The organism is Metabacillus herbersteinensis (assembly GCF_042433335.1).
GTDB classification, from domain to species: Bacteria; Bacillota; Bacilli; order Bacillales; family Bacillaceae; genus Metabacillus; species Metabacillus herbersteinensis.
This window is the reverse complement of sequence record NZ_JBHLVO010000004.1, coordinates 173014-230684: the sequence shown is the minus strand read 5'-3', so window position 1 is coordinate 230684 and position 57671 is coordinate 173014. Positions and strand designations below refer to the sequence as shown.

At 37.1% G+C, this 57671-nt stretch carries 55 protein-coding genes (1 of these 55 running past the window's edge); 3 read left to right on the top strand and 52 right to left on the bottom strand.

Going from position 1 to position 57671, the window contains the following annotated elements:
- The first annotated feature begins 51 nt into the window (after window positions 1-51).
- Window positions 52-345 (top strand): hypothetical protein, encoded by a 294-nt coding sequence (locus ACFFIX_RS08000; protein ID WP_378932306.1) that lies wholly within the window; start codon window positions 52-54, stop codon window positions 343-345.
- 137 nt (window positions 346-482) lie between these two features.
- Here ACFFIX_RS08000 and ACFFIX_RS07995 read toward each other — a convergent pair whose 3' ends face one another.
- Window positions 483-605 carry a DUF4023 domain-containing protein gene (locus ACFFIX_RS07995; protein WP_378932304.1) on the bottom strand — a complete coding sequence of 41 codons (123 nt, stop codon included), beginning with the start codon at window positions 603-605 and terminating at the stop codon, window positions 483-485.
- Between the two features lie 198 nt (window positions 606-803).
- Between ACFFIX_RS07995 and ACFFIX_RS07990 the strand changes: the two genes are divergently transcribed.
- Entirely contained in the window at window positions 804-956 is a 153-nt protein-coding gene (locus ACFFIX_RS07990) for a YpzG family protein (protein ID WP_378932303.1), read from the top strand.
- 143 nt (window positions 957-1099) lie between these two features.
- Window positions 1100-2488: an amino acid permease gene (locus ACFFIX_RS07985; RefSeq protein WP_378932302.1), complete on the top strand. Its 1389-nt coding sequence runs from the start codon at window positions 1100-1102 to the stop codon at window positions 2486-2488.
- 276 nt (window positions 2489-2764) lie between these two features.
- Here the strand turns inward: ACFFIX_RS07985 and ACFFIX_RS07980 are convergent, their stop codons facing one another.
- The 51 genes from ACFFIX_RS07980 to infB all read right to left on the bottom strand — a co-directional run.
- Window positions 2765-3373 (bottom strand): hypothetical protein, encoded by a 609-nt coding sequence (locus ACFFIX_RS07980; protein ID WP_378932300.1) that lies wholly within the window; start codon window positions 3371-3373, stop codon window positions 2765-2767.
- Between the two features lie 96 nt (window positions 3374-3469).
- The gene (locus tag ACFFIX_RS07975) at window positions 3470-3895 is read right to left on the bottom strand and encodes a GtrA family protein (protein WP_378932299.1); all 426 of its coding nucleotides are present in this window, start codon (window positions 3893-3895) and stop codon (window positions 3470-3472) included.
- Window positions 3858-4892: a glycosyltransferase family 2 protein gene (locus tag ACFFIX_RS07970; protein ID WP_378932298.1), complete on the bottom strand. Its 1035-nt coding sequence runs from the start codon at window positions 4890-4892 to the stop codon at window positions 3858-3860. Before ACFFIX_RS07970 ends, ACFFIX_RS07975 begins: the two co-directional genes overlap by 38 nt.
- 17 nt (window positions 4893-4909) lie before the next feature.
- Window positions 4910-6586: a DUF6044 family protein gene (locus ACFFIX_RS07965; RefSeq protein WP_378932297.1), complete on the bottom strand. Its 1677-nt coding sequence runs from the start codon at window positions 6584-6586 to the stop codon at window positions 4910-4912.
- A 151-nt stretch (window positions 6587-6737) separates the two neighbouring features.
- Window positions 6738-7913: a glycine C-acetyltransferase gene (locus tag ACFFIX_RS07960; protein WP_378932296.1), complete on the bottom strand. Its 1176-nt coding sequence runs from the start codon at window positions 7911-7913 to the stop codon at window positions 6738-6740.
- Window positions 7914-7932: 19 nt separating this feature from the next.
- Window positions 7933-8973, bottom strand: a complete 1041-nt coding sequence (tdh, locus tag ACFFIX_RS07955) for an L-threonine 3-dehydrogenase (RefSeq protein ID WP_378932295.1) — start codon at window positions 8971-8973, stop codon at window positions 7933-7935.
- 171 nt (window positions 8974-9144) lie between these two features.
- Complete coding sequence (locus ACFFIX_RS07950) at window positions 9145-10011, bottom strand: 2-oxoacid:ferredoxin oxidoreductase subunit beta (protein ID WP_378932294.1); 867 nt, start codon at window positions 10009-10011, stop codon at window positions 9145-9147.
- The gene (locus ACFFIX_RS07945; protein ID WP_378932292.1) at window positions 10012-11751 is read right to left on the bottom strand and encodes a 2-oxoacid:acceptor oxidoreductase subunit alpha; all 1740 of its coding nucleotides are present in this window, start codon (window positions 11749-11751) and stop codon (window positions 10012-10014) included.
- 244 nt (window positions 11752-11995) lie between these two features.
- Complete coding sequence (locus tag ACFFIX_RS07940) at window positions 11996-12937, bottom strand: dipeptidase (protein ID WP_378932435.1); 942 nt, start codon at window positions 12935-12937, stop codon at window positions 11996-11998.
- A 99-nt stretch (window positions 12938-13036) separates the two neighbouring features.
- A complete protein-coding gene (gene spoVS, locus ACFFIX_RS07935) occupies window positions 13037-13297 on the bottom strand; it encodes a stage V sporulation protein SpoVS (RefSeq protein ID WP_378932290.1) in 261 nt (86 codons plus the stop codon).
- A 202-nt stretch (window positions 13298-13499) separates the two neighbouring features.
- Window positions 13500-14294, bottom strand: a complete 795-nt coding sequence (ymdB, locus tag ACFFIX_RS07930) for a 2',3'-cyclic-nucleotide 2'-phosphodiesterase (protein WP_378932288.1) — start codon at window positions 14292-14294, stop codon at window positions 13500-13502.
- A gap of 263 nt (window positions 14295-14557) precedes the next feature.
- Window positions 14558-16117, bottom strand: coding sequence for a ribonuclease Y (rny, locus tag ACFFIX_RS07925; protein WP_378932287.1), 1560 nt, complete (start codon window positions 16115-16117; stop codon window positions 14558-14560).
- 341 nt (window positions 16118-16458) lie between these two features.
- Entirely contained in the window at window positions 16459-17499 is a 1041-nt protein-coding gene (recA, locus tag ACFFIX_RS07920) for a recombinase RecA (protein WP_378932285.1), read from the bottom strand.
- Between the two features lie 504 nt (window positions 17500-18003).
- Window positions 18004-19257, bottom strand: coding sequence for a competence/damage-inducible protein A (locus ACFFIX_RS07915; protein WP_378932283.1), 1254 nt, complete (start codon window positions 19255-19257; stop codon window positions 18004-18006).
- 21 nt (window positions 19258-19278) lie between these two features.
- The gene (pgsA, locus tag ACFFIX_RS07910) at window positions 19279-19857 is read right to left on the bottom strand and encodes a CDP-diacylglycerol--glycerol-3-phosphate 3-phosphatidyltransferase (RefSeq protein WP_378932281.1); all 579 of its coding nucleotides are present in this window, start codon (window positions 19855-19857) and stop codon (window positions 19279-19281) included.
- Between the two features lie 117 nt (window positions 19858-19974).
- Window positions 19975-20871 carry a helix-turn-helix domain-containing protein gene (locus tag ACFFIX_RS07905; RefSeq protein WP_378932279.1) on the bottom strand — a complete coding sequence of 299 codons (897 nt, stop codon included), beginning with the start codon at window positions 20869-20871 and terminating at the stop codon, window positions 19975-19977.
- A gap of 21 nt (window positions 20872-20892) precedes the next feature.
- Window positions 20893-21684, bottom strand: coding sequence for a YmfK family protein (locus ACFFIX_RS07900; RefSeq protein ID WP_378932277.1), 792 nt, complete (start codon window positions 21682-21684; stop codon window positions 20893-20895).
- A 189-nt stretch (window positions 21685-21873) separates the two neighbouring features.
- Window positions 21874-22131 (bottom strand): DUF3243 domain-containing protein, encoded by a 258-nt coding sequence (locus tag ACFFIX_RS07895; protein ID WP_378932276.1) that lies wholly within the window; start codon window positions 22129-22131, stop codon window positions 21874-21876.
- 76 nt (window positions 22132-22207) lie between these two features.
- Complete coding sequence (gene ymfI / locus ACFFIX_RS07890) at window positions 22208-22933, bottom strand: elongation factor P 5-aminopentanone reductase (protein WP_378932274.1); 726 nt, start codon at window positions 22931-22933, stop codon at window positions 22208-22210.
- A gap of 253 nt (window positions 22934-23186) precedes the next feature.
- Window positions 23187-24476, bottom strand: coding sequence for an EF-P 5-aminopentanol modification-associated protein YfmH (yfmH, locus tag ACFFIX_RS07885; protein ID WP_378932272.1), 1290 nt, complete (start codon window positions 24474-24476; stop codon window positions 23187-23189).
- Entirely contained in the window at window positions 24473-25756 is a 1284-nt protein-coding gene (yfmF, locus tag ACFFIX_RS07880) for an EF-P 5-aminopentanol modification-associated protein YfmF (protein WP_378932271.1), read from the bottom strand. The genes yfmH and yfmF overlap by 4 nt, the downstream gene beginning before the upstream one ends.
- 176 nt (window positions 25757-25932) lie before the next feature.
- The gene (gene bcbE / locus ACFFIX_RS07875; RefSeq protein ID WP_378932269.1) at window positions 25933-27153 is read right to left on the bottom strand and encodes a bacillibactin exporter BcbE; all 1221 of its coding nucleotides are present in this window, start codon (window positions 27151-27153) and stop codon (window positions 25933-25935) included.
- A 114-nt stretch (window positions 27154-27267) separates the two neighbouring features.
- Window positions 27268-28227, bottom strand: coding sequence for an ABC transporter permease (locus ACFFIX_RS07870; RefSeq protein ID WP_378932267.1), 960 nt, complete (start codon window positions 28225-28227; stop codon window positions 27268-27270).
- The gene (locus ACFFIX_RS07865) at window positions 28228-29274 is read right to left on the bottom strand and encodes an ABC transporter permease (protein WP_378932265.1); all 1047 of its coding nucleotides are present in this window, start codon (window positions 29272-29274) and stop codon (window positions 28228-28230) included.
- Window positions 29267-30802, bottom strand: a complete 1536-nt coding sequence (locus ACFFIX_RS07860) for a guanosine ABC transporter ATP-binding protein NupO (RefSeq protein ID WP_378932263.1) — start codon at window positions 30800-30802, stop codon at window positions 29267-29269. Before ACFFIX_RS07860 ends, ACFFIX_RS07865 begins: the two co-directional genes overlap by 8 nt.
- Before the next feature lie 264 nt (window positions 30803-31066).
- Window positions 31067-32170 carry a BMP family lipoprotein gene (locus tag ACFFIX_RS07855; protein ID WP_378932261.1) on the bottom strand — a complete coding sequence of 368 codons (1104 nt, stop codon included), beginning with the start codon at window positions 32168-32170 and terminating at the stop codon, window positions 31067-31069.
- A gap of 125 nt (window positions 32171-32295) precedes the next feature.
- Complete coding sequence (locus ACFFIX_RS07850; protein WP_378932259.1) at window positions 32296-33021, bottom strand: GntR family transcriptional regulator; 726 nt, start codon at window positions 33019-33021, stop codon at window positions 32296-32298.
- Between the two features lie 263 nt (window positions 33022-33284).
- Window positions 33285-35636 carry a DNA translocase FtsK gene (locus ACFFIX_RS07845; protein ID WP_378932258.1) on the bottom strand — a complete coding sequence of 784 codons (2352 nt, stop codon included), beginning with the start codon at window positions 35634-35636 and terminating at the stop codon, window positions 33285-33287.
- Between the two features lie 99 nt (window positions 35637-35735).
- Window positions 35736-35966 carry a YlzJ-like family protein gene (locus ACFFIX_RS07840; RefSeq protein ID WP_378932257.1) on the bottom strand — a complete coding sequence of 77 codons (231 nt, stop codon included), beginning with the start codon at window positions 35964-35966 and terminating at the stop codon, window positions 35736-35738.
- Window positions 35963-36721 carry a ClpP family protease gene (locus ACFFIX_RS07835; protein WP_378932255.1) on the bottom strand — a complete coding sequence of 253 codons (759 nt, stop codon included), beginning with the start codon at window positions 36719-36721 and terminating at the stop codon, window positions 35963-35965. Before ACFFIX_RS07835 ends, ACFFIX_RS07840 begins: the two co-directional genes overlap by 4 nt.
- Window positions 36722-36803: 82 nt before the next feature.
- Complete coding sequence (locus tag ACFFIX_RS07830; RefSeq protein ID WP_378932253.1) at window positions 36804-38471, bottom strand: ribonuclease J; 1668 nt, start codon at window positions 38469-38471, stop codon at window positions 36804-36806.
- 211 nt (window positions 38472-38682) lie between these two features.
- Window positions 38683-39558, bottom strand: coding sequence for a 4-hydroxy-tetrahydrodipicolinate synthase (gene dapA, locus ACFFIX_RS07825; protein WP_378932252.1), 876 nt, complete (start codon window positions 39556-39558; stop codon window positions 38683-38685).
- Between the two features lie 95 nt (window positions 39559-39653).
- Entirely contained in the window at window positions 39654-40871 is a 1218-nt protein-coding gene (gene dapG, locus ACFFIX_RS07820) for an aspartate kinase (RefSeq protein ID WP_378932250.1), read from the bottom strand.
- Between the two features lie 137 nt (window positions 40872-41008).
- Entirely contained in the window at window positions 41009-42052 is a 1044-nt protein-coding gene (asd, locus tag ACFFIX_RS07815) for an aspartate-semialdehyde dehydrogenase (protein WP_378932248.1), read from the bottom strand.
- A gap of 164 nt (window positions 42053-42216) precedes the next feature.
- Entirely contained in the window at window positions 42217-42816 is a 600-nt protein-coding gene (gene dpaB, locus ACFFIX_RS07810; protein ID WP_378932246.1) for a dipicolinate synthase subunit B, read from the bottom strand.
- Window positions 42813-43715: a dipicolinic acid synthetase subunit A gene (dpaA, locus tag ACFFIX_RS07805; protein ID WP_378932433.1), complete on the bottom strand. Its 903-nt coding sequence runs from the start codon at window positions 43713-43715 to the stop codon at window positions 42813-42815. The genes dpaB and dpaA overlap by 4 nt, the downstream gene beginning before the upstream one ends.
- A gap of 236 nt (window positions 43716-43951) precedes the next feature.
- Window positions 43952-44212: a YlmC/YmxH family sporulation protein gene (locus tag ACFFIX_RS07800; RefSeq protein ID WP_378932244.1), complete on the bottom strand. Its 261-nt coding sequence runs from the start codon at window positions 44210-44212 to the stop codon at window positions 43952-43954.
- 155 nt (window positions 44213-44367) lie between these two features.
- Window positions 44368-45606 (bottom strand): M16 family metallopeptidase, encoded by a 1239-nt coding sequence (locus ACFFIX_RS07795; RefSeq protein ID WP_378932242.1) that lies wholly within the window; start codon window positions 45604-45606, stop codon window positions 44368-44370.
- A gap of 33 nt (window positions 45607-45639) precedes the next feature.
- Window positions 45640-46620, bottom strand: a complete 981-nt coding sequence (locus ACFFIX_RS07790) for a polysaccharide deacetylase family protein (protein WP_378932241.1) — start codon at window positions 46618-46620, stop codon at window positions 45640-45642.
- A gap of 192 nt (window positions 46621-46812) precedes the next feature.
- Window positions 46813-48930: a polyribonucleotide nucleotidyltransferase gene (gene pnp / locus ACFFIX_RS07785; protein WP_378932239.1), complete on the bottom strand. Its 2118-nt coding sequence runs from the start codon at window positions 48928-48930 to the stop codon at window positions 46813-46815.
- 140 nt (window positions 48931-49070) lie between these two features.
- The gene (gene rpsO, locus ACFFIX_RS07780) at window positions 49071-49340 is read right to left on the bottom strand and encodes a 30S ribosomal protein S15 (protein WP_378932238.1); all 270 of its coding nucleotides are present in this window, start codon (window positions 49338-49340) and stop codon (window positions 49071-49073) included.
- Window positions 49341-49468: 128 nt separating this feature from the next.
- Window positions 49469-50416 carry a bifunctional riboflavin kinase/FAD synthetase gene (gene ribF, locus ACFFIX_RS07775; protein WP_378932431.1) on the bottom strand — a complete coding sequence of 316 codons (948 nt, stop codon included), beginning with the start codon at window positions 50414-50416 and terminating at the stop codon, window positions 49469-49471.
- 81 nt (window positions 50417-50497) lie between these two features.
- Window positions 50498-51421 (bottom strand): tRNA pseudouridine(55) synthase TruB, encoded by a 924-nt coding sequence (gene truB / locus ACFFIX_RS07770; RefSeq protein ID WP_378932237.1) that lies wholly within the window; start codon window positions 51419-51421, stop codon window positions 50498-50500.
- 54 nt (window positions 51422-51475) lie between these two features.
- Entirely contained in the window at window positions 51476-52294 is an 819-nt protein-coding gene (nadE, locus tag ACFFIX_RS07765; RefSeq protein ID WP_378932236.1) for an NAD(+) synthase, read from the bottom strand.
- Window positions 52295-52306: 12 nt separating this feature from the next.
- Window positions 52307-52921 (bottom strand): nicotinate (nicotinamide) nucleotide adenylyltransferase, encoded by a 615-nt coding sequence (nadD, locus tag ACFFIX_RS07760; protein WP_378932235.1) that lies wholly within the window; start codon window positions 52919-52921, stop codon window positions 52307-52309.
- Window positions 52922-52942: 21 nt separating this feature from the next.
- Entirely contained in the window at window positions 52943-54400 is a 1458-nt protein-coding gene (locus tag ACFFIX_RS07755) for a nicotinate phosphoribosyltransferase (RefSeq protein ID WP_378932234.1), read from the bottom strand.
- A gap of 78 nt (window positions 54401-54478) precedes the next feature.
- Window positions 54479-55027 (bottom strand): cysteine hydrolase family protein, encoded by a 549-nt coding sequence (locus ACFFIX_RS07750; RefSeq protein ID WP_378932233.1) that lies wholly within the window; start codon window positions 55025-55027, stop codon window positions 54479-54481.
- 40 nt (window positions 55028-55067) lie between these two features.
- Window positions 55068-55844, bottom strand: coding sequence for an NUDIX domain-containing protein (locus ACFFIX_RS07745; RefSeq protein ID WP_378932232.1), 777 nt, complete (start codon window positions 55842-55844; stop codon window positions 55068-55070).
- A gap of 165 nt (window positions 55845-56009) precedes the next feature.
- Window positions 56010-56369 (bottom strand): 30S ribosome-binding factor RbfA, encoded by a 360-nt coding sequence (rbfA, locus tag ACFFIX_RS07740; protein WP_378932230.1) that lies wholly within the window; start codon window positions 56367-56369, stop codon window positions 56010-56012.
- Between the two features lie 15 nt (window positions 56370-56384).
- Window positions 56385-56663 (bottom strand): DUF503 domain-containing protein, encoded by a 279-nt coding sequence (locus tag ACFFIX_RS07735; RefSeq protein WP_378932229.1) that lies wholly within the window; start codon window positions 56661-56663, stop codon window positions 56385-56387.
- Window positions 56660-57671: the 3' end of a translation initiation factor IF-2 gene (infB, locus tag ACFFIX_RS07730; RefSeq protein WP_378932227.1), read on the bottom strand. It continues 1229 nt past the right edge of the window; the window shows 1012 of its 2241 coding nt (coding positions 1230-2241); its start codon lies beyond the right edge, outside the window — the gene reads right to left on this strand; the stop codon is at window positions 56660-56662. Before infB ends, ACFFIX_RS07735 begins: the two co-directional genes overlap by 4 nt.

Sequence of the window (57671 nt, the reverse complement as noted above, 5' to 3'; positions counted from 1 at the left end):
GATAAGCAAAGACCAGATGGTCATTATTAGAATTAAGAAAGGGGACTTACCATGAATAAAAAGTGGTTTCTCATGCTAACAGGTACATTTTTATCTGCTATGATGTTAGTGGGCTGTAACGCTGATCAGGATCCTGCACCCCCTGAAGAAGATCAAAATCAGGTAGATGAAGATTTGAATGATACAAATGATCTCAATGGCGATACAGATCCTGAAAATGAAATGCCTGGCGTTGATGAAAACGATACGATTAATCAAGATGATGAAAAGGATAAGGATAAAGATCCAGAAGATCCAATAGAAGATGCAGAAGATATCCAAGATGAGGATAAAAAAGACAATTAATTCAGATGGCTGTTCTCTTTTTGATTTTTAATTTAAAAAAACCTGAAAATCAAATAGATTTTCAGGTTTTTTTGATTCTCCCAGTAAAGTCAAATCCTCAGATTCACTCTCTTATCAATTACTTTGTTAGTTATCTGCTATTTGTGCACTTTATTGGGCAACTTCTTACCAGGATTTCCATTACCTTGCGTTCTTTTATTTTTTTCTGCTTTATCTTGTTTGACGTGTAGTTTTTCTACAAATTTATTTGTGCTATCCATTTAAACCCCTCCTTCACATTTTGTAATTACTTTACCCCTTTTAAAAAAAAACATACAAACATGTACTGAGTTTGCATTTTGGAATATTTTATGGATGCATCTTTTTGTTGATCAAATCAAATACTTATAAATGATATTCTTTCCTGAGAGTATCAAAATATTTTAGTATTACCTATCCTAACTATGAGGTGATGACGAATGAGCTATAAAGATCATTTAGATCCACATTCTCAACTGTTTCACCATAATTGGACAAGACCTAAACGTTCAAAGTCTCAAGTTAATGGACATACTCAAATTTCCCAAATGACCATTAAATTACAAAGTAACGCTAAGGCTCATAGATGGTAAGGTTAGTCTAAGGTAGGTTAGAAAGAAGACATTCCGTCTTCTTTCTTTTATTTCACCAGCGTTTATACGTCTTTTAATCCTGTCCATAAATACATAATCAGTTCAACTTTTTCACACAATAGGTTCTAAGAGGTGAAACTTCTATGAGTAAAGTGAACTGTAGTCCTGGTGGTTCTGGTCAAGAATCGAACAGTAGTTCAAGTGAAGGGAATTTAAAGTGGTGGCAGCTATCCTTGATGGGTATCGGCTGTACCATTGGAACGGGGTATTTTTTAGGATCCAGTATTGGAGTAGCAATCACAGGTCCTTCAATCGTCTTTTCATTTATCTTAGCAGCTATCGGTACATATATTGTCTTTAATGTTTTAGCAAAAATGACGGCTGAGTATCCACAAAAAGGCTCGTTTTACTATTATGCTAAAAAAGCTTATGGAAATTGGGCTGGTTTTAGTTGCGGCTGGAATTATTGGTGTTCAAATATATTGATTATGGGTAGTCAGCTAACAGCACTATCCATTCTTTCACGGTTTTGGTTTCAAAATGTGCCTTTATGGCTTTTTGCTGCTGGATACGCAATTGTTTCTATATTAGTGGTTTTAACAGGTACGAACGGGTTTGACAAAATTGAAGATATTCTTGCTGTTATAAAATTTGCAGCGATTGTGATGTTTATTATTCTTGCTATAGCCGCCATTTTTGGTTTGTTTCACGTTGATGCTAAGCAATTGTCATTTCCTAATAAAACAACTGAACTTTTCCCTGAGGGATTTAAAGGATTTTGGTCATCCCTTATTTATGCTTTTTATGCTTATGGAGGAATTGAAGTAATTGGGCTTATGGCGATGCAACTTAAGAAAAAAGAAGATGCGCCTAAGGCTGGGAGTATAATGTTGCTTGCATTAGCTATTGTTTATGTCGTTTCACTCGGACTAGCCGTAACGATGGTTTCAATTGATTCTTTTCATGAAAAAGAAAGTCCCTTTGTTACCGCTTTAGCAGACTACAAGCTCGCTTTTTTCCCTCATGTGTTTAATGGGGCAATAATAATCGCTGGTTTTTCAACAATGACAGCTTCATTGTTTGGAGTGACCAATTTGCTGGTTACTTTAGCAGAAGACGGAGATGCTCCTTCTTTGTTCGCAAAAAAGATAAAAAAACTAAAAAGCTTACCATTACCATCTCTTGGACTAGGAGCAGTTGGCTTGTTAGTTTCAATTATTACAGCACTACTTTTACCAGACAAAACGTATGAGTATATCACAACAGCAGCAGGTATTTTGCTTCTATACAACTGGTTCTTTATCATCATTTCCTCGTTTAAAATTTTAAAATTAAAGTTCATGGGGAAATTTTTTGCATGTGTAGGTTTATTATTAATTTTTAGTGCAGTTAGTGGAACTTTATTAGAGAAATCCATACGTCCTGGTTTCTATGTAAGCTTGTTGTTCGTAGGGATTATTGGATTTGTCGCTGTTATCATGAGTAAATTTAAAAAGAAAAAGAACGATAAAAGTCAATCGGGTTTAGCCTAAGATCTATAATTAACTGATGACATAGTGGGGCTAGGAGTCTGTCCGACGGAATGAAATAGATGAATTTTTATTCAAAACTCTCAATTTTATACGCTATTACAACCGAATTATGAGTTGTGTTGGATAAATATTAACAAAAATCGTTTCACCGGACAGACTCCTAGGCGCTGGTGCTGGATTCAGAAACGCATAGTAAGTCTAAAATTATATAAATTCTGGTGATAATCTAAAAAAAGGGTGTTGATTTATTAAAATCAACACCCTTTTTAAACACTCTTATTCATAGCTAGCTAAGTCTGTCAAAGATTCCATATGACTAGCAATCATCGCAATGATCGTGCTCGCTTCTTCTCTTGAGAAGATGAGGCTATTTTCGTCCTTAATAATTTCATTTTCTTCGGTTGTAAGTCGGCTAATTCTTCTTAATACACCATCACCTGTATCCTTTAATATTCCAAACTGATAGGTGATTTCAACTTCATCTTTATAAGCGACTGCCGTTACTTCTGGTGTTTCCCATTCCACTTCAATTTCCTCAAAAAATTCTTCTGCTGTAACGTCCATTTCTTCTTCATTTAAATAGTCATGTAAATGATCATGTATAGTGTCGATGATTTCTTCTATATCGGGAAGCATAAGCCTTGAGAGTTGCCCTACTTCATAATCAAAAGTTTCAACATAGAATTCCTCATTCTTTGGATCAAATGAAAGTGTACTGAAATATTCCCGCTCTTCCATGTTCTCCATTTCAAGGAAAAAATCAATTCTAGGGTGTTTTGACGCTCTGTCAATCGACATATTACCAGATTGGTCATATTTCTCACAAATTGATGTAAGATGGTCTTGAAGCTCGGCACTAATTCTATCAAACCACAGCATAGACATATGAGATCCTTCCCTTCAACGTTTCTCTTATTCACATTTATTTTCCCTCTTTTCTCACATCCTATCCTCAAAAATCATAAAATAGGCGGGAGCTCTTCATCTAGGAAAAATAATATATTTTTGACCTAGATAGTTTAAGATTGTGTAGATCCCTGAACCCACAATTACAGCCAAATTCTTTTCATCTAAGCCTATATAATAGATATGAGAGTAGATCAAACTAGCAATTAATTCACCACTAGAAAATGAACAAATATAACAAAAACAAATTAAAAGGATAAAGCTGAAAAACACTTTATGAATTGCGGCTTTGCTATGAAACGTAACCAACCGATTTAGAAAAAAACTTACTAAACCACCGACCACTATTCCAACTAAAGTCGAAATCCAATACGAGCACCCAAAGACATTCATTAAGAGAAAAACAGTAAATAGTCCAATCAATGTGTTTACGATACCTACTACTAAAAACATAAGAAACGTTTTAGTTGGTTTCAGGTAGTTTACGAATATCCAAGTCATAATAATCATCATTTTTCCCTATGAAGTCCTTTTCTAATGTATGTGATAAATTAAACATGTCAATATCAACGATAAATTTGGGTCGATGCTTCGACTCTAAATAGGTCTTTCCTATGTATTCACCAATTAAGCCTATTGCCATTAACTGTAATCCACCTATTAACCAAATTGACGTAATAAGAGATGTCCAACCTAACTCAGTTGTACCTAAAAATTTGAGTGAAAGAAAATAAATTCCAAATAACCCACTTACGAAAAAAAATAAAGATCCTATTAATAAAACAAAACGGATTGGAGTAATCGAAAAAGAAGTAATCCCGTCAAAAGCAAAGGCTAGCATTTTTTTTAGTGGATACTTTGTTTCACCTGCTAATCTTTCCTTCCGGTCGTAATACACAAAAGTTGAATGGAAGCCTATTAGGGGAACAATTCCTCGTAGAAACAGATTCACTTCTTCAAACCTCTCAAGTTCTTGAATTGCCCGTTTACTCATTAACCTGAAATCAGCATGATTAAAAACAAGATTAACACCCATTTTTCTCATTAACTTATAAAAACCTTGTGCCGTGCATCTTTTAAAAACAGTATCTGTTTCACGTTTTTTCCTCACTCCATAAACAACATCATACCCAGTTCGGAATTTTTCGATAAGGTTGCGGATCACAGCAATGTCGTCTTGTAGGTCAGCATCAATCGACACCACACAGTCAGAAGCATCCTTTGCAGCTAAAAGTCCAGCTAAAAGAGCGTTCTGATGTCCAACATTTTTAGAGAGTCTTAAACCTTTCGTCGTTTCCTTTGTTAAACTTTCTTTATAGATTATTTTCCATGTTTGATCTTTGCTTCCATCGTCAACATAAAGAATTTTACTAGCATTCGAAATTAAGCGTTCGGAAATCAGTTCGATTGTTAATTTATGAAGTTGTGAAATTGTTTCTTTTATGACTTCTTCTTCGTTATAACAGGGTACTACGATTGTTAAAACAGGTTCATTCATCAAAGATCCCTCCACTTTCACATTGCCTTGTATAAATAAATTTCCCATGCTGCTTCGTTTGATTCAAAAATCCCTTCTAGAACTAATCGATTTTCACTGGCGTTATCGATAGGCACAGCAGAAAAGATATACTGACCACCCAGCTCTTTAAATGGTTCAATATTAAGTTGAAGGTTTTCCAAATGTTTTTTTGAAGTTTTCTTAAACATATAATGTTTGCCAATCTCACTCGAAAAAATGTAACACCGTCCACCCCACTCATCAAAATAGGTTTTAATTGTCTTATTTTTAGCAAGTTCCTTCTCGATAATTTTACGAAATGCGTATTTGTAGTGAAGAGGATAAAAGTTATTGTATGTATCCAGAGTATAAAACCCATTGTACTGGGCAACAGCAGGATGAATTCCGATACTTGCAACCCGATAATCTTTTAGAGGTAAATTTATGTATTCCTTAATTTCTTTAAACAATTCTTCCGCATAAAATTCTTTTACAGAAGGTTTATTTTGATAAACGAACTCGTCATTAAATGCTCCAAGCAGAAGAAGCTGTGCAATAATAAATATAAGGACGAGCGATTTGAACTTTTCGTATTGATCCCATATTATTTTTAATCCAAGCGCAAAACCTAGATAAATTAGTAGGGGCCTAAGAAAATGAAAACGAGCAAAATTAAACGTATCTAGAAAATGGAATCTCTCTGTAAGTGGTACCCATCCTTTATAAAACCAAAATGCATACCATAGTGAAAGAGAGAAGTTTAAAGCAAGCACTGTAATGAAGAGTTTCTCTCGAAACCATAATCGTTTACTTATAATTAAATAGACTGCAAATAGCAAAACCGGTAAAATAAATAACCCATGAACTGTCATAACATGTGTATGTCCCAAGATAAAATTCTTAAATGTTAATCGAATAACCCTCCATAATGATAATCTTGCGTGAAAATAATCATCCCGACTATTCGCTATATTGGAGAAAAGAAAGGAATGGACAAGTCTATATTCGACAAGCATAAAAAGAAGTGTCATATAAATAATTGACAAAAGAAATCGGATGTTTAGACTTTTATATTTAATAAGATCCACTAACCAAAAAACACCGACAGCCACGATAAAAAAGAAAAACCCTAAAACAAAACTTGAATAGAGAGGTAGCAAAGTAAGAACCAAGTAATTCTTCCACGATTTTTTTCCATTTCTTATATTTAGAAATGCCCATAGAGCCAAAGGCATCCCCAAAGTGCTAAGCATACCAGAGGGCCAAAAAGGAGTAAGTGCAAATGCTAAGGATACACCAACCCTAATAATTGCGTATTTTCTATCTTGGATAAAGTGTCCGTTTAACAGGAGATACATGCCAATAAAGGCAACAAACCTCGCAATTGTTTGACTCAAACCATATGCAATCATAGTGGGAAACAAAGCATATAACCAAACAATCACACTGTATTCTGTTCCAAGTGCGTTTCGCGGTAACCCGTTTATAATTTGAGGTATCGTAGAATCAACATCCCCGAAGATTTCGCCGCTTTCAGCTAGAACTTTGTACCACGTTAAATTCGAGTCTAAATTATCATGTACCCGAATGTGGGCATTGTCACCTAAAAGAAATAGAGGTGAGAGATATATGATTATGATAAGAATTGCCCCGATAATCAATTTAGACTCCTGTTCACTTTTTTTAAAAATCAACCAATACACCTCATTTATTAAACAGGATGAGTATTTATAATGTTTACCACTTATTGAAGATTATTCCTACTACTTTGGATTTTCCTATTAATAGTCATTAAAAAGGACGTAAAAAAAGAACACTGTTATTTAACAGTGTTCTCAATGTAAATTAGATAATTGACAATTCTTTTCCGGCTTTTTCAAAAATATCTAATGCCTCTTGAAGTTCTTCCTTCGTATGTTGAGCTGTAACGATTGTACGCACACGTGCTTGGCCTTTTGCTACAGTTGGGAATGCAATTCCTTGAGCAAATACACCATACTGTAAGAGCTTATCTGAAAACTGATGTGCAAGAGCGTCATCACTCACAATAACAGGCGTTATAGGCGTCTCACTTACTCCTGTATTAAATCCAAGCTCAGCTAACCCTTTTTTAAAGAATTTAGCATTATCCCACAGTGTATCAATTAATTCAGGTTCTTCTAGTAATACATCAATCGCTTCAATGCATGCAGCTGTAACTGCTGGTGGATGTGAAGTACTAAAAAGAAATGGTCTACCTTTATGGATTAGATAATCAATGAGTGTACGAGTACTCGCTACATATCCGCCTAGTACTCCAATTGCTTTACTTAAAGTACCTACTTGAATATGAACTCGTCCGTCTAAACCGAAATGATTGACAGTTCCTCGGCCGTTTTCGCCTAGAACACCTGAAGCATGGGCATCGTCAACCATTATGAGAGCATCGTATTCTTCAGCAAGCTCTACGATTTCAGGAAGTGGTGCAATGTTTCCATCCATCGAGAACACACCATCCGTGACAATAATTCTAACTCGGAATTCTTGAGACTCTTTTAAGGCTCTTTCTAAATCTTTCATATCAACGTGATTATAAACTTTTCTGGCAGCTTTTGTTAGACGAATTCCATCAATAATTGATGCATGATTTAACGCATCAGAGATTACCACATCTTCTTTTGTTAATATTGAAGAAAGTACACCTTGGTTCGTTGTGAAACCTGATTGAAATACAAGAGCTGCTTCAGTATGCTTAAATGTTGCAAGCTTTTGCTCTAGCTCATTGTGCATGCTGAATGTTCCTGCAATCGTTCGTACTGAACCTGTACCAGCACCAAATTTTTCAACTGCTTCAAGAGCTGCCTTTCGTAATCTGGGGTGTGAGGTTAAGCCTAAGTAGTTGTTTGATGACAATTGAATGACTTCTTTTCCGTTAATGACTACTTTTGAGCCTTGTTCTGATTCAATTGGTATTAACTTACGAAACGTACCTTGTTCTTTCATTTCATCTAATTCTGTTTGTAGATAGTCAAAACCCTTCATTTATGTGCCTCCTAATCATTTATGGATGTAATACTACTTTACCACATGTACCTTTTATCATAAGATCAAATCCCTTTTCAAACTCTTCTAAAGTAAAATGGTGAGTGATCAATGGTTTTACATCCACTTGACCAGACTTTAATAATCTTGATACCTGTTGCCATGTTTCATACATTTTTCTACCTGTAATCCCTTGAACCGTAATTCCTTTAAACACGATATCATTTGTTACATCAAGTTCAACAGGTCTAACGGGCAAGCTCAAAATAGATACCCGCCCCCCGTTTGTTACCATTTTAAAGCCTTGATTCATTGCGATTGGATGACCGGACATTTCACATACCACATCTACGCCATTGCCTTCCGTTAATTCTAGTGCAACTTGCAACGGGTCCTCATTTTTAGAATTTACAACAGTGGTTGCACCCATTTGTTTTGCCAGGTCAAGACGGTAATCATTTAAATCAAAAGCAAGTACTTGAGATGCTCCAGCAGCTTTAGCAACCCCAACTGCCATAATGCCGATCGGTCCACAGCCGATAACTGCTACAATTTTACCAGCCACGTCTCCAGATAGTACAGTGTGAACAGCATTTCCCATTGGTTCTTGAATGGATGCCACATCAAATGGCATATCCTTAGGGTTTTTCCATAGATTTGTAGCGGGTAGAGCTACATATTCTGCAAAACAACCATCTGTGTCGACACCAATAATTTTTGTGTTTTTACAAATATGAAACTGCCCTGTTAAACATTGTGGACATTCACCGCAAACTAAATGTGTTTCAGCAGATACAAAATCACCTATTTCAACATTTGTGACCTTAGAGCCGATTTGCACAACTTCTCCTGCAAATTCATGACCAAATACATACGGAGGATTAACTCGACTTTGTGACCATTCATCCCACGTATAGATATGAACATCTGTGCCGCATATTGATGTTGCTTTTACTTTTATTAAAGCCTCATTTTCTTTAATCTGAGGAATATTTACCATTTGAAGTTCAGCACCAAAGCCTTTGTGATGCTTGACTATCGCTTTCATTTTTCCGTTCAAGATGAACACTCCCTTTAGTAATAAATCCATGTTCTATAATGATATTATCACTCAATAATACTTTAGTAAAGATCACAGTCCACACACAATGGACAATTGAACATAGAGGGAGAAAAACGTAAAATTTTTATAAAAAAAGAGACTGTCGATAAACGACAAGTCTCGTGTAAATTACATAAACTCTGCTACTAATTGTTTAAACTTATCCTCATCCATTGTTAACTCGGCTTTTGATAATGGTTCTTCACTGTAGGTTTGAATACTTTCTTGATAGGATTTTTGCTCTTTGTTTTGATAGATCAGACCTGTGACTAGGCCTTTGTTTTCCATTAGTGTTTGCATAGCCACTGCTTTATTAGAAGGATCATACCCTTCAATGTCACTTAATTTCGTTAGGTTTTCTTTAAACCAATCATACGTATTGACTTTATTGTATGTTACACAAGGACTAAATACGTTTATGAACGAGAACCCTTTATGGTTAATCCCCGCTTCAATTATTGAAGTCAAATCCTTTAAATCTGTTGAAAAACTTTGTGCAACAAATGTTCCACCTGCAGTTAAAGCCATTTCCATTACAGATAGTGCCGATTCAATCGAGCCCAATGGAGTACTTTTTGTTTTAAAGCCAGCATCACTTCGCGGTGATGTTTGACCTTTTGTTAATCCATAGATTTGGTTGTCCATTACGATATAAGTAATATCGATGTTTCGACGAATTGCATGAATGGTGTGACCCAATCCTATTGCAAAACCGTCTCCATCTCCACCAGAAGCAATTACAGTTAAGTCTCTATTCGACATCTTCACACCTTGTGCAATTGGTAGAGAGCGCCCATGGATACCGTGGAATCCGTAAGAGTTAATATAGCCTGAAATTCGTCCAGAACACCCAATTCCAGAAACGACTGCAAGATTATCTGGTTGCAAGCCAACATTTGCAGCTGCACGCTGGATGGCAGCTTGTACAGAAAAGTCTCCACAACCAGGACACCAGTTAGGTTTTACGTTATTACGAAAATCTTTAAACGTCGACATTTATAACAACTCCTTGCATTTCGTATGAATTTCATGAGGCAAGAAAGGGTTTCCGTCATATTTTAGAAGGGAAGATACCTTGTCTGCGTGCCCTACGTTCATTTTTAGAATATTGGCAAGTTGTCCAGTTGCATTGTTTTCTACAACTACAACCTTTTTGGCTGCTTGAACGAGTGGTAACATCTCTTGCGACGGGAACGGATGAAGAAGACGTATATGCGCATGATTAACAGAGATACCATCATTTTCAAGTCGATCCATCGCTTCTTCAATCGTACCTCTTGTTGAATTAAAACCAACTAAAAGCAGATCAGGATTTTCATGTTTTGTATCGGTATGAACAGGTGTTTTAAACTTAATGTTCATTAACTTTCTTAAACGTTTGTCCATTTGTGCTTTACGGTTTCCAGCGGCTTCCGAAGGTTTCCCTGATTCATCATGTTCAACACCCGTCATATGGTGTATTCCATTTTTCATACCAGGTACAACTCGAGGGGATACTCCATCCTCTGTAATCTCATAACGCTTAAAGTACTCTTTATTTTCCAACTCAGCTAAGTTAGACTCTTCCATTAATTTACCACGGCGAATTTCAATTTTACTATAGTCAAGCGGTTCAACTGTTTGCTTCCCGAGAGAAAGCTGCAAATCTGTTAATATGATAACAGGACACTGATATTCCTCAGCAATATTGAATGCTTCAATCGTATCGTAGAATGCTTCTTGAACTGTACTAGGGGCCATTACAACCTTTGGAATTTCACCATGTGTTCCATAGATCATTGCCATTAAATCAGATTGTTCCTGCTTTGTTGGTAAGCCAGTACTTGGGCCTCCACGTTGAGTATCAACAATAACAAGAGGAGTTTCTGTAATCCCGGAAAGCCCGATTGCTTCCATCATTAACGATAATCCAGGTCCAGCGGATGCAGTAAACGTTCGCGTCCCTGCATAGTTCGCTCCAATCGCCATTGTACAAGCAGCAATCTCATCTTCTGTTTGAATAACAGCTCCACCAAACTCAGGAAGTTTGTCAATTAAGTATTCCATGATCTCAGATGCAGGCGTTATTGGATATGCTGCCATAAATCGAAGTCCGCCTGCTAGTGCACCAAGTGCAATGGCGTCATTCCCAATCATAAACATACGTTTTTGTTCATCTGCTTTTTCTAAAAATAAGTCTTCGCGATTAAATCCGAGTTCTTCTTTTATGTATTCTGCACCCTTTTTAATCGCTTCCATATTCTTTTCAACAATTTGCTGTCCCTTACGACCATAAATTTCATTTACTACTTCATGGTATTGGCTCGGATCTAAATCAAGGATCGCACTCGTTGTTCCAATTGCAACCATATTTTTCATCAACGATGTTCCGAGCTCTGCTGCAAGTTCAGTAAATGGAACAGAGTATAGTGTTACATTCGTATCATTGGGAATTGTTGGCTTAAATTTAGAATCTGCGATAACGATTCCGCCATCTCGCAATTCAGCAAAGTTTACATCGATAGTTTCTTGGTCAAAAGCTACTAAAATATCAAGATCATCTGAAATTGAACGTACTTGTGTAGTACTTACCCGAATTTTGTTATTGGTGTGCCCACCTTTGATTCGAGACGAAAAATGGCGATAACCGTATAAATAATAACCTAATCTGTTTAGTGCGATGGAGAATACTTCACCGGTACTTTCAATACCTTCTCCTTGTTGGCCGCCAACTTTCCAAGAAAGCTGATTAATCATGTTCCTTACACCCCTTTAGATATGTACATTTGTTTATATATTTTTAGGATAAATACGAATATGTTACACATTCACAAGTAATCCACGATGAATTTAATAAATCAAAGTGGCTAAGTTGGAATTGTACTAAACGTTTATAATTTTAGACCTATAAGAAGAAAAAAACAAGAGTTTTAAGGTAACTTTTAGTGATTTATTGATAATATTTCTATTTATTTAAAATTTTCAACTAAATTATCTTTTACTAATAAGAAATGTGTTCAGCAAAGTTTCTAAACGTGAACTTATCTACTAAATCTTTTGGATAATATTGGTGCATTGTGTTAATTAAGGTCATGTAAGATGAATAATTAGATAGTCCAGTAATTGTCTCATCAATTCCATCAAAATCTGATCCAAAACCAACACTATTTACACCACCAAGTGAGCAAACATAATCTAAATGGTTTATCACGTCTTTTATTGAGCAACTACTAGCTTGACTAGTAAAAAAAGGTACAAATGTGATTCCAATCATTCCATTCTTGTGTATGAGAGCTTTTATTTGTTCGTCTCTTAAATTACGAACATGAGGACAAAGCTTATACGCGTTAGAATGAGAGGCAATCGGAAAGTTAGCAATCTCAATCGCCTCCCAAAAACTTCTTTCGCTTGCATGTGATAGGTCTATCCATAATCGCTTTCCATTTAACCAGTGAATAACATTTCGACCGAAGTTGGTGATTCCTCCATTTCGCTCTTCTTTTGCACCATCTGCAACTAGATTTGCATAGTTCCAAGTAAGTCCCACTGAACGAACACCTAAGCGGTGAAAGATCTCCAATGTTTCTAGGTCATCTCCAATTGCGTCACAACCTTCGAGGGTAAGGATAGCTCCTATCTCCCCTTCTTTTAACGAAAGTAAATCAGCACCTGTTAAAATCAGTTTAATTTGGTCATATTCTTCTAGAACTTTTTTATAGAAGATGTTAATCTGGGCCAATGCTACATCCTTGCGTCTAGAAAAAGGAACCTCCTCTGGAACGAATAGTGCAAAACACTGTACTTTGGCATGAGTGTTTATTAGTTGTTGTATTGAAATTTGCAAGGTAGAATCATTGAATGCATGAATGGTAGGATCTCCCCACAATTTATAAAGCAAATCACAATGCGCATCGAAAATTCTCAGGGACTCCCCCTCCTTCATTCGAGTTTCTCTTCTTATGTTTGTTTCGATCATTATAGATTTCGAGGTTTTAAAAAAATAACCTGTTTGCACATTTGGCAAACAGGTCGAAGCCTTTATTTAACGAGGTTCGACAATTAGTTTAATTGCCGTTCGCTCTTCACCATCAATTAGGATATCTGTAAAAGCAGGGATGCAAATTAAATCTACCCCACTTGGTGCGACAAAACCACGCGCAATCGCTACTGCTTTAACAGCTTGATTTAACGCCCCTGCTCCTATCGCTTGTATTTCGGCATGTCCACGTTCTCTGAGCACTCCAGCTAATGCACCCGCAACAGAATTCGGACTAGACTTTGCTGAGACTTTTAATATATCCATTTCTACTTCCCCCTTGTTTTTACAATGAATACTTGAGAGTTCATTAGAACAATCATTAGTAGATTTTATTCAAAAAAGCTCCCCTTTTTCTTCTTTTTTGAACTTGGTTAGCTAATCATTCCATTGATACTATATTCACTAGGGGGTCGTAGTATTCCTGCTTGCGCACATGTTTTTCCTAAAAATTCTAACTATAATACACTTACTCAAAAAACATATGATCGTCGTTAATTAACACTCTTTCAATTTTTTTAGCATTGCCTGTTTTCTCATCTATTTCAACAACTACTCCATTTAATTGTGTTCGACCATTTGCCACTTCAAATCGGATTGGTAAGTTCGTTTTAAACCTCTTTATAATAAGATCACGATCAACGCCTAGTATGCCATCATACGGCCCAGTCATGCCAACATCTGTTATGTATGCAGTACCCTGCTCTAAAATCCGATTGTCAGCTGTCTGTGTATGTGTATGAGTTCCAACGACTGCTGAAACTCTACCATCTAAGTACCAGCCCATTGCTTGCTTTTCACTAGTTGCTTCTGCATGAAAATCGACAAAAATCAGCGATGTTCGCTTTCTTGCTTCCTCAATTAGCTCATCAGCCTTCCCGAAAGGACAGTCTGATGGTTGTAAGAAGACACGACCCTGTAGGTTAATCACGGCTACTTCTTTCCCTGCTACTCGGACATAAACAATTCCCTTCCCTGGATTGTTTTCAGGAAAATTAGCAGGTCGAATCAGCTTGTTGGCACGATCGATAAAATCAAAAATCTCCTTATTATCCCAGGTATGATTACCCATTGTAATCACGTGTGCACCTGACTCAATAAATTGGTGATAAACCTTTTCACTAATTCCTTTGCCATTTGTGGAATTTTCACCATTGATAATGATTAGATTCGGCTTATATTTTGTTTTAAGCTTTGGCAAGTATTCTTTCACCATGTCTCGCCCTGGGGAACCATACACATCTCCGACAAACAATATTTTCATTTTTATAGTCCTCTCTATATTCAACCTTTTACAGTAACATTGTAGCTTACTTTTTGTTTTACGTAAAAAAGCGCAAGCGTCTTGGTCAGACTTATGACCTCGAGGCAGTCAAAAGCGCGACGTCCTGTCGCATTGACTGCACTAGCACGTCCTGTTCGTCGGGGCTAGGCGCTGGCGCTGGATTCAGAAACGCGGAATCAGTATCAAGTTTTATGCTTTCTTATATGTTAAAAAAAGAAAGTGGTGCAAAAGGCTGCACCACTTTACTTCGCATATTCAACTGCACGTGTTTCACGTATAACAGTTACTTTTATGTGTCCTGGATAATCAAGTTCTTCTTCGATTCGTTTTCGGATATCACGCGCTAATCTGTGTGCTTCTAAGTCGTCAATCGCATCTGGCTTCACCATAATACGAACTTCACGTCCTGCTTGGATCGCAAATGATTTTTCAACACCCTCATAAGACTCTGAAATTTCTTCAAGCTTCTCAAGTCTTCGGATGTAGTTTTCAAGTGTTTCACTTCGCGCACCCGGTCTAGCTGCTGATAATGCATCCGCTGCTGCAACAATTACTGCAATGACTGATGTCGGCTCTGTATCTCCATGATGTGAGGCAATACTATTAATAACAACTGGATGCTCTTTGTATTTTGTTGCTAGCTCAACGCCAATTTCAACGTGGCTACCCTCGACTTCATGATCAATAGCTTTACCGATATCATGCAATAGTCCTGCGCGTTTTGCTAACGTTATATCTTCACCAAGTTCTGCTGCCATTAGACCAGCTAAGTATGCAACTTCTGTAGAGTGTTTTAAAACGTTTTGACCATAACTTGTTCTGAATTTTAATCGTCCCAAGATTTTTATTAAATCAGGATGTAAACCATGAGCTCCTACTTCGAATGTAGTTTGCTCACCTACTTCTCTGATGTATTCATCCACTTCACGACGAGATTTCTCTACCATCTCTTCGATACGTGCAGGATGGATACGACCGTCCTGAACTAGCTTTTCTAACGCGATTCTTGCCGTTTCTCTACGAATTGGATCAAAACCGGATAAGATAACAGCTTCAGGCGTATCATCAATGATGAGATCAATACCAGTTAATGTTTCTAAAGTTCGAATGTTACGTCCTTCACGACCAATAATACGGCCTTTCATCTCATCGTTCGGAAGGTTTACAACTGAAACGGTTGTTTCTGCAACGTGATCTGCTGCACAACGTTGAATCGCAAGCGAAAGAATTTCTTTAGCCTTCTTGTCCGATTCTTCCTTTGCACGGTTCTCGCTTTCTTTTACCATGATAGCGATATCATGTGAAAGTTCATTTTCAACTTTATCAAGAATAATATGTTTCGCTTCATCTCGAGTTAAGCTAGAAATGCGTTCAAGTTCTGTTTGCTGTCTACGTACAATCTCGTCCACTTTGCTTTCCATGTCTTCAATATGCTGTTGTCTTTCATTCAGAGAATCTTCTTTTTTCTCTAGGACAATTTCGCGTTTGTTTAGCGATTCATCTTTGCGATCAAGATTCTCTTCCTTTTGTAATAAACGATTTTCTTGTTTTTGAAGCTCATTTCGTCGTTCACGGATTTCCTGCTCAGCTTCCGTTCGAAGCTTATGAATTTCATCCTTCGCTTCGAGAAGCGCTTCTTTTTTCGTTGCTTCAGCATCGCGCCTTGCATCTTCAAGAATTTGTTCAGCTGCACTTTTTGCACCTGCAATTTTCGCTTCTGCAATGGATTTACGAACAAAATAGCCAACAACTGCACCGACGATTAGGCCAAGCAAAATGGAGATGATAGTAATAGGTTCCATCATTACACCTCCTCTTGCTATGAACTTGTTTCTTGCTAGATTAAAGTGTCGGCATGTACATTGTTCAATTAAGTTTTCAACATACAAGCTCAGGAGCTTAGGTTTTTATGTTGATACTTGTCGATTCAAAATACGTTTTAAAAACGACCTAGCTTAAAAATACCAACATCTTGCTTTCAAAGTGCTTCAATATCATTCTACAAAAAAGTAAAATATACATCCTAATTGTAAATCTGTGAAAATTTCTTGTCAAGCCCGGTAGGTAAAGGATTCTCAGCTATTCCAAAATTTATCTCAAACACGGTGTTTAATAAAATAGAAAAGAGGCGTAAATACGCCTCTTAATCCTCTAATAAACTCAATTCTTTTTCCTCATCTTCACTAGCTAGGTGGTCTTTATCTAATCCGTAATGTTTACGAATTTTCTCGTGAATTTCTTGTCGAATTGCAGGATTTTCTTTAAGGAAGATTTTTGCATTTTCTCGACCTTGCCCTAAACGTTCTTCATTATAGGAATACCATGACCCACTTTTTAAAACGATGTCGAGATCCGTTCCTAAATCGACAATTTCACCTTCTTTTGAAATTCCTTCACCATACATAATGTCTACTTCTGCAACTTTAAATGGTGGTGCAACTTTATTTTTTACCACTTTAATTTTAGTCTTGTTACCGACCATATCGTTACCCTGTTTTAACGTTTCTGCGCGACGAACTTCTAAACGTACAGAAGAATAGAATTTTAATGCACGGCCTCCAGGAGTAACTTCTGGATTACCAAACATTACGCCAACCTTTTCACGAATTTGGTTAATAAAGATTGCAATGATATTAGATTTACTGATTGCACCAGATAATTTACGTAATGCTTGAGACATTAAACGTGCTTGAAGACCTACGTGTGCATCTCCCATCTCACCTTCAATTTCAGCTTTTGGTACAAGAGCTGCTACTGAGTCAATAACTAAAATATCAACTGCGCCACTTCGTACAAGCGCTTCAGCAATTTCAAGTGCTTGCTCACCCGTATCTGGTTGAGACAGAAGAAGTTCATCAATATTGACGCCTAGCTTTTGCGCATAATCAGGGTCCAAAGCATGCTCTGCATCAATAAATGCTGCTTGTCCACCTCTTTGTTGCACTTCTGCAATTGCGTGCAATGCAACAGTCGTTTTACCAGAGCTTTCTGGTCCGTAGATTTCTATTATTCTACCACGTGGATACCCACCAACACCTAATGCTGCATCTAATGCGAGAGAACCACTTGGGAATGTTGAAATTCTACGATCTGTTTGTTCTCCTAGTTTCATAATAGAACCTTTACCGAACTGTTTCTCTATTTGTTTTAACGCCATATCTAAGGCTGCTTTACGATCACTCAAGTGTGTTTCCTCCTTTAATTTCTAACTATAACTAATATAACGCTTTTTTCAGCTTTTGCCAAGTAAAAATCGAACGTTTATTCGTTTTTTTAACAGGAAAAGTTTATGAAAATTTAATAATCTCCTAGAAGAAAAAGTAGTTTTGTAGTCTAAATAGGTAGTAAAAAATTAATTTTAAGTTTCGACTATAAATCTTTTTAAAAAAGCGCAAGGCCTTGGTCAGCCTTAGGCATAGCATAAGGCTATTCTAAATAGAAGGCGTTTTTTGGCCTTCAATTTAAAATTAACTTATGACCTCGAGGCAGTTACAACCGCGACGTCAATCGCCATGACTGCACTAGCACGTCCTGTGCGTCGAGGCTAGGCGCTGGGCAGTCAAAAACGCGACGTCCTGTCGCATTTGACTGCACTTGCACGTCCTGTGCGTCGGAGCTGGACTTGCGAAACGCAGACTTAGTATCAAATTTTATGCTTTCTTATATGTCAAGAAAAAAATACAGCTAATTAGCTGTATTCTCCTTCAATGACTTTCATAATGTAATAGCATCCATACTTAGCGGTTCTTTTTCGAATCCCATTTCTGTCGCCAGCTAGATTAAGAGGGAAAACCTTTGTTGGTTTTTTACTCATTGATATACCTATAAACACTGTTCCAACTGGTGTATTTTCTAAAGGTTCAGGACCTGCAACTCCCGTAAAACTAATCCCTATATCACTGCCAGTTAAATTTCTGATATTGTCTGCCATTTCTCTCGCACATTGTTCACTTACTGCACCGTGTGCTTTAAGTGTTTCTTTTGAAACCTTTAGGATGTTTTGTTTTACTTCATTTGTGTAGCAAACAAGACTGCCCTTTAAAACAAGTGATGTTCCTTTAATCGAAGTTAATTGTTCTGAGAAAAGCCCACCAGTTAGGCTTTCAGCAGCCGACAGTGTTATTTTATAGTCAATCATCTTTTTCATTAATTCTGTAACAAGTGTTGTTTCATCATAGCCGTAAAAATATTGACCAACTCGGGTTTGGATCGTTTTTTCTAACCCATTGAGTAGTTGAATAGCCACCGTCTCTTGTTCATGTTTAGCAGTTAAGCGAATTGTTACTTCTCCGTCTGAAGCTAATGGTGCTATCGATGGGTTGCTTTGTCCGTCGATTAAGTCTTGAAGGTCTGTTTCAAGTTGTGATTCACCAATTCCAAAAAAACGGAGCACCCGAGAAATGATTTTCTCTTGAAAGCCCAATTGAGTTGTGAAGTACTCTCGACCGTGATTCGTGAACATTGGCTTCATTTCACTTGGAGGGCCAGGGAGCAACATGTAAAACTTGTCTTCGTATTGAAGTGCCATGCCTGGTGCCATTCCAAAGTCATTTCTTAGAATACACGAGTTTTCAAGAACAAGAGCTTGCTTTTTATTATTTTCAGACATGGATCTTTTTGTTTTCTTAAAATAATCTTCAATAAAGGTTAGCGCTTCTTCATTCGTCACCAAGCGCCTACCTAAAGCTTTTGCAATCGTTTCCTTAGTTAAGTCGTCTTTCGTCGGTCCTAGCCCCCCCGTGAAGATCAGTACATTAGAACGAGTTTGTGCAGTTTTTATTGCCTGCTCTAGTCTCTCCGGGTTGTCACCTACGACTGTATGGTAATAGACATTCATGCCTAGCTCTGCTAGTTGCTTTGATAAGAATTGAGCGTTGCTATTCACAATTTGGCCTAATAAAAGCTCTGAGCCAACTGCAATAATCTCTGTTTTGACTTTCATTCCCTCATCCCTCTCAGTCGCTTATTTCGAGTTTTTAAATGCTTGCATGTTTTTAGCGAAATAATCCCAGCCAGAATAGACCGTAAAGAACGTAGCAACCCATAATGAAATCATTGCAAAAGGGAAGTTTACAAATTCAAAAGGAAGGTTGTGTAATAATAACGCTGAGACTGCAATAATTTGCGCCCAGGTCTTAATTTTCCCTAGCATATTTGCTGCAACAACTTCCCCGGTTCCTGCTAGCACAAGTCTTAAACCTGTCACTGCAAACTCACGGCTAATAATTAAAATAACCATCCATGATGGCGCAAAACCAAGCTCAACTAAAATAACCAACGCGGCAGAAACAAGAAGCTTGTCTGCTAGCGGATCGAGGAATTTTCCTAAATCTGTCACTTGATTAAGTTTTCTTGCGTAATATCCATCTATCCAGTCAGTTGTTGAAGCAATAATAAATAACAGGGCACCTACGAAGTGTGTAACAGGAATCGTTTCTGAACCGAATGCCAATTCTCCCCATTCAAAAGGGGCTAGCATAATGATCATGAAAACGGGAATAAGAAAAATTCGTGAAATGGTGATTTTATTAGGTAAATTCATTTTTTGTCTTCCTCCAAGGTTCTATCTTAAAAAGAATAGGTATTCACTTAATTTTGTTATTATGTATTATAAGGTTTTTGTAAAAAAAGTAAGAAAAAGTCATCAAGGAAGATGACTTTATTCTTGTGTATTAAGGATGTTGATATTTTGAATGGTTTCGTCACTTGGGTTAATCTCATACTTTAGGACTTCCCCATTTATTTTAATTTCTGTACCAGGGACATTGCCAATTCGTAATTGAATTTCAGATTCGGCTGTAAAGTCATTTATTTCAGACTCACCTTCTTTAATTTCAGCTCCAAAAAAGGCTTTGCCTGTTCCATTCTTTATACTTACCCAAGTGTTTCCCTTTGCAACCACTTCTAACTCAAATTTGTCAGTTCCAGTAAGTTCATATGTCGTTGTTTTTGCCTGCGTTTCTTTCACAGAAATTGTTTGTGCTGGAACTTCCTCTAGGGCAGTTTCTTCTTCTGTTTCAGTAGTGTTCTCTTCACTTTCTACTAAAGAGTTCTCTTCTTCATCCTGGCCATTTTCACTCTTAGTGGCACCCTCAGCCGTTTCATAAACATTACCAGTATCCTCTACAGTGCTTTCTGTGTGAAGTGCACCATCTGTTTCAGCACCATTTTGACGCCATATCCAAACAATCACAGCGATCGCAATAATACATGCGATGATCAATAATTTGGGCAGTAATTCTAGAGCTTTTGAGGCTGATTTGGGCAGTTCTTTCTGTGTTTTTACTCTTGAGAGCCTTTCTGGCAAATCGTCGTTATATGTAGAAGGAACGTCATTCTTGTATTCTTCAAATAGAAGCTCTGAATCTAGGCCCACTGCCTCAGCATACTGCTTTATAAAGGCCCTTACGTAAAACTTTCCAGGCATCATTTCATAGTTGCCTTCTTCTATGCCAACGAGATATCTTTTTTGGATCTTTGTTAAGTCTTGTAGATCTTCAAGACTTAAGTTTCTCTCTTCTCTTGCTTGCTTTAGTCGATTTCCTAGTTCACTCATTGGTAACACCTACCATCATAATTAAAAGTCAAAGCCTGAAAAGTTGGTTTGATCAAACATTTGTGGTCCTTCAACATCATTGTATGTAATCTCTTCATCAGGATCATTGCGAAGTTCGATAATGTAATCAAAGTCATCAAGCGTATATTCTGTATTTTGCACGAAAATATCTGGATGTTCAACTACTTTCGTCGCAGAAATCCTCATGATTTCTCTTACAAGTTGTAAATGCCGTTCTGACCCTCTTCTTGTTGAAACAATTCCATCAATAATAAAAACATTGTCTTCCCTATATTCATCCGCAATCAACTGACTTCTAATCGTTTGCTTCAGTAAAGTTGAAGAAACAAAGAGCCAACGTTTATTAGCACAAACACTTGATGCAACGATCGATTCCGTTTTCCCTACCCTTGGCATTCCGCGAATTCCAATTAGCTTATGACCATCTTGTTTAAATAGCTCAGCTAAAAAGTCAACTAAAAGTCCAAGTTCATCACGAACAAAACGAAATGTTTTTTTATCATCTGCATCTCTTTGGATGTATCGGCCATGTCGTACGGCTAATGTGTCACGTAGTTTAGGCATTCTTAACTTTGTAACTGTTATATTATCCATTGTATTGAGGATAGATTCAAGTCGTTTCACCTGATCGTGATGCTCACATTTAAGCAAAAGACCGCGCCTTGAATCATCAACACCATTAATTGTGATGATATTAATCGATAACATTCCAAGTAATGAGGAAATATCGCCTAAAAGACCAGGACGATTTTTTTGAATTTCATATTCTAGATACCACTCTTGCTTAGCCAAATTAAGACCTCCCTTTAGGTCGACACTATAAACCTATAATAAATCATTTAGTGAAAAGAAGGAAGGATAAACCTTGGACAGCAATTAAATAAGGAATATATATGATAAATTAGGCCTGCGTTCCTATTCACATACTTCTAGCTGTAACGAAAGAAAAAAGGTGAAAAAGAGAGGATGAACTCCTCTCTTTTAATGTGAACCGTTATTTTGAACAAGCTTAACCATCATGTTAGCGATTGCATGCTGCTCTTCTTGGGAAGCAACACTCCATAAATCAGCAAGAACTTTCTCTTGCGGGTTTTTTGATTCTACTTGTTTTGCTAAGTAGTCACCAATTTCGAAAGCTAAGTTGGAGATTACTCCTCCGTTCATTCCTTCATTTTCAGCATGATTTAAACGGTCACCAAGGAAATTTTTCCACTCGTCCCAATTTTCTAATACTGACATAGGTGCCCCTCCTTTTTGTATGATACAAGGATAGTTTGTCACTGCTTTTATTTTTTTATGCAGTGATAATTGAAATTCACGAAAGCCAACCGCCATTTACAGAAATTATTTGTCCCGTTATGTAAGATGAATCTTCTGATGCTAAGAAGGATACTGTGCTGGCTATTTCCTCTGGCGTTCCGAGTCTCCCCATTGGGATTTCTTCTTGCAGATTCTCTAGTTCCTCCTCCGAAAATTGTGCCATCATCGGTGTTTGAATCACACCTGGTGCAATTGCATTGACCCTGATTTTGCTAGGGGCTAATTCTTTCGCTAACGCTTTTACAAAAGCATTTTGTCCACCTTTAACCATGGAGTAAAGCACTTCACAGGACGCGCCAACCAAACCCCAAATAGAGGATATGACAATTATATTCCCTTGTTTTTGCGTCACCATTTTTGGAATTAGATTTTTAGTTAGTTGAAAAGGACTTGTTATATGTAGGTTGACCATCTCATCTACCATTACGTCTTCCATATCTGTTACTAATCCATGAAAGCTATTCCCACTGTTTAAGACTAGTAAATCAATGGTATGGTTGATTTGGCTTAAGAGTTTTTGTACACCATCCTTTGACGAAAGATCTGCTTGTACACAATAAATTTCGATGTCGTGGGGAGCTAGTAATTCAGTTAAATTGGTCAATGCGTTTTCATTTTGATTAAAATGTAAGTAAAGATTATAGCCCTGTACTGCTAACTTTTTTGCAATGGCAGAACCGATTCCACCGCTTGCTCCGGTAATAAGTGCATGTTTAACCATAATTAATTCTCCAATTTTAAGTGAAATAAAAGCGCGGGGCGCCTTGTTCAGCCTTATGACCTCGAGCAGTCAAAAAACGTGACTCCTGTCGCACTGACTGCACTAGCACGTCCTGTGCTTCGGACTAGGCGCTGCAGCTGGATTTGCGAGACGCAGACTTAGTATCAAATTTTATACTTTCTGATACTATCAAAAAAGAGGGTGACTTTTTAGCCTAAGTGTTAGACACTTAGAAGTCACCCTCCTAGGGTACTCATTGTTTCGGAACAACCTGGCAAACCGAGAATAGAGATTCATCCACAGCTTCGTTGATTGTAGCTGCAATGTCCTCTTTTGTGAGTGACTCTAACACAGGTACTACCTCAAATAAATTCATTTCATTAAAAGCATATCTTGTAAATTGGTTAGCGATATACTCCGGGGAATTAATTGCTCTTAAAAACGCACCAATCTTTTTCTTCTTAGCCGATGCTAATAATTCGCCCTGAATACCATTATTTTTAGCATTTAAAAGGATTTTCTTAATTTCATCTGCTAGCTCATCTGGTCGATCTGTGTCGCCACCAATCATCGCAAATCCAAAACCACCTTCTTCTGTGTAATCAAAACTGAAGGTGTCATCAATAAGGCCTGAACGATAGAGCTCATTATAATTTTCAGAGCTTTTGCCGAATATCATATCCAATAAGACATTCATTGATAGCTCGTATTTTAGCAATTCTTTTCCAGTACGATTTGCGTTACTTGCCTTCAAGCCAACAAGACATTTCGATGACTGTACATTCATTTGAAGCTTTTCAAGTGGTTTAAACACTTCTTTTGGCTCATCTGGAACGTCTCGTTTAATTTCAGGCTGATCCTTATAGTCTTTTTTTGCTTGGTTTTCTCTCACTTGTGTAAGAATTTCTTCCGGGTCTACTGGTCCGACTATAAACAGTAGCATGTTGCTCGGATGATAAAACGTGTTATAGCACTCGTATAATGAATCTTTGGTGATTTTTGCAATCGACTCAATTGTACCAGCGATATCGATACGTACAGGATGATTGTGATAAAGATTTTGAATAAGGCCAAAGTATAAACGCCAATCTGGGTTATCATCATACATGTTAATTTCTTGACCAATAATTCCCTTTTCTTTTTCAACTGTTTTTTCAGCAAAGTAAGGTTCTTGAACAAAGTCAATTAACGTTTCTAAATTTTTATCTACATTCGATGTACTTGAAAATAAATATGCCGTCCTTGTAAACGATGTAAATGCGTTTGCGGAGGCACCTTGCTTACTAAACAGTTGAAAGACATCGCCATCTTCTTTTTCAAAAAGCTTGTGCTCTAAAAAATGAGCAATTCCATCTGGAACTGTAATTATTTCTTCACTGCCAAGTGTGGCAAAATGGTTATCAATCGAGCCATACTTGGTTGTAAAGGTTGCATAGGTTTTATTAAAGCCTTTCTTTGGCAAAACATATACATCTAATCCATTGGACATCTTTTCATAATACATTTCTTCCTGTAGTTGTTCAAAACGAATTGGATTTGTCATGCTTTCTCCCCCTTTCCTTTTAAAAAATAAATGGTATCAAGATCTATACTTCCCGCTACTTTTTTCACGTCTTCTGGAGTTACCTCTTCTATTCCTTGCAAATAGTCGTCAAAAGGTCTTTGTATGTTTGCAATTACATTATGGTATAGCACTTCAACTAAGCCATAAGATGTATCAATCGTTTCTAGGAGTTGATTGCGGATGACAGCTTTTGTTTGTTGAAGCTCCTGATCTGTAAAATCTCCACTTTTCATTGCTTCCATTTGTTCACGAATTATCGTTACAGCTTGATCAAAATTCTGCTCTTCGATACCTGACATGACCATCAATAATCCTTTATGGCTCTCTACTCGTGATGCTGCATAATAGGCAAGACTTGCTTTTTCACGAACATTTATGAAAAGTTTCGAATGTGAGAAACCTCCAAAGATACCATTAAATACTTGTAGAGCATAGTACTCTGAGTCTTTGTAGGTTGTGTTTGTGCGATAACCGACGTTTAATTTACCTTGCTTAACATCTTGCTCCTCAATGACTTCCTTTGCTTCTTTAACCTGAATAGTAGTTGAGCTACTCTCACTTGACTTAAATGAATTGTCAGTGAATGAAAAATAGTTGTTAACATATTTTTGTACTGTTTGCCCTGTTACATCTCCGACAACATACAAATCAATTTTATCTTCTGATAGTGCTTTTTTGTAGTAAGAATAGAGAGAAGAGTGCGTGATGGTATCCACTTCATCAATTTCCCCGTTTACATGAAGTGCGTAGGGCTCGTTTTTACACATTTCTTGTACCAGACGCAAATTAGAGTATCTCATTTTGTCGTCATAAACCGATTGAATTCGTTGTTTTAACGTTCTTTTTTCTTGGGTAACTACTTCTTCAGAGAATTCGTCTCCGTTAGTAACAGGTGACAAGATAATTTCTGATAACAGCTTAATTGCTTTTTCGAGCAATGGAGTTTGATCGGATAAAAACTTCTCATTGGCAATCTCCATCCGAAACGAAATAATATGATTTTCCCCTTTTTTAGATAAATCAACATGAAGCGTGGCTCCATATAAGTCATCTAAATGTTTACGCAACGCTGTACTTGTTGGAAAAGACGTCGTTCCTCGTTGCAGCACATAAGGAAGTAGGGCACGCAATGTAACATCTTCTTTCTTTAATGGTGCTAAAATCTTTAAAACTAGGGTGTTTGTTTTAAATTTAGCTTCTGGGATTGTATGCAGAGTTAATCCATTTACAGTGTCGATCTGTTCGTTGAGATATGACATTTAAACCCTCCTCTTAAACAATTAACTTTAAATTCATTATTAGTTTTTCCTTTTTTACAGTTAAACGTATGAATACATGCTAGTAATTATATCAACAAGAGGATAATAAAGGAAATGAAACGATGCTTAAGCTATCAATAGGAGTTTCAATTTCCTATTTGATGGCTAGCATTAGTTTATGCTAACTTTGGAGTTGGGCGTTTTTTTTCATCATGAGGATTTATAAAATAAAGCACGAGAAGCATTGCAACAATACTTATTCCTCCTGAAACATAATAGATTAAATGCTCCGCAACAGACGTGAAGTAAGCATATGCTGGTGGGCCTACAGCAACACCAATGAATCTCATCGAACTATAAATTGATGTAATCGTACCTCTTTCATCTTTTTCAATTCCTTCTGTGATTAACGCGTCTAAAGCTGGCAGTGCAACGCCAATTCCAATTCCACTAAATACTAAAAATGTGAGCAAAAATAGAAACGAATGTTGTAACCGCAGCGCTAAGAATGAAAGAGACAGCACAGCCATGCCAGCGGCGATGATCATTTTCATTCGCACTTTATCTTGTCCAATGATTTTACCTGAAAGAAACGAACTAATTGAAAGGGCGAGAAGCGGGATGGCAAGTAAGAAACCCTTGTGGACTCCATTAATGTTGTATTGCTTTTCTAACATATCCGATAAATAAAACAGGACACCAAACAAAACAAACATGATAATACAACCTATAGCAAAAATAGCGTATAGCCATCGTCCGTTCCTTTTAAAGATGCCTTTTACGCACAATGCAAACTCTTTTAGAGATTGTTTTTTTGGGGCCTGTTTTGGGATTTTCACAAGAAAAAACACCAAAAACACACTGATTAAACTAAAAAAAGGAATAAACCAAAAAGGTAAAAACCAGATAAAAGATGCTAGTGTTGCCCCGATAATAGGACTTAATACTTTACCAGCAGTATTTGCTGTTTCGATAAGACCGAGACCAGCACTAATTTGATCATTTTTTTTGAAGAGATCTCCTATTAAAGGAATGACAACAGGTGCAGCTCCTGCAGAACCAATTCCTTGAAGAACTCTTCCAACTAAAATCATCACATAGGGATCGTCTATCTTCCACGATGCCCATCCTGAAACTGCTCCACCGATGCCTGCAATAATTAGACATGGAATCATCACAACTTTTCTTCCGTATCGATCGGATAAGTAGCCAGCTACTGGAATTAGGAAAATAGCCACAATTGAATAAACCGTTATAAGTAATGAGACTTGAAATGAACTTATCTTTAACTTTTTCGAAATAAGAGGTAGAACAGGAATTAGCATTGAATTTCCTAAGGTCATCACAAGTGGCACTGAGGATAACGCTAATAAGTCAAGTTTCTTTTCTACTGCCATTTCCCTCACCTTATCCAAAAAATATTTTAGTTAACGTTTAAATTTTGCCATCTTTCCATAAAAACTATACTGTAAAAAAAAGGACTGCCCAATTGGACAGTCCTTTTCACCTTATTATCTTTCACCTTTTACATATGGTGTACCTAATGCTTTAGGAGCATCAGCACGACCGATAAATCCAGTTAGCGCTAAGATTGTTAACACATACGGTGCTATTAGGAGATATACGTTTGGTATATTCTCTAAAAACGGTAAACTTGACCCGATAATACTTAAACTTTGAGCAAATCCGAAGAACAATGCTGCTCCCATTGCACCTAGTGGATGCCATTTTCCAAAGATTAGGGCAGCGAGTGCCATAAAGCCTTGTCCACTAATGGTTGCATGACTAAAGTCAGAAGAAATTGACTGTGCATAAACTCCGCCACCAATTCCCGCTAGTGCTCCTGAGATAATCACTCCAATATAACGCATTTTCGTAACATTGACTCCCATTGTATCTGCAGCCATCGGATGTTCACCAACCGCACGTAGACGTAAGCCAAAAGGAGTTTTAAACATCACAAACCAAGCAATAAATGCAACGATGATCGCTACATAAGATGTGTAGTATGTGTTAGAGAAAAACAAAGGACCAATTAGGGGAATATCACTTAATAACGGTACATCAATTTTACTAAACCCTTTTTGAATAATATCCGTTTGTCCTTTTCCATATATGAATTTTACTAGGAACAAAGCAGCTCCAACAGCTAATAAGTTAATCGCAACACCTGATACAACTTGATCGGCTCTAAAGGTTATCGATGCTAAAGCGTGTAGAACAGAAAATAAAGCCCCTATAACCATTGCAATTAATAATGATATCCATGGTGTTGCATTTCCAAATGTATTATCAAAAGTTAAGTTAAAGACAATCGCTGAAAAAGCTCCTATGACCATCAAACCTTCAAGCCCAATATTTACAACACCTGAACGCTCAGAGAAGTTTCCACCCAATGCAGTGAAAATAAGTGGAGCAGCCCATAATAGTGTGGAAGGAATAACAATTAATAAGATATCCATTAATCCCACTTACTTCGCCCCCTTATTACTAATACGATCAATTACCCAGCGAATCATGTAGCTGGTTGCTACAAAGAAAACAATTAACGCAATAATAATATCGACTAACTCATTTGGAACACCTGATTCTAATGGCATATTAAGGGACCCTACCTTTAATGCTCCAAATAGTAGTGCCGCGAAAATGATACCAATTGGACCATTTCCTCCTAATAACGCTACAGCAATTCCATCAAAGCCAACACCTGTAAAGCCACCTTTAATTGCTGCGTAACCAAATGTACCTAATCCTTCCATAGCACCAGCTAAACCAGCAAATGCACCTGAAATGACCATCGATAAAATGATATTTGAGTTAACGTTCATGCCAGCATATTGCGAAGCATGTTGGTTAAATCCCACCGCTCTTAATTCATAGCCCTTAGATGTTTTTTCTAATATGAACCACATAATAAACACACAGATAAGTGCAATCACAATTCCCCAATGTAGACGAGAATAGTCGGTCAAGCCTTCAAGAAATGGAGAGCGGAGTGTTGCTGAATCAAAAATCTTTTCAGTACGATCACTATTTTCAGAAAGAACGCTTCGTACAACATAGTTTGCAACATGTAAGGCCACATAGTTCATCATGATCGTGACAATTACCTCATGAACTCGAAAACGAGCTTTTAGATAACCAGGAATAAATGCCCAAAATGCTCCTGCCAAAGCAGCTGCTAAAACAGCTAAAGGCAAATGAATGATTTTTGGCAATTCAAAAGCAACTCCAACCCATACTGCTGCTAGCCAACCAACAATTAGTTGTCCTTCAACGCCAATATTAAAAAGACCGGTTCTAAATGCAAAGGCTACTGCTAGTCCTGCCAGGATGTATGGAGTTACTTGTCTAATAACTTCCCCTGTATAATAAATATCTCCAAACGCACCATTCCAAAGTGCACGATATGCAGCAAATGCATCATATCCTGTTAGGAACATAATGATTGTTCCCAAGATAATACCTAGTAACACTGCAATAATAGGTACTAGAATATTTTTCAAGCGACTAGACATTGCTTTCTTCACCCGCTTTCTTACGTATAGACCCTGCCATCAATAAACCAAGCTCTTGTTCAGTTGTTTGCTTAGGATCTACGATTGCAACAATTTCCCCTTCGTAAATAACCGCAATACGATCACTTACGTTAATGATTTCATCTAATTCAAATGATATAAGAAGAACTGCCTTTCCATTATCACGCTGTTCGATTAAACGCTTATGAATGAACTCAATTGCTCCAACATCTAGTCCTCTTGTCGGTTGTGCTGCAATAAGCAAATCTGGATTACGATCAATTTCTCTTCCGATGATTGCCTTTTGCTGATTTCCGCCTGAAAGAGAACGAGCTAGTGTATATTCACTAGGAGTTCGAACATCAAACTCTTTAATTAATGCTCGAGCTTTATTATAAACTTCTTTAAAATTCAATACGCCACTTTTTGAAAATGGAGCTTTATAGTAGGTCTGAAGAACGATGTTTTCACCAATTGGAAAATCAAGAACAAGTCCATGTTTATGACGATCTTGAGGAATATGACTTACTCCGGTTTCTGTAATTTTTCTTGGTGAAAGATTTCGAATTTCTTTACCATTCAACTTAATTGAACCACTTTCTGATTTTCTTAGACCTGTAATACTTTCAATTAATTCTGTTTGTCCATTTCCATCGACACCAGCAACCCCAACAATTTCTCCTGCTCTAACAATGAGATCGAGATCATTTACCACGCCGAATCCTCGTGAGTCCTTGACAACTAGATCTTTAATTTCGAGAACCTCTTTTTTCGGAACTCCGGGGCTTTTATCGGTTTTAAATGTGACCTCACGTCCGACCATTAAGCTCGCTAAATGGTTTGGATCTGTTTCACTTACATTAACTGTTCCAATGCCAACACCTTTTCTAATTACCGTTACTCTATCACAAACTTCCATTATTTCTTTTAACTTGTGGGTAATTAGAACGATAGACTTACCTTCTTTAATAAGCGTTTTCATAATTTGGATAAGCTCTTTGATTTCTTGCGGTGTCAGTACGGCTGTTGGCTCATCAAAAATAAGAATTTCAGCACCACGGTATAAGGTTTTAAGGATTTCTACTCGTTGTTGCATACCTACTGAAATATCAGATATTTTTGCTTGTGGATCAACAAACAAACCGTATTTCTCAGATATTTCTTTTACTTCATTCTCTGCTTTTTTTAAATCAATTTTTCCACCACTAGTCGTTTCTTTACCTAAAATTATATTTTCAGTAACCGTAAAAGTATCAACTAACATAAAGTGTTGGTGAACCATTCCAATACCCAATTCACTTGCGATAGTAGGATTGGTTATTTTAACTGATTGTCCATTTACTCGGATCTCACCTTTTTCTGGCTGATACAAACCAAAGAGAACATTCATTAACGTTGATTTTCCTGCTCCATTTTCACCTAATAGAGCATGAATCTCCCCCTTTTTTAATTGGAGAGTAATATTATCATTCGCTACGATTCCAGGGAATTCTTTCCGAATGTTGAGCATCTCAATAACATAATCCATTTTTTTCACTCCTTGCTCAAGATGATTAAGATGATAATTACAGTAGTTAGATGTCAGACCTTATGGTCGATTATAAAAACCTGATCTTTTGACCAAGTTTATTCTAACTGACTAAGTTTTTATGCAAGGGAGAATGCCCTCAGGTTAAAACCTTAAGTGAAAGGTAGAATTTTTTTCTACACTTCAATTAAAGTTCTACCTTTATTCATTAAGAAAGAATAAGCGGCCAGTATAACCACTTATTCCACTTTTTAAATTACATAATTATTTTGCTTTGAATGCTGCTAGTTCGTCTTTTGAAGCAGGAACAACTAAATCCCCACTCTTGATTTTCTCTTTATACTCTTCAACTGAAGCTTCGATGTCAGCTTTATTAGTAAGCTCTTCATTGATTGGCGCAAGTCCTACACCGTCTTCAGCTAACCCATAAGTTGTTATTTCTCCACCGGGGAAATTACCTTCTTTTGCTTTGTTTGATAGATCTAATACAGCATTATCAACACGTTTTAAAGCAGAAGTAATAATTACGTTATGTTCTTTACCTTCAATTTCAACTACACCTTCTGCTGTTTGGTCAGAGTCAACTCCGATTGCCCAAATTTCTTTAGAAGGATCTTTCTTTTTAAGGTCACGAGCTTCTTTAAATAATCCGTTACCAGTTCCTCCAGCTGCGTGGAAAATTACATCAGCACCAGAAGAATACATTTTTGAAGCAATTGTTTGGCCTAGTTCTGCTTTATCAAATGCACCTGCATACTGAACTTCTACTTTAAGATCTGGATTAACAGATTGCACACCTGCAAGAAAACCAACTTCAAAACGTTCTATAACAGGAATTTCCATACCACCAATGAAACCAATTTTATTTGTTTTTGTTGCATTAGCTGCTGCAATACCTGCTAGGAATCCTGCTTCTTGCTCTTTAAATAAAATGCTAGCTACATTTGGCTGCTCAACAACTGCATCAACAATCCCAAAATTCGCTTCTTTTTGTTGTTGCGCAATTTCATTTATAGAATCAAGCATAAGAAAGCCAATACCAAATACTAAATCAAAATCTTGGCGAGTTAGATTATTAAGGTTTGTTGCATAGTCCGCATCTGATTGAGATTGAAGGTAATTATACCCCTCTTGTCCCTTTTCTAGGCCATGCTCTTCTCCAAATGCTTTAAGACCTTCCCATGCAGATTGGTTAAATGATTTATCATCAACCCCACCTACATCTGTTACCATCGCAACAGTGAAATTCTCTTCTTTTGTACCCTCATCAGCAGCTCCGTCTTTTTCTTCCGTTGCGCCACCACATGCTCCTAAAAGTGTACCTGCAGCTAAAACGAGTGATAAAGCCAAACCATGTTTCTTTTTCAAGTAAAAAACCCCCTATTAGTAGTTATTTCCTGTGTAAATCAAACGATTTAAACCTGTTGAAACTTGCAGGATCACCTCCTTAAAGTAAGCGATTCTTACTCTTAATCTATACAAAATAGTGTTTTCTATAAGCGCTTTCTAACAACATGAAAGCTGAACTTATCTGCACGAAAGTAATTCAAAGAATACAGTACAGGTTTATCGTTTTCATCAAAGTGTGTTTGCTTTAATAAAAGAAGAGCTGTTTCCGGTTCACATTCTAAAATAGGGGAGATTTTGTCGTGATAACCAATGGGTTCTATATTTGTAACTGCATAGCTAATATATGAATTTGCTTCATCTTGTAATAATTTAAATAACGATTCTTGCTCATGATCAAAGGCTTCAGGTAGTACATAGCGGGGGATTTTATCCACACAATAAACGACGGGTTCACCATTTGCGGTTCTAACCCGTTCTAAGAGAAAAATTTCTTCTTCTTTATTACAGTTAAATCTCTTAATATCTTCATCAGTTGCTACAGTCATAGAGGAAGAAAGAAAAATTGTTCCTGGAGAGAGACTTGCTTGTTCAATCATAGCTGTCACACTATTAAGTTGTTCAATACCAGATGTAAAAAGTGGCTTTGAATTTACAAACGTTCCAACTCCATGCCGCCGGATGATAACGTTTTCTTCTTCTAGAATACGAAGGGCCTCACGTAGAGTTGCTCGACTCACACCTAGTTTCTTTGAGAGTTCAAATTCAGAAGGAAGCTTTTCTTTTTCACGGTATACAGAGTTTTCAATGTCTTTTTTTATTCGTTCTATCACTTGTAAATATAAGTGACGATTGTCTGATTTAATTGTCATATTCAACCTCCGCCTAATCTGTTATGTAAAAGAGATCAGACATCTGATGTTCTACCCCTATCTCTAATCGAAAATACTATACCATGTTTTATTGTATAAATAAATAGAAAAATTTAATTTTGTCGAAATAGACGATATATTATTATCATAATTATGTTATGTAAACTAAAATAATCAATAGAACGACCAATCGCTAAAATCCCTTTTAAAGCCTAAGGAATTTTAGCGAATGAATCGAATATAGAAGTAATAAGTCAACTATTTCATGAGGTTAATTCTTCATGCTGATCTTTTGTAAGTAAAACTTCACGAGGTTTACTACCTTCATATGGCCCAACAACACCTCTTTGTTCCATCGCGTCAATTAACCTTGCTGCTCTCGTATAACCCACTCGGAAACGACGTTGCAACATGGACACAGATGCTGTTTGCATTTCAATAACTAGCTGAACAGCATCACCATAGAGAGTATCTTCCACCACTTCAGTCACTTCAGGCATTTCGGTCGGAATCATTTCTGCTTGATACTGAGCTTTCTGTTGTGAGATTACGTAATTGACTGTTTTTTCGACTTCTTCGTCAGTTAAAAAAGCACCTTGAACACGAACCGGTTTGGAGGCACCTGCTGGAAGGTACAACATATCTCCGCGACCTAACAATTTTTCTGCTCCGCCCATATCAAGAATCGTTCTCGAGTCGATTTGAGATGAAACACTAAACGCAATTCTAGATGGTATATTCGCTTTGATTACCCCTGTAATGACGTCGACAGAAGGCCGTTGAGTCGCGATAATGAGATGAATTCCAGCAGCACGCGCCATTTGAGATAATCTTGTGATCGAATCCTCTACATCAGAAGAAGCAACCATCATCAAATCAGCTAATTCATCGACTATGACAACAATATAAGGTAATTCTGGTTGTTTCTCTCCTTCTTCACGATTAATACGCTTAATAGTGTCATTATAACCTTCTATGTTTCTTGTACCACTATGTGAGAAAAGCTCATATCTACGTTCCATTTCATTAATTACCTTTTTCAAAGCTTGAGAAGCTTTCTTAGGATCTGTAACAACAGGTGCCAGTAAATGTGGAATACCATTATAAACGTTAAGCTCGACCATCTTAGGATCAATCATCATCATTTTTACTTCGTGTGGTTTTGCACGCATTAAGATACTGGTAATAATTCCATTGATACAAACACTTTTCCCACTGCCAGTTGCCCCAGCAACTAATAAATGTGGCATTTTATTCAGTTCTCCTAGAACTGCATCTCCACTTATATCTCTTCCTAACCCGATTAATAGCTTTGCATCCGGACGATCATTTGCTTTTGATTCAAGAACTTCACGTAAAGAAACCACTGCTATTTCTGCATTGGGGACTTCGATCCCAATCGCTGATTTACCTGGAATAGGTGCTTCTATCCGAATATCCTTTGCGGCGAGTGCAAGTGCCAAGTCGTCACTTAAATTAACAATTTTACTCACTTTTACACCGACATCTGGATACACTTCATATTTTGTTACAGCAGGTCCTAAATGAACTTGTGTTACCTTTGCTTTTACACCAAAACTTTGAAATGTTTTTTCTAACTTACGTGCATTTTCATAAATGTTTTTCTTATCTGTTTGCTGACTATTATGCTTGGGACTAGATAATATTTCAATGGGTGGTAGCTGATAGGCTTTGTTCTCCACTTCTACGAATGCCATTGGTTGCACTAGTTCTTGCGCTATAGGTTGATCTTTAGTCGCCATTCTATCTTCTGACTTGTCTACCTTTGGTGAATCCATCGTATTAATGATCATCTCTTGTAAAGGTGCGTCATTTCGATCAGAGAAGTTTGAGATGATTGGCTCAACACCAATTGTCTCTTCCTCTTCATCATTCTCATGCTGCTGATCTGTTTTTTTCTTCGTTTTCTTCTCTCGATCTTTCTTAACTTGCTTATTCTTTTGTGCATTTTTTATTGTTGCAGGGAGATTCTTCATATCTTCTATAAATGCTAACGTTTGATTTTTTGTGAAGCTACCAATCGGAATTAACACTTTTGCTAAAGTCGCTTGAAGCGAACGACCTGTGATAAGAAGAATACCTATCACAATTAAGACAATTGAAATCATTCTAGAACCTGCTTCTGCGAATAAATAATAGGAAGCCGCAAATAAAAGTGCTCCGATCATTCCTCCTCCTAAATCAGGTGTTCTAGTTTCTCCATTAACGTCAAGCCAAAATAACTCCATTGTATTTGAAATCACACTCGGAGATGCAAAAGCACCATCGTTTGAAAGCATGTTGAATAACGTCACATGGCTTAATAATAAAATGCTTGAGGTTATACAATAAACACCGACCAATTGTCTTGAGAACAGTGAAGGTATTGAACGTTTCCATATCAAATAGATCGAAAAAATGACCATACCAATCAAAAATAGCATATACCATTCACCGCTAAAAAAACGAAACAGGTGTACAAAGGTACTCCCAACAAATCCTAAATTCGCAATTGCAATGAAAGTGATTGCAAGCAAAACTAAACCCGTCAGCTCATATGTTAATGTTCTTTTCCAGTCCGTATTCCTTTTTTGTTTCCGTTTCCGTTTTGCCATCATATCACCTATGTAAGATAGTATTAAAACAAATAAAGCAGCCGAATGCAGGCTGCCAAATAGATGTTCGTATGATTAATTATAGCACACTCTTTTAGTTCATTGGTAGAATTGACATAAGTCGCCCGAAAGTTTTTGACCGGGACAATATTGTTGATTTAGGTAATGATTCGGATCGCTACTTAAGACCCGAATGATTTCATATTGGCTATTTTCTGTTTGTTGGACAAGTAATTCTACTCCATTGTGAGAAACGATTGATTGTTTTTCAAATATATTATCGGCAGTTGGATAAATTAACTCATTAGGCATCATGGTATATAGAATCATTGTAGCATCTGCTTCTTTGCTTTTTCTGATGAGTGTTCAATCATCTGATTCAACTTTTTGATTGCTTGACCCACTCCGCCAACTTCATCAATTAGTCCGTATTCTACTGCATCTCCACCCACTACATTTGTTCCAATGTCTCTTGTTAAATTGCCCATTGAGAACATTAATTCCTTAAACTTTTCTTCACTTATGTTCGAATGCTTTGTAACAAAATTTATAACTCGATCCTGCATTTTATCAAGGTATTCAAACGTCTGAGGAACACCGATAACTAAGCCTGTTAACCGAACAGGATGGATGGTCATTGTTGCAGTTTCAGCAATAATAGAATGATTACATGAAACAGCGATTGGTACGCCAATTGAATGGCCGCCACCTAATACAATTGAAACAGTTGGCTTAGATAGAGAGGCAAGCATTTCAGCAATCGCTAGACCAGCTTCAACATCCCCACCAACTGTGTTTAAAATAACGAGAAGACCTTCGATATTGGGATTTTGTTCAATAGCTACAATTTGCGGTATCACGTGTTCATATTTTGTTGTTTTATTTTGCGGTGGTAATTGAATATGCCCTTCAATTTGGCCAACAATCGTTAAACAGTGGATCTTTGTATCAGGAGTCATTTGAGGCACATTCGTTTGTCCGAGTTGTTGAATTTTCTCAACTAATGAACTCTCTTTATTCTCTTGCTTATCCGAACCCTCATTGTGAGATGATTCCTCTTGTATGTATTGTTCATTTTTTTTCATCGTATCCTTCCTTTCGAATGATTCTGTTTGTAGTATTTACAACACAAATTTTTTCATTCGAAAAAAGAGCCACAAGGGCTCTTTAGATTTCCATGATAATTGGCAGGATCATCGGACGACGTTTTGTTTGTTCATATAGATATTGATTTAGAGATTCACGAATTGTCAGCTTTAAGGAAGACCATTCAATCACGTGATTAGTCATACACCTTTCGACTACATCTTTTACAATCTCAGATGATTTTTCGATTAGTGCTTCTGATTCACGAACGTAGACAAATCCCCGTGAAATAATCTCAGGTCCTGAGACCAACTTTTTATTACGTTTATCTAAAGATACAACGACAATTAAAATTCCATCTCTTGAAAGCAAGCGTCGATCACGAAGGACGATATTACCAATATCACCCACACCTAATCCATCAATCAAAATATTTCCTGCAGGAACTTTTGCTCCTTTTCGTACTTCGTTTTGTTTGAATTCAACAACTTCCCCTTTTTCAACAAGGTGAATGTTTTCACTGCTAATTCCAATCGATTTAGCAAGTTTTGCATGTGCGTTTTGCATTTTAAACTCACCTTGAATTGGAATGAAATGTTTAGGCCTCATTAAATTCAACATTAGTTTTAATTCTTCCTGGTTACCATGACCGGAGACATGAATTTGTTTTTGACCAAAGACCACATTTGCTCCTGCTCTTAACAACATATCTATGGTTCTTGAAAATACTAATTCATGGCCAGGGACAGGAGTCGCTGCAATCATTACAGTATCTTCTTTATGTACATTTACTTGTTTGTGGGCTTGCTTTGCCATTTTTGTTAGAATGGACAATGGTTCACCATGGTTACTAGTGGTTAATATAGTAATCTCGTGATTCGGATGCTTGTCTATTTCATTTACGGATATAAATAAGTCTTTCGTTACTGAGATATATCCTAGTTGGATTGCTAAATCTATTATACTTTTGATGTTTTTTCCAACAATAGCGAGTTTGCGATTATTCTTCTCTACAGCGTTGATAACTTGTTGGATTCTGTTAATATTTGAAGCAAATACAGCAACGATTACTCGTCCATCTGCATTGTATAAACAGTCCGAAATTTCCTCTCCAACAAGTGCTTCAGATCCTGAATATCCAGGTTTTTCAGCGTTAATACTGTCTGAAAGCAAGCACAAAACACCTTCGCCACCTATACTTGCCATCTTTCCTATGTCAGCAAAGGAATTACCTATTGGCGTTTGATCAAATTTAAAATCGCCTGTATGTACAATCGCCCCCATCGATGTAGCAAAACTAACACCTACAGAGTCAGGTACACTATGGTTTGTACGGAAGAATGAAATTTCGGTACTTTCAAATGATAAAACGGTTGAGCTATCTACTTCTTTTACTAATACGTGATCTCTCATTCCATATTCTTTTAACTTCTCGCTTACTAAAGCAAGGGTAAACCTAGTACCGTAAATCGGAATGTGTAAACTGTTTAAGAGATAATAGAGACTTCCTATATTCTCATCATGGCCGTGTGTTAAAATAACCCCTCTAACTCGATCTGCATTGTCTTTTAAATATGTAATATCAGGTATTACTGCATCGATGCCTAGCATTTCGTTTTCTGGATACATAAGTCCTGCATCCACGACAAAAATATCGGTATTGATTTCAACTACTACCATATTTTTGCCGATTTCTCCAACGCCCCCTAAGGCAATTATCTTAATATTTTCTGTCTTATTCATACTCACGTAAAAATCCTCCCTAATTATGTACCCGTTCAACGTCACTTAGATATATTATACATGATTAAGGAAATATAATACAAGATAATTTTCCTTAAATGCTAACTATTCACAGTTCAAAAATTATATAATTGCTGCAAACGATAAAAAAGAAGGCTACCAGAATTTGAGTAGCCTTCTTCTCTCCTTTTCATCAAACGGTTAATTAATTTAGACCTTACGTTAGCGTGTTCATTACACTCACTAAATTGGTACGTTCCTGCTCGGTTAAGGGAAGTATGGGTAAGCGAACTGGTCCTACATCGAGACCTTTTACTTGCAACGCTGTTTTGACAGGTGCCGGGTTTGGCGCTTCAAATAATTGCCTCATAATTGGTAGCAATGAACGGTGATATTCTGCTGCAGCTTGGAATTGACCATTTTCAAACGCAGAGATCATTTCCTGCATCTCTGATCCAATAATATGTGATGCTACGGATACAACACCAACTGCTCCAACTGACATTGCAGGTATTGTCAAACCGTCATCACCCGAATATAATTCGAATTCTAGAGGCGTTTTGCTAATGATTAATGACATAGCATCCAAGTCACCGCTCGCTTCTTTAATGGCAACAATGTTCGGTATCCCAGCCAACCTTACTGTAGTGTCTACAGACATATTCACCGCACTTCTTCCGGGTACATTATATAACATGACTGGGAGTTTTGTTGATTCTGCGATTGCTTTGAAGTGTTGATACATGCCTTCTTGACTCGGCTTATTGTAATACGGAGCGACTAACATAATTGCGTCTACACCAGCTTCTTCAGCCTTTTTCGTTAAAGCAATGGATGCTTTTGTATTATTTGACCCTGTCCCAGCAATTACAGGAACTCTGCCCTTTACTACTGTAACAACATATTTAAAAAGTGCAATTTTTTCTTCTGATGATAATGTTGGAGATTCACCAGTTGTGCCCGCTACAACTAATGAATCTGTGCCATGATTCAGTAAGTAGTCGATCAGCATTGATGTTTTATGAAAATCAATATTGCCATTTTTATCAAACGGTGTAACCATTGCTGTTGAAACTTTTCCAAAGTAACTCATTCAATTACACTCCTTTAGGGGCTTGTACTAGACCTTTATAGGTTAGAGGGGCAAAACATTTCTGAGTGATCCCCCCCTTGTTATTTCATTCATTATTATTTTGATAGATCAAATGCTTCATGTAAAGCATTTACTGCTTTTATCATATCATTTTCTTTTACTAACACCCATATTGTTGTATGACTGTCTGCTGATTGTAAAATCTGAATATTTTGTTCAGAAAGCGCTGTAACAATCTTCGCTGTTACACCTGGAACGCCCATTATTCCAGCACCCACTGTGGAAACTTTTGCACAGTGTCTGGTGACAATTGGGTTGTAGCCTAACTCACCTAGAATATCAACAGCTAAATCTGTGACAGTTTCCGTTACGGTGTAAATAACACTTTTCGGCGTAATATTAAAAAAATCGACACTTATTCCATTTTTGGCCATTGCCTTAAATACCTCTTGCTGGACAGTGTATTGACCTTCTTTAGCTGTTACTTTAATTTGGGTAACATTTGGAACATGGGCAATACCAGTTATGAGACGTTCGTGGACGTCACTGCCTTTGTTTGTATCATGGTGTGAACTTACCAAAGTACCCTTTGAATCAGAATAAGTAGATCTTATCCTAATAGGTATCTCTGCTTGCATCGCTATTTCGACTGCACGAGGATGAATGACCTTTGCACCTTGATAGGCAAGGTTACAAATCTCCGTATACGTAACGTTTGTGAGTGGGCGTGCATTTTCAACGATCCGAGGGTCTGCTGTCATCACTCCCTCTACATCTGTAAAAATATCAATATATTCTGCATCGAGAGCTGCACCTAAAGCAGCCGCTGAGGTGTCGCTTCCTCCTCGGCCTATCGTCGTAATATCCCCAGTCACACTTGATGCTCCTTGAAATCCAGCCACTACCACGACATCTTGTTGTGTTAGCATTTCAACTAAGCGATCACATTTCATCTCAAGAATCTTCGCGTTGGTATGATCATCGTTCGTAATAAATCCTGCTTGTCGACCATTCATTGCAACAGCTTTTAATCCTTTTTGATTTAACATACTTGTAAACACAACTGATGAGATAATTTCTCCACAAGATAAAAGCATATCTTGTTCTCTCATAGAAATCATATCTAAATTTTTATATACCAAACCTAATAACGTATCAGTAGCGTATGGTTCACCTTTTCTTCCCATAGCTGACACAACGACTACGACTTTATATCCATCTTGTAGTGCTTCAGTTATATGGTTATATGCCATGCTTCGGCCATGGTCGTCTCTTACAGATGTTCCACCGAATTTCTGAACAATAATCTTCATTCTAACACCTCTACTATAGACGTAAGAGAAGAGAGATGGGCTATAGCACCATACTCTCTTCTTAAAACCTTTATGGTGGACATGCCTTGTCAGCACCAATAACTAATTCAATTTAATTTATGATTTTCATCTAAATTTTAGACGAGTTTTAGTTTTACTAAGCTTTCTGCAATTTGTACTGAATTCCATGCAGCACCTTTTAACAGATTATCAGATACAATCCACATATGAAATCCGTTGCTTTGATCCAGGTCCTTACGAATACGTCCAACAAACACATCATTCTTTCCTACACAATACGCTGGCATTGGATAAATTTGTTGGGCAGGGTCATCCTGAAGAGTTACTCCATCAGCTTCAAGTAGCAACTGCTTCACTTGATCAGCTGTCACATTCAGTTTATCAACTTCAATATAAACTGATTCAGAATGTCCTGTTACTACTGGCAAACGAACACATGTTGCTGAGACTTGCAATTCGGGCATATGCATTATTTTTTTTGTTTCATTGATCATTTTCATTTCTTCAAATGTAAACCCATTTTCCTGGAAAGTATCAATTTGAGGAATAACATTAAATGCAATTTGATAATGCTTTTCATCATTTTTGACAGGTAGCAAACTTGGAGTGAATTCTTCTCCATTTAAGATTGCTTGAGATTGTTGCTCCAGCTCTTTAATTGCAGCTACTCCTGCTCCAGAGACTGCTTGGTATGTCGAAACAATTACTTTTTGTAAACCATAATTTTTTCGAAGTGGTTCTAATGCAACGACCATTTGAATTGTTGAACAGTTTGGATTAGCAATAATTCCTTTGTTTAATTTAAGATCTTCTTCATTTACCTCTGGTACAACTAATGGTACATTTTCATCCATTCGAAAAGCACTTGTGTTATCAATGACAATGGCTCCACGCTTAACAGCTTCAGGAGCTAATTCCCTGGATACACTTCCACCAGCACTAAACAAAGCAATTTGAACACCTTCAAAGCTTTCTGGTTTTGCAGCTTTAACTATATATTCTTCGTTTTTATAGAAGATCTTTGTTCCCGCTGAACGTTCAGAAGAAAGCAAAGTTAGTTTTGAAATAGGAAAATTACGACTTTCTAAAGTTTGGAGCATTTGTTGACCTACTGCCCCTGTTGCTCCAACGACTGCTACGTGATAACCTTTTGACTCCATAAATTTTAGGCCCCTTCCAACTTTCATCATATACGTATATTCTATCACATATGTGGCGTAAGATTTAAAAAATTTCATCTATCTTTTCATCTATTTTTAAGAATACTTCTGCACAAAAAGGGGCTTTTAAGAATCTATGATGACATTTAGGACTCTAGATAATCTTATTTTTCATCTAAGAATTTTTCAATGATAACAGGTTGGAATTGTTTGTGTTCTAGTGCAGCTTCAACTGTCTCGATTAGATTCTCCATTCGAGCAACCATTGAATTCGGTTTATTAGTTGGTGCATCTTGACCAAATGGAATGAAATAAATATTCTTTGTTGCCATTAGTCTCATTAAATTGATCCCATTTAACCCCAAAGCATCGTTTGTAGAAATCCCCAATACAACAGGATTTTGGTTTCTCAAAGTAGCCTTTGCCGCCATTAAAACGGGGGAATCAGTCATAGCGTTCGCAAATTTGCTCATTGAGTTACCTGTTAACGGAGCAATTACCATACAATCTAATGGGATTTTCGGCCCTAATGGTTCTGCTCCAACCATCGAATCAATTGCTTTATGACCTGTTAGTTCTTCTATTCTTTCAATCCAATCCTCTCCTTTGCCAAAACGAGTATTTGTCGTTTTAACAGTGTGTGTAACGACTGGCATTACATCCGCTCCAAAGTCAACAAGCTTTTTGATTTGTGGATAAACTGCGTCATATGTGCAATGTGATCCTGTTAAACCAAACCCTATTCGTTTTCCTTTAACACTCATGAAGACGACTCCTTTCGATTCGAACGCAATTCTGAAAGTAGTTGCGTGAGTACATTCGCGACGATCTGACCCGCTGTCTTAGGGGCAACAATACCTGGCAAGCCAGGTGCTAATAATGCTTTTATCCCTCTTTTTTCTGCATAACGAAAATCTGTTCCACCCGGCTTAGATGCCAAATCTACAATTAGCGTGTGTGCTGGCATTTTAGAGATTACCTTAGCTGTTACAATCTCAAATGGAATTGTATTAATACACACATCGACAGCAGAAACTTCATTTTCTAGATTATCTAGCAGAAAAGGCTCTAGACCCATTTCTGTAATTCGAGCAAGGTGGGAAGTCTTTCTTGCCCCAACCTTTACTTTAGCTCCCAATGCAGAGAACGTCCTTGCAACACTCATCCCAACTCTACCAAAACCGAGGACTGCTACGTTTGAACCGTGGATTGTCATATCAGTGTGCTGAATAACCATCATGATCGTTCCTTCAACAGTAGGAATCGAATTATAGATGGCAACATCATCTCGTTCAAACAGTTGCACTAATTTGCGTCCTGTTGTATCAACAAGTTTGTTTAAGTATGAATTTGTAATACCAGAATATATCACACAATGGGGAGGGGTACTTGCCACCATTTCTTCTGTTAACACAACCTCTTCATTTGAAAATACTGTATCAACAAGGCCCTCAAGGTTCGTTCCTGGCACAGGTAAGATAATCGCATCTAAACTACTAAATTTAACGTCAACTAATTTTGTTTTATTTACACCTGTAAACCCATGGTCTAATTGATCAAAACCGACGAGAGAAAGCTTAGCATCAAGTTCCGTTAGCTTTCGGATAACTTCTAGCTGCCGAGCATCTCCTCCAATGACAGCTATGTTTAATCCTGTTAACATGCTGTTTTTCACCTTCTTTTTTGACATGTGGTCGACTAAAGTTCGTTTTCTTTAAATAACTTACTTCAACATACTATGTAGAAATGAATATATGGGTGAATGGAAGATAAGGCAGTTGGGAAAAGTGGTTTTTAAATGGAGGTAAGCCGCTTAATAAAAAGAGTTAATTTAAAAAAGCAGAAGAGGTACTTGTTCTCCTCATCTGCCCAAGTAGTACTGTTCTGAAAAAAGTAAACTTAAGATTCAATTTTCTCAATTTGTTTATCAGGTATGTCTAAAATGATCATCTCTGTTCCTATTTTTTTAATGTGTTGCCATGGAACTCGAATTTCTTCGCCCTGTTTTCTTAGACCAAACCATTTTAGTGAGGGAATGATAAGGGAGGTAATTTGGCCAGTTTGCTCATTAATTTCTAAGTCTGTTTGTCCCAGAACTCCTAGTCGTTCTGCTCTTTTTACATCAACAATTTCTTTTCCACTAAGTTCGCTTAATCTCATGTTCATTCCTCCTTTTGCACCTATCTTCTATCTTATCGTTTAGGTGTACAAAAAAATGCCTACAATTGTAGGCATTCTTACTTTTTATAGTGGGTAATAGAGAATAACCTTTTTATCCGAGATGGCGTTTTTGCATCCAGAACCCAGTGCTTTTGTTATACTAATTTCTCTGGAAGATTTTCGTCTGGACTAATTACTGCAACTGCATAGTTATCTGTAAATATTTCTTTTGCAAGTGTGTTTACACTTACCTCACTTACTTCATTTACCTTTTCAATAATCGAATCAAGCGTTCGGTGTCGTCCTAGTAATAGCTCATTTTTGCCGTTACGACTCATTCGACTATTGGTGCTTTCTAAGCTAAGCATTAAGTTCCCTTTAATTTGTTCCTTACTATTGGTCAATTCTTTTGTAGTAATTCCCTCACCTTTTAGTTTAGCTAATGTTTCTTGAATCGTCTCAAATAAAACATTTAACTGCTTACTACCTGTTCCACCATAAACGGTTAACATTCCATTATCTTCATAAGAGGAATGGTATGAAAAAACAGAATAAGCGAGCCCTTTTTGCTCTCTAACATCCTGGAACAACCTGCTGCTCATACTACCTCCGAGTACATTGTTCAACACAATTAAACTATAGATATCTTTATGACCAACTTCTAATCCATTGAAACCAATGCAGAGATGGGCTTGTTCAGTATCCTTTTTTCGAGACAGTTTTTTATCATAGAATGAAGGTTTTTCATATTTTTCTTGTTTATATGCTGTTTCATAGGAGCCGAAAAGCTTCTCTACCTCTGATATAAAGCTTTCTGATACATTACCAGCCACAGAAATAACAACATTGCTTGGTGTATAGTTTCTTTCCATATATTCGCGTAATGTATTACCATTAAACGAATTTAGCGTTTCCTCTGTACCTAATATTGGGTAACCAAGTGGATGATCTCCGTATGTAGCCTTACTCAATAAATCATGAACAATATCATCTGGTGTATCTTCGTACATCTTAATTTCTTCATACACAACATTTTTCTCTTTTTTTAGTTCGTCTTCATCAAACGTCGAATGAAAAAACATGTCCGATAATACATCCAAAGCGTAACTTGCATGGTCATCAAGTACTTTTGCATAATAACATGTGTATTCTTTAGAAGTGAATGCGTTAACTTGCCCACCAATACTATCAAATGATTCTGCAATCTCTCTTGCAGATCTTGTTTTTGTCCCTTTGAAGAACATATGTTCTAAAAAGTGAGAAACGCCATTATTTTGTTGATCCTCGTTACGAGAGCCAGTACCAATCCATACCCCTATCGCAACCGATCTTACCGTTGATATATTTTCTAGTACAATTCTTACCCCATTTTGACACGTATACTTTTTGATCAATTCTGTTCCTCCTATCTGATGCTATCATTCCATTCACTTCACTTTTACCTTACGATTTACTATGACTCTTTCTTCATCTAGCATCATTGTTACAGATCCAAATGAATAACCACTTTTTTTTATGGACAAAATTAACGTTTCTAGGCTATCTGCTGTTGACGATGTAGGATGCATCAAAATCATAGCACCATTATGGACTTTTTTCATAACACGTTCAACCAAGACATGTGGTTCTGGTTTTTGCCAATCAATCGTATCAACACTCCACATAATTGTGCCCATTTCCATCTCATCTGCAATATCAACCACTTCTTCTCTATAGCTGCCACTAGGTGGGGCAAACCAAGTAGATGTTTGGTCTGTTGTTGCCTTAATTACTTCATTTGTTTTTACTAGTTGCTCTCGAATGCTAGCAGTTGGGAGTTTGCTCATATCAGGATGGGTATAGGAGTGATTTCCAACTTCGTGTCCAGCATCTACAATCATTTTTGCGATTTCAGAATTTTCCTTTACCCATCTACCTTCTAAGAAAAAAGTTGCTTTTACGTGATGCTTTTTCAAGGTATTAAGCATATCTGGTATGTATTCATTCCCCCATGCAACATTGATGATAAAAGAAACCATCGGCTTGTCTGGGTGGCCCCGATAAATTGGCTCAGCAGGTAAGTCAGCTAAATGAACTTTAGGCTTCACTTGTCTGAAAACAAGGAGGTTTTCAGCAAACTCTCCCTTTTTTTGCATGTTTTTATATGATTCATCCACATCGACTTCAAGACCATTATATCCAGGTATGGCCTTCCACACTTTATCTACATGAGCATCTTGAGCAGGAATTGTGAACTCAGTCGATTTTTCGATAATCTCTTGATATAGGGTATCCTGGTAATTCGCAACCGTAACAGCCGATTGTTTAACTTGATCAACATATGAAGATGTAAACGGGTTTTGAATCGACCCTATACTAATCGTTAAAACAACGAGAAAACCTGCAAGATGTAGAATTTTCCTTTGCATATATAATTCCCCCTTTTTACTAAAAAATATGTAAAAAAGGGACAAGGTAGAACTAATGCGAGAGTTAAGATTCAGTTAGTATGTAATTAGACAAAAGCGCAAGCGCATTGAACAGCCTTAGGCACTAAGTCTGAAATTTATATAAATTATGATGTTACTAAAAAAGAAGCCAGGTTCCCCAGGCTCCGTTTTTTATGAATTTTGCTCTTCTTTTTCTTTCTGCTCTTTTAAAACAGCTTTTCTAGATAAATTCACTCGACCTTGTTTATCTATTTCAGTAACTTTAACGAGAATTTCATCACCTAATGATAAAACATCTTCTACTTTACCAACACGTTCCTCTGCAAGCTCTGAAATGTGGACTAGTCCATCTTTGCCACTGAAGACTTCTACGAAAGCACCAAATTTTTCAATGCGTTTTACTTTTCCTAAGTACAATTGGCCTACTTGCACCTCACGTACTAAATCTTCAATAATTTTCTTCGCTTTTTGGTTCATATCGGAATGAATCGAAGAAATAAAGACTGTTCCATCTTGTTCAATATCGATTTTAACGCCTGTTTCTTCAATAATCTTATTAATTTGTTTTCCGCTAGGTCCAATGACATCACGAATTTTATCAGGATTGATACTCATAGTTAAGATCTTTGGTGCATACTGAGATAATTCAGTTTTCGGTTCTGATAGCGTAGCTAACATTGATTTTAAGATTTCCATACGACCTTTTTTCGCTTGAAGAAGAGCTTCTTCTAAAATTTCACGTGAAAGACCATCAATCTTAATATCCATTTGCAATGCTGTTACACCATTTGCAGTACCTGCAACTTTAAAGTCCATATCCCCGAGTGCATCTTCCATTCCCTGAATATCAGTTAAAACAGAATAATGTTCTCCAGATTTTACAAGACCCATTGCAATTCCAGCTACAGGAGCCTTAATCGGAACACCCGCATCCATCATCGCGAGCGTACTTGCACAAATACTTGCTTGTGAGGTGGATCCGTTTGATTCAAGTACTTCTGATACCAATCGAACTGTATATGGAAAATCTTTTTCAGAAGGAAGAACGGGTTCAAGCGCTCTCTCACCTAATGCTCCATGTCCAATTTCACGACGTCCTGGTCCTCTAATGGGGCCAGTCTCCCCAACACTGAATTGTGGGAAGTTATAATGATGCATAAAACGCTTCGATTCTTCAATACCTATGCCATCTAAGATTTGAACATCCCCTAATGCACCTAGAGTACAAATACTAAGCGCTTGAGTTTGTCCTCGTGTAAATAAACCTGATCCATGTGTACGCGGTAAAAAGTCTACTTCCGAAGACAATGGACGAATTTCATCTGGTTTGCGTCCATCTGGACGAATTTTCTCTTCAGTAATTAAACGGCGAACTTCCGCTTTAACAAGTTTCGAGAGGATCTGTTTTACTTGCTTTAACTTTTTATCGTCCGCTTCTTGCTCTTCATATTTCGCAATAACTGCTTTTTTTACTTCTGTAATTGCAGCTTCTCTTGCATGCTTCTCTTGAACTTGAATTGCTTGAAGCAAGTCTTTCTCAGCAAATTCACGAATTTCTTGTACTAGTTCAACATCAAGCTCAAACAGTTCAATCGTACGCTTTTCTTTACCTACTTGACTAATAATTTCTTCTTGGAATGAAATTAATCGCTTAATTTCATTGTGACCAAACATAATTGCTTCTAACATTGTTTCTTCAGGTACTTCATCAGCGCCAGCCTCAACCATGTTAATTGCATCTTTAGTTCCCGCTACGACAAGATGGATATCACTTTCGTCTTGTTGACTAACTGTTGGATTTATAACAAATTCATTATTAATACGTCCTACAGTGACACCTGCAATAGGACCTTCGAAAGGGATATCTGAAACACATAGAGCTAATGATGAACCGAACATAGCAGCCATCTCAGAAGAACAGTTTTGATCTACGCTCATTACAATACTGATTACTTGAACTTCATTACGAAATCCATCAGCAAATAACGGTCTTATTGGTCGATCAATTAGACGACTAGCAAGAATGGCCTTCTCACTTGGTCTACCCTCTCTTTTAATAAAGCCTCCAGGGATTTTACCCACAGCGTAAAGTCGCTCTTCATAATTAACTGTTAACGGGAAAAAGTCTAATGGTTTTGCTTCCTTTGAAGCTGTAGCAGCACTTAATACAGCAGTATCTCCATAACGAACCATAACGGAGCCGTTTGCTTGTTTTGCAAGCTGTCCAACTTCAACTGTTAGCTGTCTTCCAGCCCAGTCTATGGAGAAGGTTTGTTTATTTTGTCCCATATACGTAAAACTCCTCTCTTATCTAATATGTAAAATGGATGTTATGTATTAGTATGAACTAGTATGAACTAATTAATATCAATAGATATGTACATTTTTAAATACACTAAAAAAGCGGGAATTCTCCCGCTTTCTTAAGATTATCGACGTAAACCAAGCTTGTTGATTAGATCGCGATAACGTGTTACGTCTTTATTACGTAGGTAAGTTAATAAGTTACGACGTCTACCTACCATTTTCAAAAGACCTCTACGTGAGTGGTGATCTTTTTTGTGAACGCGTAAATGTTCGTTTAAACTATTAATGTCCTCTGTAAGGATAGCGACTTGAACTTCTGGAGATCCAGTATCCGCTTCATGCGTTTTGTAGCTAGCGATTAGTTCGTTTTTACGTTCTTGAGTGATTGCCATCCTGTTCACCTCCTTCGTGTTAACAGCCCCAATTACCGAGCAAGCGTTGGTGAATCGCATTGCCAAGCAATGGTTATAAAGTTACATGTATTAGAATACTATTTTTTTTCTTTAAAAGCAAGTAATTATCAGCTGTTGGTTAAAAAGAATTCTATTGCTGCAGCTTTATCCAGACCTATTTGCTTCACAAGTTCTTCAACGCTAGTAAACTTTTGCTCGCTTCGAATTCTTTTATACCAAGAAATTCTTACATTTTGCTCATAAACTTGTTCATCAAAATTAAAAATATGTACCTCAATAGACGGTCTATCTGCCTTTATATCCTTAAAGGTTGGCTTATATCCGATATTGCACACACCTTCGAATTCCTTTTCATCCAGTGCAATTTTCACAGCATAAACACCTGTTGGGGGTAGAATATATGAATCTGTTAAGTCAATATTTGCAGTAGGAAAGCCAATTGTCCGACCACGTTTATCTCCGTGTATCACTGTTCCAGTTACATTATGTGGTCTACCTAGCAAGGTTTGTGCATAATGAACATCCCCACTTCTTAACACTTCCCTAATAAGAGTTGAACTAATTTTCCGGTCATGATCTGTTTGTTTCTCAACGGTTGATTGAGTAAACTCACCTCTTGAATGAAAAGGTAAGGTCTCCATCGTTCCTTTGCCTAAACGACCATATGAGAAATCAAATCCCGCAACAACATGTTTTGCATGCAGTCCAATTATGTAAGAGTCAACAAACTGCTGAGGTAGTAAAGCAGCAAATTCTTCAGTGAATTCGACGACAAACAGAATATCGATTTCCATCTGTTCTATGATGCGTATTTTCTCTTCGAGTGGTGTGATGTATTCGACATGCTGAATATCTTTTCTCAATACAACAGATGGGTGTGGATCAAATGTCATCACTGCACTTTTCGATCCTTTGTCAATTGCTATTTCCTTCGCCTTGTTGATAACATGCTGGTGACCTTTGTGCACACCATCAAAGTATCCTAACGCTAAAACGATTTCTTGGGTTTTCTCACTCGTATAAGTATGTGGATGAGAAAGCTTAATGATTTTCACGGGCAACTTCACCTTTTTCTTCATACAAGTCTTCTCTGGTGACTCGTTCTTAATCTCTTTTCCTTATAAACAGAACGATTGTTAATTTTGTTTATTTATTAATACCTTGGTAGGCTTCATTACATGCTGTTTTACTGGATGTTTTGTGTAAATAGCTAAACATACAGAATCTTCATTGTATAAAACAATTGGAGCGCCTACCTCAAGGTGTTCAAACTCACTCGGTAAAGGAAGAACTGAACCATTCTCGACTTTCTCTGCTAGCGTATCATGGATAATTAGTTTCGGCAAATCTTTTAAAGCACTCCCAATTGAAATGAGTTGCCCTTCTAATGTACCATGTTCAAGATGCTGTTCAATTTCTTCAAACGTTAAGCATTGATCAAGGTGGAAGGATCCAGATTTAGTTCGAATTAGATAAGACATATGAGCGGGAAACCCTAATTTTTCACCAATCATGACAGCTAGAGTTCGGATGTACGTCCCTTTAGAGCAGGTTGTTCTAAATTTAAATTTTACCGTTTCATCTGAAGTTGTTACATCAGATAATAAGGTAAGTTCGTGAATGCTTATTTTCCTAGACGGCCTCTCCATTACAATTCCAGCTCGAGCATATTCATATAGTTTTTTTCCGTTAATTTTCACTGCCGAATACATCGGAGGGACTTGTTCTATTTCTCCTCTTAATGAATCGAAGACAGATTCAATTTCATCGAGTGTGATTATTCTGTCCACAGCTTTTTTCTCAACGATGTCTCCAGAAGCATCTTCGGTTGTTGTTGAAAAGCCGATCGTCACCTCTGCTTCATACGTTTTTGTTTCAGCAGTTAAATATTCAACAATCTTTGTTGCTCTCCCGAGGCAAATTGGTAACACTCCTGTTACATCGGGGTCTAAAGTTCCAGTGTGACCTACCTTTTTAGTTTTAGCGAGTCTTCGTAGTTTCGCAACACAATCATGTGAAGTCATGCCAACTGGTTTATTTAATAAAAGAACACCTTCCATCCAAAAAAACCTCCACTGTTATATGCGACAGGACGTCGCGTTTTTGGTATTGTATTATTTCCACCAATTATCATACATAGTACTTGGCAGGTTTCGCTTGTGCTGTGTTGCTGCGTAACGTGCATCGATTTTAAGAGCTACTTCTTTTGATACTTGTTTTCCTTCTAAATAATCATCTAGTTCATCATAAGAAATTCCTAACTCTGTTTCATCTGCTTGGAGTGGTTTATTGTCAAGAAGGTCGGCAGTAGGAATTTTTTTATAAAGCTGTTCAGGCGCACTAAGTGCGATCAATAATTGTCGACCTTGGCGTTTAGATAAACCACTTAAAGGGAGTATATCTGCACCGCCGTCTCCATATTTAGTGAAGAACCCGGTTACTGCCTCGGCAGCATGGTCAGTTCCAATGACTAATGAATTTCTTTCCCCACTTACAGCATATTGAGCAATCATACGTGTTCTGGCTTTTACATTCCCTTTGTTAAAGTCACTTAAAGTATTTTGAGTTGTAAGTTTATAGGCATTCGTAAACTCATCTACTGTTGATGCAATATCAAAAATTAGCGAATCATCAGGGTTAATAAATTCAAGTGCTAACCTGGCATCCTTTTCATCGGCTTGCGTGTTATAAGGTAAACGAATGGATGTAAACGACGCATCAAATCCATCTTGCCTTAATTCTTCTACAGCTAATTGTGCTAATTTACCTGCTAGTGTTGAATCTTGCCCACCACTAATTCCTAAAACGTAACCTTTTGCTTTCGATTTAATCAAGTACTCTTTTAGAAAATCAATTCTATAACGAATTTCTTCTTCAGAATTGATCGTAGGTTTTACTTGTAGTTCGCGGATAATTTGCTGTTGTAAAGACATTGAATTTCCCTCCTAAATATATAATGAGTGTTTTTTAATATACTGATAACAATTTCCCGGAAGAAGGTACCTTGGTTCCCCACCTAGTGCGAATTCTTCCCTTATATAAGATGAACTAATCTCCATTGCCAACCCTTTGTCGAGTAAATGAAACGTCAGACCATCATCGTTATTACGAAGAACGGGTGATTTGCTAATTGCTTTCAGCATATCAATCCCATCACGAGCCATTACAATAAATTTATTTTCCTGAACGAGAAGGTCAGCATGTCCCCACTTCCCCTCGCCGATGTCTACTAAAAGATCTGCACCCATAATAAAATAAATTTCATCGTCCTTATATTTCTTCTTAAAATGTTTTAATGTTTCATATGTCGTAATCTGCCACGCTTCTTGGTTCATTTCATAATTATCAGCAATAAATTTATCATTACCATGTATTGCAAGCTGAACCATATTCCAACGATGTTCATCTTCTGTTTTCATTCGTTTATCTTTCCGTTTGTTTGAGCAAGGTAAGAAGATGACTTTATCTAAATTACTTCGATGTGCGACCGTACTTGCAGTCCATAAATGTACATTTGTAATAGGATCAAAAGAAGATCCATAGATTCCGATTTTAGCCACTGAGTAGACCCCCTTTGTTATTCACTTTGACAACTTTTTTTGAACTTCTGAAATATTTTTCATTTTGTTGTCCCAACAAGCTTGGCTTAGGTCTACTGGGTATTCTTCTGGCATCAAAGAGCGTTTGTATTCTTCCCAAAGCAATTCTAAATTCTCCTTTACGTAGCCTTGAATTTCTTGAAGAGATGGAGATTTATAAACAAGGACTCCATCTTCAAATATGGGATGATGAAGCTCTCTTGCTTCAAAGTTTGTTATAAATTTGCTTATAAAAACATGAACAGGATGGAACATCTTTAACCGTTCTTCGGCTTGTGGATTTTCATTATCAAGAGCAATATAATCGCCTTCTGATTTATTGTTCATTTTGTTAATAATTCGATAGACTCTTTTTAGTCCTGGAGTCGATACTTTTTCAGGATTACCACTGATTTTTATTGTATCTACCATATTACCCTTTTCATCTTCTATAGAAACCAGCTTATATACAGCACCTAATGCTGGTTGATCAAAAGCTGTAATGAGCTTAGTCCCAATGCCCCAAGTATCTATTTTTGCTCCTTGAGATTTTAAATTGATAATTGTATCCTCATCCAAATCATTGGACGCAATAATTTTTGTATCTTTAAAACCGGCTTGATCTAACAATTTCCTAGCTTCTTTAGACAAATAAGCTAGATCTCCACTATCTAGACGAATTCCTTTGAAATTAATTTTATCTCCTAGTTCTTTTGCTACTTTAATTGCGTTGGGAACTCCTGATTTTAGTGTATCGTAAGTATCAACAAGGAATACACAGTCTTTATGTCTTTTGGCATATTTATGGAATGCAATATATTCGTCACGATATGCTTGTATCATTGCATGGGCATGTGTGCCTGCAACTGGGATACCGAACATCTTCCCTGCTCTGACATTAGAAGTGGCATCGAAACCGCCAATATAAGCTGATCTCGTTCCCCAAATTGCAGCGTCCATTTCTTGAGCTCGACGAGTTCCCATCTCCAACGCCACTTGATCTCCGATTATTTGTTTTATACGAGTAGCTTTAGTTGCAATCAGAGTTTGATAATTTACAATGTTCAAAATAGCTGTTTCAATTAATTGAGCTTCTAAAAGAGGTGCTTCAATTCGTAGAATCGGCTCATTAGAAAAAACTAATTCTCCTTCTTTCATCGAACGAACTGTACCAGTGAACTTAACATCCTTAAGATAGTCTAAAAAATCTTCTTTAAATTTAAGCTCATCACGCAAATAGGCAATATCACTTTCAGTAAACGTATAGTTTTGAAGATATTCTATCACTTTTTCTAAACCCGCAAATACCCCATAGCCATTTCCAAAAGGGAGTTTGCGAAAAAAAACTTCAAAAACAGCTTTTCTGTTATGAATTCCATCTTCCCAGTACGTTTCTGCCATATTTAGTTGATAAAAATCTGTATGAAGAACTAAACTGTCATCATTATATTTTAGCTGCATGATTGTTACCTCCAGTGTTTGAAGCTAGACTATTTTTGTGCTTTTTATTATTTATTTTTACTATTGTTAGATCTTCATTTAAACGACATCTGCCCCAAGAGAGTTTTTAAAATGCTTAAGTGCCCATTGATGGCCTTCTTGATTAAAACTTGCAACCGCAGCTTTGTGTACGACAATTTTAAAGCCTTTATTATATGCATCAACACAAGTATGAAGGCAGCAAATATCTGTTGCAACCCCGACAATGTGCAGCTCTGTAATCTCTCGCTCCCTCAGTTTTATCTCTAAATTCGTGCCGGCGAAAGCAGAATACCTTGTTTTATCTAACCAATACACATGATCCGATTCTTTGTTATTCTCATAAACATCATCTAATTCACCATAAAGCTTTCTTCCAATCGTGCCTTCAATATTATGTGGGGGATATAGGGTAGTTTCGGGGTGACGGTCATCTCCTGTTTCATGAAAATCAATTGCAAATACGACAAAATCACCGTTTGTGATAAATTCCTTTGTAAGTGAAACAATTTCAGGTTGTATGTCTTGACCTGGCTTTCCACAGGTGAGAACACCTTTCTCAGCAACAAAATCATTTGTGTAATCGATATTGATTAAAGCTTTTTTCATCTTCCTACCTCCTTAATTTTGTGAGTTTTTCAGATAAAAGCTAATAGCTTCCGGTATATATCGGTTTAATAACATTCACATCAATGAACTGATAGAGCTGTGTAGGAGTCTTTGATGTTCTTTGTGTTTTGGATCCTTCGACCATTTTAATAAATGGAAGTGTCTTTATTTTTCTTGAAAATGCTTGGTCGCTAGCAATGGATGGGTTATCTGTGATGGTCAACAATACGGCTTGAAGCTCAGAATACGTAAATTGCTCTGGCAGGAAGTTTTTTGCTACAGTTGTTTGTAATAAGTCGTTAGTAATCACATGAATTGCATCGGTGATAATCTCGAAGTGATCAAAGGCTAAGTCTAGTTGAAGTGCTTCATTGAGTGAAAATAGTCTAACTTCGGCGGCATCATCGTTAGCTTTTCTCATCGTTAATGTGTGTTCAGGAACAATTGCATAATGTCCATTGGTTATAATCCATCCTCGTGGATCTCTACCTGGTTTGTCATATACCCCGAATTGTTTAATATGAATGCCATTTACTCCAGTTTCTTCTTCAAGTTCACGTTTAGCGGCTTCAAAAGCAGCTTCATCTTCTTGTACGAAACCACCAGGTAGCGCCCATTTTCCGGCTTCTATATTAAGTTGATTCTCAGCATTTAGCTCAGAGCGTTTAATGAGCATAATCATCAGTTTCATCTTTGGTGGTTTGTACTCAGCTACTCGCTCAGATACAATCGTGAAAACAGCAATGTCAGCAGTATACCCATCAGGTGTACGAAATTTTTTACTATCGTATTGTTTTAATGCTTCTTTATTTGACATTGGGTTTTCCTCCTTTAGGAAAGAATGAGCGTTCATATAAATTAACAATATGTTAATTGTTAATTGTATTATATTCCTATTTTTTTAAAAAGTCCATAGTTATCATTAAAACTTTTGGAAATAAAAAAAGGATAGACATGGTGTCTACCCCTCACTAAGATGATATTACTCTTCTTCATTTTTCGTTTCTTGATTGATCTCATGAATTAATGTTTGAATTCGATTGCCATAAATAATGGAATCATCAAATTCGAATTGAATTTCAGGCGTTTTTCTTAAGCGAATTCGTCTACCAATTTCTGAGCGAATAAAGCCTTTTGCTTTTGCCAAGCCTTTAAGTGTATTTTCTCTCTGTTCGTCATCTCCTAGAACAGAAATAAATACCTTTGCAATTTGCAAATCACCAGATACACTTACATCCGTAACTGTTACGAAGCCGATGCGAGGATCCTTAATTTTCCGACCAATAATTTCGCTTAATTCTTTCTTCATTTGTTCACCGACACGGTTAGCTCTTAAGCTCATGTCCTCACCTCACTATTAAAACCATTCAAACTCAGTTACAGTTCGTTCTATTTCGGGAAAGGAATCAATAAATTTCAATACATTTTGTAGTTCTCTTTCTGTATAAAGCTTAGCAGAGGTAACTGCAACAATAGCGAATTTCGTATGTTGCCATGTATCATGATAATCGATTTCTGAAATAGATACGTTGAACTTTTGTTTGATGCGTGTTAAAACTCTTTGTAAAACCGCTCTTTTTTCTTTCAAGGACCCTGCATCATATATGATACATTCGCATTCAACAAGCCCAATCATTTTCGCTCAATTTCCACCATTACGTAAGCTTCAATAATATCTCCTTCTTTAATATCATTGAAGTTTTTGATCGTGATAACACATTCGTAGTTTTTTGCAACTTCCTTGACATCATCTTTAAATCGTCTAAGTGCGTCAACTTCGCCTTCAAAAATAACAATTCCATCACGGATGACACGAACGCCACTATCGCGAGTAATTTTACCTTCTGTTATATAGCTACCAGCAATAGTGCCGACTTTTGAAACTTTAATTGTTTGACGAACTTCAGCTTGACCAATAACTTTTTCTTCAAACTCAGGATCAAGCATACCCTTCATCGCTGATTCTATTTCTTCAATCACTTTGTAGATGATGCGGTGTAAACGAATATCTACTTTTTCAGCATCTGCCGTGCTCTTTGCATTGTTATCTGGGCGTACGTTAAAACCAATTACAATTGCATTCGAAGCCGCAGCTAACATAATATCATAATCAGTAATTGCGCCTACTCCTGAATGAATAATTTTAACGCGGACACCTTCGACCTCAATCTTTTGAAGAGAGGAAGAAAGAGCTTCAGCTGAACCTTGAACATCAGCTTTTACAATGATATTGATGTCTTTAATTTCACCTTGTTTAATTTGCTCAAACAAATCATCCAAGCTTAATTTTGATCCTTGACTTCTTTGCGCATCAATTTGCTTGCTCGCTCTTGCTTCACCAACTTGACGGGCTTTTTTCTCATCTTCAAATACCATAAACTGATCACCAGCTTGAGGTACGTCACTTAATCCAGTGACTTCAACAGGTGTGGATGGACCAGCTTCTTTCACACGTCGACCTAAATCATTTACCATTGCACGGACACGGCCATATGTGTTTCCGACAACGATTGGATCGCCTACGCGTAATGTTCCATTTTGAACTAGAAGTGTAGCGACAGATCCGCGTCCTTTATCAAGCTGTGCTTCAATCACTGTACCAGTTGCACGACTTTTTGGATTTGCCTTCCATTCTTCTACTTCA

What these genes read in the sequence shown, in the direction of transcription:
- rpsO (WP_378932238.1), bottom strand. Translation starts at nt 49,340, where the DNA reads ATGGCAATCACTCAAGAACGTAAAAACGAACTAATCGCTAGCTACAAA.
- ACFFIX_RS07755 (WP_378932234.1), bottom strand. Translation starts at nt 54,400, where the DNA reads ATGCAGCTAAAATATAATGATGACAGTTTAGTTCTTCATACAGATTTT.
- nadE (WP_378932236.1), bottom strand. Translation starts at nt 52,294, where the DNA reads ATGTCTTTACAACAGCAAATTATCCGCGAACTACAAGTAAAACCTACG.
- ACFFIX_RS07940 (WP_378932435.1), bottom strand. Translation starts at nt 12,937, where the DNA reads ATGAAGGAGGGGGAGTCCCTGAGAATTTTCGATGCGCATTGTGATTTG.
- dapA (WP_378932252.1), bottom strand. Translation starts at nt 39,558, where the DNA reads ATGAGTTACTTTGGAAAAGTTTCAACAGCAATGGTTACACCGTTTGAT.
- ACFFIX_RS07750 (WP_378932233.1), bottom strand. Translation starts at nt 55,027, where the DNA reads ATGAAAAAAGCTTTAATCAATATCGATTACACAAATGATTTTGTTGCT.
- ACFFIX_RS07745 (WP_378932232.1), bottom strand. Translation starts at nt 55,844, where the DNA reads ATGTCAAATAAAGAAGCATTAAAACAATACGATAGTAAAAAATTTCGT.
- ACFFIX_RS07800 (WP_378932244.1), bottom strand. Translation starts at nt 44,212, where the DNA reads ATGAGATTAAGCGAACTTAGTGGAAAAGAAATTGTTGATGTAAAAAGA.
- ACFFIX_RS07995 (WP_378932304.1), bottom strand. Translation starts at nt 605, where the DNA reads ATGGATAGCACAAATAAATTTGTAGAAAAACTACACGTCAAACAAGAT.
- ACFFIX_RS07845 (WP_378932258.1), bottom strand. Translation starts at nt 35,636, where the DNA reads ATGGCAAAACGGAAACGGAAACAAAAAAGGAATACGGACTGGAAAAGA.
- yfmF (WP_378932271.1), bottom strand. Translation starts at nt 25,756, where the DNA reads ATGTCATATCTCAACGAACAGATCGACACTGTAAATGGATTAACTCTG.
- ymfI (WP_378932274.1), bottom strand. Translation starts at nt 22,933, where the DNA reads ATGGTTAAACATGCACTTATTACCGGAGCAAGCGGTGGAATCGGTTCT.
- dpaA (WP_378932433.1), bottom strand. Translation starts at nt 43,715, where the DNA reads ATGTTAACAGGATTAAACATAGCTGTCATTGGAGGAGATGCTCGGCAG.
- pnp (WP_378932239.1), bottom strand. Translation starts at nt 48,930, where the DNA reads ATGGGACAAAATAAACAAACCTTCTCCATAGACTGGGCTGGAAGACAG.
- bcbE (WP_378932269.1), bottom strand. Translation starts at nt 27,153, where the DNA reads ATGGCAGTAGAAAAGAAACTTGACTTATTAGCGTTATCCTCAGTGCCA.
- ACFFIX_RS07865 (WP_378932265.1), bottom strand. Translation starts at nt 29,274, where the DNA reads ATGTCTAGTCGCTTGAAAAATATTCTAGTACCTATTATTGCAGTGTTA.
- ACFFIX_RS07915 (WP_378932283.1), bottom strand. Translation starts at nt 19,257, where the DNA reads ATGAAAGTCAAAACAGAGATTATTGCAGTTGGCTCAGAGCTTTTATTA.
- ACFFIX_RS07980 (WP_378932300.1), bottom strand. Translation starts at nt 3,373, where the DNA reads ATGTCTATGCTGTGGTTTGATAGAATTAGTGCCGAGCTTCAAGACCAT.
- ACFFIX_RS07850 (WP_378932259.1), bottom strand. Translation starts at nt 33,021, where the DNA reads ATGACAATTAAATCAGACAATCGTCACTTATATTTACAAGTGATAGAA.
- ACFFIX_RS07975 (WP_378932299.1), bottom strand. Translation starts at nt 3,895, where the DNA reads ATGACTTGGATATTCGTAAACTACCTGAAACCAACTAAAACGTTTCTT.
- pgsA (WP_378932281.1), bottom strand. Translation starts at nt 19,857, where the DNA reads ATGAATTTACCTAATAAAATCACCATTTCACGAATTTTTCTTATTCCC.
- ACFFIX_RS07960 (WP_378932296.1), bottom strand. Translation starts at nt 7,913, where the DNA reads ATGAAGGGTTTTGACTATCTACAAACAGAATTAGATGAAATGAAAGAA.
- ACFFIX_RS07835 (WP_378932255.1), bottom strand. Translation starts at nt 36,721, where the DNA reads ATGAAAAAAAATGAACAATACATACAAGAGGAATCATCTCACAATGAG.
- ACFFIX_RS07790 (WP_378932241.1), bottom strand. Translation starts at nt 46,620, where the DNA reads ATGCAAAGGAAAATTCTACATCTTGCAGGTTTTCTCGTTGTTTTAACG.
- ACFFIX_RS08000 (WP_378932306.1), top strand. Translation starts at nt 52, where the DNA reads ATGAATAAAAAGTGGTTTCTCATGCTAACAGGTACATTTTTATCTGCT.
- ACFFIX_RS07860 (WP_378932263.1), bottom strand. Translation starts at nt 30,802, where the DNA reads ATGGATTATGTTATTGAGATGCTCAACATTCGGAAAGAATTCCCTGGA.
- dpaB (WP_378932246.1), bottom strand. Translation starts at nt 42,816, where the DNA reads ATGAGTGTTAAAGGAAAACGAATAGGGTTTGGTTTAACAGGATCACAT.
- ACFFIX_RS07895 (WP_378932276.1), bottom strand. Translation starts at nt 22,131, where the DNA reads ATGTCAGTATTAGAAAATTGGGACGAGTGGAAAAATTTCCTTGGTGAC.
- asd (WP_378932248.1), bottom strand. Translation starts at nt 42,052, where the DNA reads ATGGAGTCAAAAGGTTATCACGTAGCAGTCGTTGGAGCAACAGGGGCA.
- ACFFIX_RS07950 (WP_378932294.1), bottom strand. Translation starts at nt 10,011, where the DNA reads ATGTCGACGTTTAAAGATTTTCGTAATAACGTAAAACCTAACTGGTGT.
- ACFFIX_RS07945 (WP_378932292.1), bottom strand. Translation starts at nt 11,751, where the DNA reads ATGATTAATCAGCTTTCTTGGAAAGTTGGCGGCCAACAAGGAGAAGGT.
- ACFFIX_RS07985 (WP_378932302.1), top strand. Translation starts at nt 1,100, where the DNA reads ATGAGTAAAGTGAACTGTAGTCCTGGTGGTTCTGGTCAAGAATCGAAC.
- yfmH (WP_378932272.1), bottom strand. Translation starts at nt 24,476, where the DNA reads ATGACAAATCCAATTCGTTTTGAACAACTACAGGAAGAAATGTATTAT.
- dapG (WP_378932250.1), bottom strand. Translation starts at nt 40,871, where the DNA reads ATGAAGATTATTGTTCAGAAATTCGGTGGAACATCTGTAAGAGACGAC.
- rbfA (WP_378932230.1), bottom strand. Translation starts at nt 56,369, where the DNA reads ATGAGCTTAAGAGCTAACCGTGTCGGTGAACAAATGAAGAAAGAATTA.
- truB (WP_378932237.1), bottom strand. Translation starts at nt 51,421, where the DNA reads ATGGAAGGTGTTCTTTTATTAAATAAACCAGTTGGCATGACTTCACAT.
- ACFFIX_RS07970 (WP_378932298.1), bottom strand. Translation starts at nt 4,892, where the DNA reads ATGAATGAACCTGTTTTAACAATCGTAGTACCCTGTTATAACGAAGAA.
- rny (WP_378932287.1), bottom strand. Translation starts at nt 16,117, where the DNA reads ATGGAACCTATTACTATCATCTCCATTTTGCTTGGCCTAATCGTCGGT.
- spoVS (WP_378932290.1), bottom strand. Translation starts at nt 13,297, where the DNA reads ATGGATATATTAAAAGTCTCAGCAAAGTCTAGTCCGAATTCTGTTGCG.
- ACFFIX_RS07905 (WP_378932279.1), bottom strand. Translation starts at nt 20,871, where the DNA reads ATGAGTGAACTAGGAAATCGACTAAAGCAAGCAAGAGAAGAGAGAAAC.
- ACFFIX_RS07840 (WP_378932257.1), bottom strand. Translation starts at nt 35,966, where the DNA reads ATGATTCTATATACCATGATGCCTAATGAGTTAATTTATCCAACTGCC.
- ACFFIX_RS07990 (WP_378932303.1), top strand. Translation starts at nt 804, where the DNA reads ATGAGCTATAAAGATCATTTAGATCCACATTCTCAACTGTTTCACCAT.
- ACFFIX_RS07735 (WP_378932229.1), bottom strand. Translation starts at nt 56,663, where the DNA reads ATGATTGGGCTTGTTGAATGCGAATGTATCATATATGATGCAGGGTCC.
- ymdB (WP_378932288.1), bottom strand. Translation starts at nt 14,294, where the DNA reads ATGAAAATATTGTTTGTCGGAGATGTGTATGGTTCCCCAGGGCGAGAC.